The sequence below is a fragment of the Corallococcus sp. AB038B genome (assembly GCF_003668955.1).
Lineage (GTDB): Bacteria > Myxococcota > Myxococcia > Myxococcales > Myxococcaceae > Corallococcus > Corallococcus exiguus.
In genome coordinates, this window is sequence record NZ_RAWO01000003.1 from 1 (window position 1) to 57,053 (window position 57,053).

Genomic DNA, 57,053 nt, shown 5'->3' on the forward strand with positions numbered 1-57,053 from the left:
TCCGTTTCGGCCGGAGCACACGCACTCGCGGCCGTTTGCTCCCCGCCATGGCGATTCATGCTCGCACAGCAGCGCTTATGCATCCTTTGGATGCATCAGAATCGTTAATTTTTTCTCATCCCCTCAGCGCTCACGCCCCCACGCTGACGGTCTCCTCGAAGCCACGCTCACCCGTGACGGTGATGGTCTGGAGCCGGGGGAAGCGCCCTTTCACCCGCTCCACCAGGTCTGGCAGCGCATCCCGGGCCTGCGCATCCCGGTCGAACTGGACGGTGAGGCCCTCCAGCGTGTCCGAGCGCATCCGGTCCAGGTCATACACAGTCATGTCCCCGAACTGCATCCGCAGGGTGCGCACGCGGGGGAACAGCTCCACCAGGCTTGCGTCGAGGGAGTACAGGACGAGGTTCTCGGTGGTGTCGACGCGTGAGCGACGGCGCCGCCAGGTGAAGGCCGGGAGGAGCGTGATGCGGGTCGTCTCGCTGCCATTCCATTCGGGCGCGAAGCCATGCTTTTGGAGCGCGTTGGCGACGGCCTGTCCCACCGCGACGTCCTTCTCCGCGTCCTCCGCTTCGGCGAGCGAGCCGAACGCGATGCAGAGCGCACCGCCCTTCAGCGCGTAGTCGATGTCCTGCCCGTGGAAGAAGGCCGCGCCCCAAGGCTTCAATCCGCGCGCCTCCAGCGCGTGCGCGTCCTCCCGGACGTAGGTCCACCCTCCGCGCAGGGTGTCGGTGGCGCCCATCCTCGTCACGATGCCGTCGCGCTTCAGCTCGTCGAAGGCGGCCTCCAGCCGGTCCGCTTCGATGACCTCCGGCCACTGCTTCTCCTCCTCGATGCGCGCATGGACCATCCGGGCGAACTGCCTCATCACCTCACGGCGGACGCGGTCGTCATCCAGGTCGTCCCAGGCTCCGCCTCCGGTGTAGTCCGGCACGCGGACCAGGGAGTCGACGCCCTGATCGAAGCCGGACCGCAGGTTCGCCAGCGCATCCGGAATCAGCGCGGACTGCTCTGCATCCATCGGCGGAAGCGGGAGTCGCGCGCCCAGCTCGCCCAACCGCCGGGCCAGCTCCTGCGCGCGTGGCAGCAGCCCGAGCTTCTCCGCGAGCAACGGCATGGGCACATCCCCGCGCGTCGTCGCCAGCACCCGGAACACGAAGCGCCAGTCGTCCTTGCCGATGAACGACTCGATTCCCACCTGCCAGTGGCCATCGTCGTCCACATGGAATACGGCGTCCTCGCCCGACCCTGCCATCACGCGCAGGGTGATAGCGGTGAGCTGCGTGTCCCATTCCTCCAGGGCGTAGGGCTCACCACGAACGTCCAGGGCCTTCAGTCGCCGCGTCAGCTCCTCCACCTTCGCGGTGAGCCCTTCCTTCGCCACGAACTCAGGTCGCACCACGTCACCGCGCGTGGTCGCGACGACGCGTGAGAGGCATTCCCCCGTGTCCGGGTTGACGAGGTCGATGGATACGTAGGCGTGTCCCCACCGGTCCACGTCGACGCCCACGTGCGGGAGGTCGTGCAGCACTTCATCCGCGATGGCACGCGCCTGCGCGTACACCGATGCCTCTTCCATCCTGCGACTCCCTGTGAATGCTGGCGGGACCCAGCACGCACGGAGTGTCAGCCAAACACAGGCACAGCGGCTAGTTCGTGCTGATTTCGTTCTGGGAAGCCTGGAGGCCACGGGGGCGCCGCACGCTCAGGTCGACCATCACCTCGCGGGAGCGCTTCGCCATCTCGTGCAGTTCAGCCACTGCTTCCTTCCGCCCGTAGGCATCTCCCTCTCCGAGCCAGCGGCGCAGGTCCGCCGCCAGTTCCCGCGAAGTCTGGTAGCGGTCTCCCGGGCGGGGCTGGAGGAGCTTGCGCAGTGCCAGGCCCAGCCCCTGCGGAAGCGGCTCCGTCAACGCCTCCAGGTCCGCTTGCGTATAGGTCGCCGCGCGCCAGATCGCGTCCTCCACGCCGGCAGGGCTCCCAGCGAGCCGCGCCCTCCTGACGGCACGGCGGGCCCGCATGCGCTGTCTGACCGATAGCGAGTCCTTCACCTCTTCGGTCAAGACGTCCGGGGCGTCGAGGATGTTCTTCCCTGTCGCCAATTCGAGCAGGACATTGCCGAGCGCGAAGAGGTCCGAACGCGCATCCACACGCCCGGTCAGGAGCATCTCCGGGGAGGAGTAGAACGCATCCCCCTGCGGCTGGCGCACCGTGGATGAAACGCGGCCGGGCAGGTCCGAACGGGCGAGTCCGAAGTCGGAGACCTGCACGTCGCCGTTCCAGTCGACGAAGATGTGCTCGACGTCGAGCGCCCGGTGGACGATGTGGAGGGAGCGCCCCTCCGCGTCCTTCGCCTCGTGGGCATGCTCCAGGGCCTCGGCGACGCGCGCCCCGACATGGAGGGTGAAGAGGGGAGAGAACCGGCGACCGCACTCCCCGGAGAGCGTCAACAGGGTGTTGATGGTGTGTCCCGACGGATGCTCGGAGATGACGTACCAGCTCCCCTCCGCCTTGTGCAGCCCTTGGACACGGAGGATGCCCGGATGGTCGAGGTACGTCGCGAGGCGCACCTGCTCTTCCAGCTTCGCCCGCGCCCGCTTGACGCGGGGCATCTCCATCAGCTTCGGAACGCCCACCGCCTTGAGCAGCACCTTGCCTCGGATGCTGCCCTCTGGAGTGCGGCGCCGGGCCAGCAGGAGACTCAACCCGTGGTGGACCACTCCCAGGTCTTCGCGGAACTCATACTGGACGCCGTCCCTCGTGAAGAGAATCGCCCCGCGTGGAAGCCTGAACTCCCTTTCCGACATGTGTCTTCCTCCTCTTCGCGCAGGCATCCCTGCCCCGCGCGTCGCGGGCGACGGTACCCGTGGGATGGGAAGAAACGGAACGACCCTGGGAGTGCATGTCGGGTTCGAGGAGGAGGGGTGCGAAATCAAGCACCTACCCACCACGTCGTCCCGGGGCTGCTCAGGGCCAGCGGTCCACAACGAACCCGCCACCCCGATTTGACGCCTTCACCCTGCCGTCCTTGAACTCTTCGGCCGTGGTCTCAACCACGAAGCAGATGGGGTACTCATCCTGTCCCGGCAGCTTCACCCGGTCATACCGGATGACGAGTGTCTCTCCATCCGCACGCCCCATCTTGTCAGAGAGGTAGTACGCCTTGCCGTAGAAGCGTGTCCCCATTGGGGCGACCGCGTTCTGCCGGTCGATGTTGATGCCTTTCGGGACAATCCCCACCACCTCCGCGCCAGCGGTGAACCACACGAGTCCCCACGGTGCCTGGCGCTCGTCGAGTTGGAGGCTGAACTGGTCTGCGCCCCTCCAGTGAAGCTGCTCCCGCATGGTTTCATACGCCCCATCCGGACAGGTGAACGCCTCGGGCCTGATCTGAGCTCCCGGACAACCCGCCGCCAGCGCCGCGACGAGCGACAACGATGCGCACTCCACGGCGGCAACAGACTTCTTCGGCATGCGGGGCGCACGTCCTGGGGATGAGGCTTCGGGTGCTGGGGTCTTCAAGGCGGATCCTTCCTTCGGGGCAGCGGCGACTGCGGGCCCCGGGATTGTCACGGACGAAGGGCCAACAGGTGTCATAGCAGGAGGTGTTGTCGTGGACGGCGCGGAATGGGTGGTGGAGGGAGGTGGGCTTGAGGCTGCGGCGTCGCGCGACCCGGCAGGACCGTCGGGGACGCTCCTTGACGAACGCCAGAGGACCGAGGCCATGACGAGCGCGACGATACAAACGACGCCTGCGATCCACCTTCCCGTTCGGCGCGGTCGCTCCATCAGGGCCACATGCCGTTTGAAGGATTGCGGCGTGGAGGGCATCGCCAATGCCGCGGGTATCGGTACTCCGTGACGCTGTTCAGCGGGTGGATGGGCCGGCACGTCATACTCAGCGGAGCGCGCGGCGCGGAGATCCGCCAGCTCGCGACGCAGCGCCTCGGTATCAACCGGACGCTTCTTGGGGTCTCGGGCCAGGACGCTCTCCACGAGATCGCTTAACTCCGCTGGAACCCGCGCATTCACCAAGCGGGGTGGCGGCGGTGGGAGAGCAAGGCTGTTCAAGTCGAAGCGCGGACGAAACTCCGTCGGTCGCGGGTCGGTCAGCAGTTCATGAAGCATGACTCCGACCGCGAAGATTTCGTCGGCGACCTGGAAGGCGTAGCGAGCCCGGTGCTCGTCCTTGTGCTCGCGCAGGAACTTGAACTGCTCGGGGGCGCGATAGCGGTCCGTGCCTGGAGGCAAGCCTCCGTCCGTCAGGTCTTCGGCGAGGGTGTAGGTCGCACAGCTGAAGTCGATGATGACGGGCTCGCCGTCGCTCTTGCGGATGAGCACGTTGGACAGCTTCAGGTCCCGATGCAGGATGCCCCGGCCGTGCATGTAAGACAGCGCACCGGAGATCTTCTCGAAGACTCCGAGGATTTCACGAACGGTCGGGTGCTTGCGCTCTGCCCACTCCGCGAGCGTCCAACCGTCCACGTAGTCGAGCGCGAGGTAGAGGTTCCCGCTCTCCGCGAGGCCATGCCCTTGCGGCCGGACGATGTTCGGATGGTCCAGCATGAGCAGCGCCGTCAACTCCCGCAGCGTCCGGGCGTGGGTCTGCTTGAGGTCGCCGCTGGACTCCCGGTGCTGGGCCATCTTGATGGCACGGTGCCTGCCGTTCTTTTCGCCCAGGAAGACGAACGCGAAGCCTCCGTCGCCGAGTGCCTTGGCCACCTGCCACCCATCGATGAGTGAACCGGGTGGAACGTGGAGCAGTGTCGCGCTCATTGGGCGTCCTCCGCTGCGGGCTTCGGGAAACGCACGCCTGGAATCGTGAGATGCCCCCCATCTCCGCGCACCTCCAGGGTGAAGACGACGTCTGCTTGCGTCTCTGCCACGTCCACGACGGCAAGCACACGCTCTGCCTCTCCCGGAAGGATTGCCCCCGGCTTCTCCGCTACGAGCCGCGCGCGCAGGGGTATGCCGGCTCGCCCCACGAATGTCGCCTCTCGGGGTGTCCAGGCGGGGCGGTCAGGGCCGTTCACAATCGTCACGGCCGCCAGAATCCAACCCGTGCCTCGAAAGGCTACGATCGAGTCCCAGTTAAGCCCCTGCACACCATCGAACTTGCCTTTGCGGCTGGACGTCGTGACGCCTTTCGCGTCCACGTAGCCGAGAAGCACGAAGTCTTCCGGCTTCGGCGCCGGGGCTTGGGCCGTGGGCTGGCAGGCCGTGTTCGGCGGCTCCGGGCGTTGCACGTCGATCCGTGAGTCCACATCGGCCGGATCGGTCACGAGCACGAAGGCAGCCCGCGTCGGCTGATGGCCGTCGGCGAAGAAGACCCCGAGTTCCTGTCGCTCACCGTCGCCAAGATTGGCCACGGGCTGAACGATGATTGACCGCTCGCCCGCATCCAGGACGCGGATCCGGGACTCATCGAAGGTCAGGGTCTTTCGCTGGATCGGTGAGGAGAACAGGAACACGGTCGGCGTGTCCCCCGCGACGTGGACGACGGGCAGCGGTCCGGTGGGCGTGCTGGCGACGGCGACGGGTCGTTCCCGCCTGACGCGCGCCCCCGGTGCCGGCTCAGCCCACGCAGCAGCTCCCGTGACAAGCGCGAGCGCCAGGGCCAATCTGAACGGTTGGAGCAATGGTGCATGACCTCCCAGATGGGAAGGCTACCATCGCGGATGCCCGCGCAGCGGGTCTCTTTCCTACAGCAGGAGCCACATCCCAGGCCCCTGGATCGAGATCAAGGCGCTGCGCGTCCGCCTATCTGCGGAAAGCGTTCGTAGGCGCGCCTGAGCGTGTCCAGGTGGGCAGGGTTGTCGTATGCGAGCGGCACGTCCGTGAGCTGCACAATCCACCCACCTGACGCCGTACGCCGCGCCTGCGTGAGCAGCTCGGTGTCGCGCGCAGGATCCGGGAACCCGATGGCCTGCGCTGTGGCGGCAGACCAATAGTTCAGCCACCCCAGGAACCAGGGAATCGCAGGCGTGGGGAGCTTCTCTGGAAGGTTGAGCATGGGAAGCCCGCGGGGTGAACGCTCCGGTCCATGCGGCGAGCGGCGAAACTGCTGCGCGACCTCTGATCCGTACCCGTAAGGCGACGCGTGCCCCCAGTGCGAGTGAGCACCCTCGGCCACAGCCTCAAGCACAGCCGCCGCTGCCGCGATCGCGGGTGCGTCCAGCGGTATCTCCGCATGCACATCAAGTCGGGCTTGTCCGCCCGGGCTGAGGCGCCCCGAGCTGCCCCTCCCTGAAATCATCACGGGGCGAGCCATGCGTCACGATGCGGCAATGCAAGATGGGTCTTGATTTCCCACAGCTTGCGCACGCCGACTTGCAACGCATCGAAGCGCACGCCGCCAACGAGCACATCCATTCCGGGATAACGGTTGGGTGGGAACTTGTCGGCACATTCATCATGCGGGTCGTCCTCGCCCGCATGGGGCACTGGAACAGGTTCGCAACTGGCGCGTCCAGTCCGGTCCAGGAGCACGGAGCACCTACTTCGAAACCGGAGGGCCAAGCTCTTCGGGAAGTGGCGTTCGAAGAAATTTCATTCCATTTGGCAACTGAATGACCTGGAAGCCTTGGTCTTTAATTCTGACAAGATCTCCATCAGATGCAGCGCCGCTGGCCAGCCACCTATCCGCCTCCTCTTGTGTTGAAAATGTCTTTACAATCGGGACACTGAAATTCGGATCTGAAAACTCGTGATAATATTTTAGAAAATCATCCAGATTCCTGGTCCGACGCAAGTAGAGCAATGCAATTGCCGCAAGCTGGATCGTTGATTCCTCCTTCGAGCCAGACGGGTAACTTTTGCTTGCCGCATCGAGAATGCGAAGAGTCGAATCCATGTCAAATTCATTTGAGATTGTCACTGTGCACCTTCCCATTGAGTCAGAGAGCAAGGGGAGCGAGAACGAGCGCGCCCGTGCCGCCAGTTGCGACAATAAAGGCCACGCCCGCGACGACGACGACCGTTCCGATTGCCACTTCGGTACTGTGCGCCCTCAACCAATCAAGCGCCCCGTCAATGCTTGAGAATCGAAGCGCTTCGCTTTCATTTTTTTGTACTTGCTGCTCGTTCCCGTTGATGCAAACCATGTACTGTTTCCGGCACTCCTCCGTGCAATACTCATGGTGTTTGCCAGAGCCCCTTTTGATGCTCGACAATGGAGGAGCGGAATTCCAGCATCTGTCGAAACATTGGATATGCTCGGCATCGCAATCGCGCCCGCCAGAGCCACCCATTCCGCTGGTGTCTTCTGAAATGACATAAGTGCGACGCTCAGGCCGTTGCGCATGGGAGCATCCGCCAAGAGCCACGGCAACGGGGAAGATCAATGCGCCTACCGCCATGCGCAGCCGCCGCTGTCGGCGGACTATTTCGGGTGTGCGCGCGCTCCGCATCGTCAATTTCTCCAGGCGACCCATGCTTTCCTGGCCAATCAGGGCATTGGCGAGCGCTTGCGGATCAAGGCTGCTTCGCCCGTAAGAGCACCTGGCAGTTGGCGAGTGGACGGTTTCCCGCTGTTGGCCAATCTCTCCATGGTTTTTTCAGTGGTCAGGCCGGGATGGGGCGTGGACTGCCCCAGATCTACCGAGAACCCCGAGCGCCACCGTGGCGCCCCGCCGTGACAAGCGCCGCGCGAACTCCGCGCCAATGCCCATGGATGCGCCGGCCCCCCCAGCAACAACGGGCAGCGGCGGGCACCTGCTTTCCAGAAATGGAAAGCGGCGCCTTCCCCTACTCGCGCGACGGAAACGGCGGTCCCGGGCGCGGCGTGTACACGTTGGCGCTCACGGAGCGCGCCGCCGCGGTGATTCCAATCAGGCTCTCCGCGTGCCCCAGGAAGAAGTAGCCCGTCTCCGGCAGCCGCGACAGCAGCCCCTGGATGACGCGCGTCCGGGCCTCCGTGCCGAAGTAGATGAGCACGTTGCGGCAGAAGATGATGTCGAACGGCCCCACCGGCCAGGTGGCGGGCGCGTGCAGGTTCGCGCGGGCGAAGCGCATGAAGTGGCGCAGCTCCGGGCCCGCCGTCATGAGGCCCTCCTGGGTGCGCACGCCCTTCAGCATGTACTTGCGCAGCAGCACCTGCGGAATGGTCCGGGCCCGCTCCATGCTCCAGAGGCCCTCCTCCGCGCGCTTCACCGCCCAGGTGGACAGGTCCGTGGCGACGATCTCCAGGCTCCACCCGGAGCCCTTGGGGAACGCCTCCAGCAGCTCCATCGCCAGCGAGTACGGCTCCTCGCCCGTGGAGCAGCCGGCGCTCCAGACGCGGATGCTCCGGGGCCGCCGGCCCTGCGCCGCCTGGGCCGCCCACTCCGGGAAGACGTGCTCGCGCAGGAGGTCGAAGTGCCGGGGCTCGCGGAAGAAGGACGTCTCGTGGGTGCAGAGGCTGTCGAGCATCCGCACCTTCTCCGCCTCGTTCCCCCGCGTGGTGACATACGCGTGGTAGGCGGCGAAGGACGGCAGCCCCAGCTCGCGCAGCCGCCGCGACAGCCGGTTCGCCACCAGCGCGTTCTTGGCCGAGGACAGGTGGATGCCCGCCTCCGTCTCCACCAGATGCTGGAACAGCGCCAGCTCCGTGCGCGACAGCGCCGGAGGCAGCGCGGACGGCCAGAGCGCGTCCTCGCTCATCCCCTCACCCGTTGCCCGATGCTTCCGGAGCAGGGGCCGGAGCCGCCGGGGCCAGTGCCGCCGGGGCCGCGGCCTCGTCGGTGGCGGCCGTCAGCCGGAGCAGCTCATCCAGCGACAGGACCCGGTCCAGGTCCAGCAGCAGGATGAACGTGTCGTTGTGGCGGCCCATGCCCCGGAGGAACTCCAGCCGTACGCGCGTGCCGAAGGCGGGGGGCGGTTCGATGTCCGAGGGGCCCAGCTCCAGCACCTCGCGCACCGTGTCCGTGAGCAGCCCCAACACCGTCGGCTGGCCGTCGAGCACCACCTCCACGATGACGAAGCAGGACCAGCGGGTGATGGGCCGAGGCGGCAGGCCGAACTTCACCGCCAGGTCCACGACGGGCACCACGCTGCCGCGCAGGTTGATGACGCCCTGCACGGCCGCGGGCATCCCCGGCACGCGCGTGACGGGGCGGTGTTCGATGATCTCCCGCACCCGCAGGAGGCCCACGGCGTACTCCTCGCCCGCGAGCATGAAGCTCAGGTAGCTGGACCTGCCGTTGCCCGGTTCGGTGGACTGACTCATGGTGCGCGCCCCTTCCTAGAACCGCTGGAAGTCATGGGGGGCCGGCGCTTCCGCGCCGTTCTGGAGCCGGGACAGGGCCCCGTTCGTGGACGTGGCCAGCGGCCCCTGCGCCGCCGCCTGGAGGCCCCGGACGGGCGAGGCCGGCAGCCGGGGCGCCATGGGGCGATGCTGCGTGGAGGAGGCGTTGAAGCTCATGCCCTCCACCAGCCGGAAGAAGTTCATCATCTGCAGCAGCGACTCTGCCTGGGTGGCCATCTCCTCCGCGGTGGAGGACAGCTCCTCCGCGGCGGACGCGTTGCGCTGCGTGACTTGATCCACCTGCGTCATGGCGCGGTTCATCTGCGACACGCCAATGGACTGCTCGCGCGAGGCGTTGGCCACCTGCTGCACCAGCTCCGACGTGCGGCGGATGGCGGGCACCAGCTCCGACAGCAGCTGGCCGCTGCGCTCGGCGACCTTCACGCTGGAGGTGGCCAGGCTGCCAATCTCCTTCGCGGCCTTCTGGCTGCGCTCCGCCAGCTTGCGCACCTCCGTGGCGACGACGGAGAAGCCCCGGCCGTGCTCCCCGGCGCGCGCGGCCTCCACGGCGGCGTTCAGCGCGAGCAGGTTCGTCTGGTAGGCGATCTCCTCCACGATGTCGATGCGCTCCGCGATGGCGTTCATCGCCTCCACGGTCTCCTTCACCGCGCGGCCACTCTCCTCCGCGTCGCGGGCGCCCTTGAGGGCCGTCTGCTCCATCTCCCGGCTGTTCTCCGAGTTCTGGCGGATGCTGACGTTGAGCTGCTCCAGGCTGGCGGTGGTCTCCTCCACGGAGGCCGCCTGGGAGCTGGTGCCCTGCGACAGCCCCTGCGCGGCGGACGCCACCTGGAGGGACGCGGACGACAGCGAGCCCGCGGCGCCGCGCACCTCGCTGATGACGCCCGACAGCCTTTGAATCATGTCCCGCATGCTGCCCATCATCCGGCCCGTCTCGTCCGTGCCCCGGGAGACGATGTTCGCCGTGAGGTCGCCCGCCGTCACCTGCGACGTCACCTGCACGGCCTCCGTCAGCGGCTGCACGATGCTGCGGGTGAGGAAGTAGGACAGCAGGGCCGCGAGCACCACGCCCAGGACGCCGCCCATGATGATCATGTTGTACAGGTCCACCACCATGCCCGCGGTGCGGGTGGTGCGCTCGGCCAGCAGGGTCGTCTCGTCGTCCCCCAGCTTGGTGAGCAGCATGCGGATGCGGTCCGCGGTCTGCTTGCCGCGCGCGGACTGCTCCACCGCGACCAACTGGGCCAGCTCCCCGCGGCCCGCGTTGACCTCACGGCGCTGGGCGATGAGCGGCTCCAGGTGCTGGGAAATCCACTGCTGCAACAGGTCGCGGATCTCCTGCTGGCGCTCCTGCTGGCGGTGGTCGCTCTGGGTGAGCTGGCGGATGCTGTCCAGGCTCTGCGACACGCTCATCCGGGCCATGTTGTAGGGGTCCAGGAACTTGTCGTCGCCGGTGATGATGAAGCCGCGCTGCCCCGTCTCCAGGTCGGCCATGTCACCCTCCAGGGTGCGCACGGCGATGAGCACCTTGTGGCTTTCGGTGTCGCCCTCGGCGGTGACGGAGACCTTGAGGATGGTCGTGTACACCACCACGACGAGCGCGATGATGATGGCGACCATCGCGCTGAAGGCGAGCGTCAGCTTCGCCGTGATGCTCAGGTTGTTGAACATGATGACTCCAGAAACAGAAGACTGACCGCTACGGCGCCCGGGTGGCGTTCGCGGGAGAAGGGGTTGCCAGGGGGGAGGGAGGACTGAGCGCGGCCTCGGAGGCGTGGAGGATGGCCCTGCGCACCAGCGCGGGCGTGTCCAACAGGAGCCCCACCCGGCCGTCGCCCAGGATGGTGGAGCCGGAGATACCGGGGATGCCCTGGAAGAGGCGCCCCAGGGGACGGATGACCCGCTGGCCCTCGCCCTGGAGCTCATCCACCGCCAGGCCGATGACGCCGTCCGGGTGCTTGAGGACGACCACGTTCTCCCGGGCTGGCGTGCTCCCGCCCAGGGAGAAGACCTGACGCAACCTCAGGAACGGCAGTGGCTGCCCGCGCAGGGACAGCACACCGGACGCCTCCGCCGTGCGCTCCTGGGCGGGGACCTCCATGCACTCCTGCACGCCCTCGATGGGGACCACGTACACCTGGTCCCCCACGCCCATGGCGAAGCCCTGGATGACGGCGAGCGTGAGCGGCAGCCGCAGCGTCAGCGTGGTGCCCTGCCCCTCCTGGCTCTGGATGGACACGGAGCCGCGCAGCGCTTCGATGTCCCGGCGCACCACGTCCATGCCCACGCCGCGGCCGGACAGCTCCGTCACCTCGGTGGCGGTGGAGAAGCCGGGCTCGAAGATGAGGCGCAGCAGTTCGTCGTCGCGCAGCCGCTCGGGCGCCGCCACCAGGCCCTTCTGCTTCGCGCGCTCGCGCACCCGTTCGCGCTGGATGCCGCGGCCGTCGTCGGACAGCTCCACCACGACGCTGCCGGCGTCATGGTAGGCCTTGAGCCGCAGGCGGCCCCGGGGGTCCTTGCCCGCGGCGCGGCGCTCGTCCGGCGTCTCGATGCCGTGGTCCAGCGAGTTGCGCAGCAGGTGGAGCAGCGGGTCGCGCAGCGCGTCCAGCACCGCGGTGTCCAGCGTGGCGTCCTCGCCCTCCAGCTCCAGTTGGGCCAGCTTCTGCTGGGAGCGGGCCAGGTCGCGCACGGTGCGCAGGTGCTGACGGAACAGAGGCCCCACCGGGACCATCCGCACCTTCATCACCTCTTCCTGGAGCGCCTCGAAGAGCGGATCCATCTCCCGCTGCTGGTTGAGCGCGTCCTCCCAGCTGGCCCCGGACTCCTCCGCGCGCGACAGGAACTGCGCCATCCGCCCGCGCGCCACGGACAGCTCCGCGGTGAGCGTGACGATGCGGTCCAGGCGCTCCATGTCCATGCGCACGCGGGTCCGCGTCGTGCCCCGCGCCTCCGGCATGCGCGGCAGCGCGGCGGGAGTCGGCAGAGCCTCCGTGGGAGCCCCCGCGACGATTCCCTCGCGCAGCAGGGAGAGGTGGGCCTGGTGCACCGCGCCCAGCGAATCCACGCCCGCGAGCGACGCCTGGCACAGCTCGCGGAGGTGATCCACCGCGCCCAGCAGCAGCGACACCCGCGTCTCATCCAGCGTGAGGCGCCCGTCGAGCAGGGCCTGGAGGAGGTCCTCGACGCCGTGCGTGTAGTCCGTCACGGCCTGGAAGCCGAGCGACGCCGCCGCGCCCTTGAGCGTGTGCGCACCGCGCAGGATGCCCGGGAGCAGCCCCTCCGCCGGAGAGACCTCCAGCGCGATGAGGTTCTCTTCCATGGAGGAGACCAACCCCTCCGCTTCGTCCGCGAAGACGGCCAGCACCTTCTGCCACTCCGCGGCGGTCTCCGACGGTATGTCCCCCGGGCCCATCGTCACCTTCCGCCCCAGGGGCGAAGGGAGACCGGCACACGTAGAGGGATGGGTGGAGGGATTCTCAAGAACACGGACGCGCGCCCCCCTTCCTCAGGATGCAAGGCATTGCCATGAAGGTGGGCCGTCCCCCAGGCGAGGAATGAATCGAGAACTGAACACTAGCGAATTGAACACAAAGAAACAACCTCACCAGTGATTTCACGCAGCGTTGGAATCCACGGGAAAACGAGGCCCGAGACAGAGCAGGACGTCACAGGTTGGCTGAGAGAGGCTCCACGACGAGAGTGTGTCTCACCTGTCTTGAGTTACTTGTTTCAATCCCATCCACATCCAACACACTGCGTCTCGTACGTTCGTCCAAGACATCTCACTCGCACTCTGGGGTGATGCGGACTCCCTGGGGCATACGCGACGCTGGCTTGAGCGCACGCCGAGCAGCCGGAGGTGCTTCATGCCCAGCGTCATCGTGGTGGGAGGGGGCGTCGCGGGACTGACGGTCGCGCACGAGCTGGTGGAGCGCGGCTTCGAGGTCCAGGTCTTCGACACGCGAACGGCCTGGGGCGGCAAGGCCCGCTCGCAGCCGGTGGCGGGCACGGGGACGAACGGGCGGCGCGACCTGCCGGGCGAGCACGGCTTCCGCTTCTACCCACGCTTCTACCGCCACGTCATCGACATGATGCAGCGCACGCCCGCCGTCCCCGGCTCGGCCACGCCCTCCGTGGAGCAGCACCTCAAGGCCACCACGGAGAGCGCCATCGCGCTCATCGACGAGGACACGTGGTACCGCTTCTCCCGCCGCAAGCTGGACAAGCCTTATGACGTCCTGGAGGCGCTGGAGCTGTTCTTCCAGAAATTGGACTTCGACAAGGCCGACAGCAGCCTCTACAGCCTCAAGATCCTCCAATTCCTCTCATCCAGCGAGGCTCGCCGGTTCGGCCAGTACGAGCGGATGTCCTGGTGGGACTTCGCGCAGGGGGACCTGTACTCGCCGAAGTTCCAGCGGCAGCTGCGAGCCGTGCCGCGCACGATGGTGGCCATGGATCCGCAGCGCGGGTCCGCGCGGACGATTGGCGCCATCTCCATGCAGCTCATCCTCGACTTCGCCCAGAGCGGGGTGAACAACGACCGGACGATGGGCGGCCCCACGAGCCAGATGTGGCTCGAGCCCTGGATTGCCCACCTGCGCGGACTGGGCGTGCAATTCCACGCGGGCGTCCACTGCACCGGGCTCGACGTCGCGGGCGGGCGCATCGCCGGGGTCCGCTTCGCCAACGGCGAGTCCCGCACGGCCGACCACTACGTGCTCGCGGTGCCGCTGGAGGCGGCGCATGCGCTGATGACCCCGGAGCTGGCCGCGTTGGACCCGGCGCTGGCGCGGCTGCGCGCGGCGGACGTGGAGCAGTTGGTGTCCTGGATGGTGGGCATCCAGTTCTTCCTCTACGAGGACGTGCCGCTGGTCCGCGGCCACACCTTCTATCCGGACTCCCCGTGGGCGCTGACGTCCATCTCGCAGCCGCAGTTCTGGCGCGAGCTGGGGCTGTTCCGGCGCGTGTTCGGGGATGGGCAGGTGGGCGGGCTGCTGTCCATCGATGTCTCGGATTGGAACACACCCGGCACCTTCGTTCCGAAGCGCGCGAAGGACTGCACGCCGGAGGAGATAAAGACAGAGGTCTGGGGACAGCTCAAGGCGGCGCTCAACGGGCTGGACCTGGACGAGCAGGTGCTGACCGACGAGCTCCTGCACTCCTTCCACCTGGACGCGGACCTGGACTACGGCGGCGGGCTGCCGCCGCGCAACTCGTCCGGCCTGCTCGTCCATCCGCCCGGCTCCTGGGACGTGCGTCCGGAGGCCGCGAGCGCCATTCCCAATCTCTGTCTCGCGGGGGACTACGTCCGCACGCACACGGACCTGGCCTCCATGGAAGGGGCGTGCGAGGCGGGCCGCCGCGCGGTCAATGCCATCCTTGACCGCACGCAGTCCCAGTCCAGCCGCGCGCTCATCTGGCCCCTGGAGGAGCCGGAGTGGGTGGAGCCATGGAAGCGCCTGGACGCGGCGCTGTATCAACGCGGACGCCCGCACCTGTTCGAACTGCTGGGCCTGCGCACCGCGGTCCAGGCCTCGGACGTGCTGCGCCGGTTCGCGGCGCTCACGGGCCTCACCGACGTGGATGATTGGTTGGATCAGTTCCGTGTCTCCAGCGTGGTGGACGCGCTGCTGGAGCGGCTGGGCATTGATTGAGCTTTGGCTGACTACTGGAGCGTTGGCTGCTCCTGCTCTTCCTTGCTGGCCTTCGCGTAGTCCTCCGCGCCGGTGAAGTCGACGACGCGGCAGGGCTCATCGCCCACGACCCAGGCGTCATGGCCTGACGGGATGAAGGCGACGTCGCCCGGCTCCAGGTCCAGCTCCTGACCGTCATTCATCACGACGTGCATCCGCCCGGACAGGATGCTGAGGGTGTGGACGACTTCGCAGCTCTCCGTGCCCGCGATGGGTTTCACGTGCTCCGACCAGCGCCAGCCGGGTTCGAAGTAGCCACGGCCAATGCTGAGCGCTCCCATGTTCAGGACGATGGCCTCTCCGTGCGAGACGAAGGGCCGGCGCTCGTCCGCCTCGTTGGCCTTCTTGATGATGGCGCGTCCCATGGTGCAATCCCTCCCGGTGAATGGGTCCCAGGAAATCTGGGGGCTCCGCGCGCCAGTGGAAAGGGTTCGGGCGCGGACGCGGGCGGTGGACCGGAGCACGGGGTGTAGCGCCCGTCCCCACCTCCGTACCTTCGTGCCGCAATCCGGTCCCGAGGGAATCAAGCCATGCGCCTCACGTCGCGCCTTGCCCTGTGGGCATGTCTGGTCATCGCGCAGGGATGCCGCTCGCATCACGAGCCGCCTCCCGCGCCCCCACCCACGCCGCCCACGGCCACCGCCCGGCCGCTCCACCTGGCGAAGCCGGAAGCCATCGAGTTCGAGTTCGGCCGGGCCCAGGCCACCGCCTGCAATTGCTTCAAGTCGGACGCGACCGCGAAGGAGGGGGGCGCGTGCGCCACGCCACGCTTTGGCTCGTACCTGCTCGCGCTGACGTGGGCCCCCACCTTCTGCCGCACGCATCCGGACAAGGAGGAGTGCGAGCACCTGGAAGAGCACTTCGGCGCGACGCACCTCACGCTCCACGGGCTGTGGCCCCAGTTCAACGACGAGGAGGCACAGAAGCTCAACTGCACCTATCCGGCGTTCTGCGGCGGGCTCTGCGAATGTCAGGGCAGCGATGCCCCTTCGAAGTGCTTCCCCGACCCCGCGACGATTCCGCACGCCATGGGTACCTACGGGCCGGGCTTCGTCACGGACAACTACTTCCTCGCGAACCACGAGTGGCCCAAGCACGGCAGCTGCACGGGGATGGATGCCCGGACCTACTTCCAGAGCACCATCGACGCGCTGCTGTCATTGCCGGGCGACCAGGGGACGCCGGCCGCGCTCACGGACAACGTCGGCGGGAGCGTGTCGCTGGAGAACCTGCGCGCCGCGTTCGGACAGGGCGACAGCGTCGCCTTCGCTTGCGACCCGAAATGCAACCTCCAGGAGGTGGGCGTCTGCTTCTCGGTGGACGAGCAGCGGCGCCCCGCGGCGCGCATGACGTGCCCGAAGAGCGTCACCGGCGGCAACACCAACAGCTGCGTGGGCAGTGGTTCGCAACCCCGCTGCCCCATGGTGAAGATCCAGGCCGCGACATCCGATATCGGGCCGAGCCCCAGCTGCGGACAGCCGGGCCAGGGTCCCGCGTGCACGAATGATCAGCTCTGCCAGAACCAGGGCTGGGTCCGCTGCGCGCGCTCCGGGTGCTGCACCACCGTGCCCAAGCGCTGAGGCTCGGTGTCAGGCCACGGCCTGGAGGTCGGCGGCGCGCGGCACCTTCGCGGCGGCAGCGCGCACCAACTCCGGGCTCGCGCCGTCCTTGTGGGCGTTCTCGCTCAGGTGCCGGCGCCAGGCGCGCGCACCGGGCAGGCCCTGGAAGAGGCCCAGCATGTGCCGGGTCATGGCGCCCAGCGGCGCCCCCTGGCTCATCTGCGTTTCGATGTACGGCAGCATCGCCTCCACCACCTCGTGCCGCGTGAGGGGCGCCTGCGTGCTCCCGAAGAAGCGCCGGTCCGCGTCCGCCAGCAGGTACGGGGATTCGTAGGGCGCGCGGCCCATCATCACGCCGTCCACGCGGCCCAGGTGCTCGGCCGCCGCGTCCAGCGTCTTGATGCCGCCGTTGAGGCTGATGTCCAGGTGCGGGTACTCGGCCTTGAGCCGGTGCACCAGGTCGTAGCGCAGGGGCGGCACGTCCCGGTTCTCCTTGGGGGACAGGCCCTGCAGCCACGCCTTGCGCGCGTGCACGATGAAGCGCGTACAGCCCGCGGCGGAGACGCGCTTCACGAAGTCCTCCAGCGTGGACCACTCCTCCAGGTCGTCGATGGCGATGCGCGACTTCACCGTCACGGGGATGCGCACCGCTTCACGCATGGCGGCGACACCGCGCGCGACGAGGTCCGGCTCCGCCATCAGGCAAGCGCCGAAGCGGCCGGACTGCACGCGGTCGCTGGGGCAGCCCACGTTGAGGTTGATCTCGTCGTAGCCCCACTCCTCGCCGATGCGCGCGGAGGCGGCCAGGTCCGCGGGCTCCGAGCCGCCCAACTGGAGGGCCACCGGGTGCTCGGCGGGCGTGAAGCCCAGCAGGCGGTCGCGCTTGCCGTGCAGCACCGCGCCCGTGGTCACCATCTCCGTGTAGAGCAGCGTGTGGCGGGAGATGAGCCGGAAGAAGTACCGGCAGTGCCGGTCCGTCCAGTCCATCATCGGCGCGACACACAGCGGCATGGGGTAGGCCAGGGCAGTCATCGCCCTACCCATATCCGGACTCCCGCCGTCCGCCCAGGGTCTCCCGAGGCTCCCTCTGGAAGCAGGCGGACGACCGAGCTCAGGCGGTAGTGCTGAGCACCACGCCCTGCTCCGCGAGCCACGCGTCCACCAGCCGCTGGCCGGCGTCCGTCAGCGTGAAGCCCAGCCCGGCCCACTGCTGGCCATTGAGCATCACCACCTGTCCCAGCGCGCGGGCAAAGGCCACCTCAGGAGCCGCCTGCTTGAGCAGCGCGCCCGCGTAGTGGTGCAGGAACAGGTCGAAGTTCTTCGCGAAGTCCGGGTGCCCGGGGAGCGAGTCGCTGCGCGTGTCCGCTGTCACGTCATACGTCTGGATGACCGCACCGAAACCCAGCACGTCCACCAGGAACGCCTGCATCCGGTCCTTGCCGCGCACCCGCCCGGGCAGCCACCGCTCCGGCCCCGCCGACGTCTGGAATGTCCACAGGCCGCGTTGACGCGCGGCGGCGAACGGCAGCCCCCCACCCCGCCGCTCCACCTGGGCCGCCCGGCGCTGCACCCGCAGAGGCGAGCTCTCCGAACGCGCGGGGAAGTAGACGATGACCGCCGGTGTGGAGCGGGCGCAGTTCATGGGAGGCACGACTCCAGAGGGGGAACACCTGCACCGGAATTATCCGGCGCGGACGCCCTGGAGTTGCTTCCCGGTCAACGCTTTTCAGGGGCCGCCCGGCATGGGCCCGGCGAGCGCCTCCACGGCCTCGGGGAGCGTGCCCCGTTCGAGCGCGGCGTGGAGGGTCATCATCTGGGCGGTCACCACCGCGCGCGACACCTTGGCGCCCGCGCCGTCGCGCACCAGCAGCTCCAGGGTGGCCTGGGCCAGGAGCAGCGGCAGCGTGGTGAAGGCGAGCATGTCCCGGGGCGCTCCCGCCAGGAACAGCGAGCGCACGTAGCGCGCCGCGGCGATCAGGTCCTGGCCCGCGAGCTGCTCCACGTCCTGGAGCTGCACGCCGTCCGGAAGCCACACGCGGCCCTCCTTCCGGTCCTGGCGCGCGTCCTTGAGGATGTTGACCAGCTGGAGCCCCTCTCCGAACAGCGGAGCCAGCGAGCGCAGGTTCGGCGCGTACAGCGCGAGGCGAGGATCCAGGACGAACAGCTCCGTGAGCAGCTCCCCCACCAGTCCCGCCACGATGTAGCAATAGTCACGCAGGGACTGGAGCGACCCGAGCTTCAACAACCCGTCCTCGGACGCACCGGCCAGCACCTGCCCCATGCCCTGCACCGTCTTCAGCACGAAGTGGCGCAGGATGGCGCCGGCCTCCGGGCGCAGCGCGTCCAGGCTCGCCAGCAGCGTGGGCGTGCGCGCGAGCAGGTCCAGGTAGCCCGCGTTCTCGCTGGGACGGCGCGACAGCCATTCGCGCGACAGCGCCCCGGCGTCCGAGCCCGGCTTCTCCTGGATCAGGGCTTCGAAGGCGGCCAGCGCCTCCCGCCGCTCGTCGCGCGTCCAGGGAGCGGCGTCCTCCAGCGTGTCGGCGACGCGCAACAGCAGGTAGCCCAGGCCCACCTCGCGGCGCAGCGGCTCGTCGAGCAGCGGGATGGCGAGCGCGAACGTGCGGCTGGTCCGCACGAGGAAGTCCGCCAGCTCGTCATCCCGGAACGGAAGGGCCGTCGCGGTGGGGGCGTCACTCAAGGAACCGTCCTCCGGGCACGGGCGCGCCTGCCGCCCGCGCCCTCACTGCCACAAGCCATCCACCGACACACGCGAGAACGTGCGAGCCCGGCGCGCGGGGCCAGGACGGACACCGCGCGCCCGGGATTTTCCGGTGCTTCAGGGCGCCGGAGCGACCGTGGGCTTCGGGGCCGCGGGCTGCGCGGGAGTAGCGGGCTGGGCCGGCGCGGCGGGAGCCACGGCGGGGGCGGCGGGCTTCGGCTCCGGCTTCTCGTGCGACTCCAGGATCTTGCCGTTGTCCGCCGCGATGCGGCGGTACCACGCGTCCGGGTAGCGCGGGTGGCCCACCTTGCCCGTGTTGTCGCGCACGTTGCCGTCGATGTACTTCACCAGCAGCTGCTCACCCAGCTTGCGCCAGCGCGCGTGCACCTTGTCGCCCTGCTGCAGGGAGTACTCGGTGAGGTACTGGCGGGCCTGCTCCGGCGTCCGCTTGTAGAGCACCTGCGCGATGCTCTCGATGTTGGCCTGGTCCGCCAGGAACTGGCCCTCCAGGTCCCCCTGCGCCTTCTGCACGTCGACAATCATGTCGCTCCAGCGCCCGTAGGCCTGGTTCGACACCCAGTTGAAGACCCAGAAGGACGAGTCCCAGGAGAACTCGCCGCGGCTGGCTACCCCCTGGGAGAAGTTCTTCGGCACCTGCCGGATGCCCGCGTACATGGGCGTGTAGACGGTGGTGAAGGTGTCATCCACGCCGAACCAGAGCACTCCGCCAATGGCGTCCGGCAGCGTGGAGCGCATCTGCGCGACGAAGGAGAAGCCCGTCTGCTGCGTGGAGATGGCGCGCTCGTGCACGTAGCTCTTGCCGTCCACGTCCCACGTCATGGGGCGCCAGCGGTAGGGCACCGCGTAGGGACCCGCGCCCACGTCCTTGGACATGTCCAGCGGCGTGCCCTCGAAGTGGTCGCGCATGAGCGCCATGGCGTCCTGCACGGACACCTTTTTGTCCGGCTTCACCCACAGGGGCAGCCGCTTCGTGATGTCCGCGCCGTCCGCGTACTCCACGCCCAGCTTCAGGGACGGGGCCGCGCGGCGGAAGATGCTCCACACGCGCCCCTCGCTGAAGCGCTGCCCGCCGAAGTCCAGCGGGTGGTACGTGTCCGCGAAGCTGAAGTCCTTGTCCGCGCCCGTGTACCAGCCCTTCGCGCGCGCGAAGGAGATGACGTCCGGCGAGTACAGCGTGGTGGCGCTGTCGTTGAGCGGGAACTGGCGGATGCGCGACTGGTTGGCGTGCGCGGAGATGTAGCCGTCCGGCAGCTTGCGGGCCACCCACACCGCGCCCTTCTGCCCCTCGCCCTTGCCAATCATCTCCAGGAGCCACGCCTCCTTGGGGTCGGCGATGGAGAACGTCTCACCGGTGGACGCGTAGCCGTACTCGGCGACCAGGTCCGTCATCACCTGGATGGCTTCACGCGCCGTCTTCGAGCGCTCCAGCGCGATGTAGATGAGCGAGCCGTAGTCGATGATGCCCGAGGGCCCCTCCAGCTCCTTGCGGCCCGTGAAGGTGGACTCGCTGATGGACAGCTGGTGCTCGTTCATGTTGCCCACCACCGAATAGGTGGCTGCCGGCTGTTTGATGCGGCCCAGGAACTTGCCGGTGTCCCACTCCATGACGTCGCGCATGGAGCCGGCCGCGTGGCGGCGGGCGGGCGTGTAGTACAGCTCGCCGTACAGCTCGTGCGCGTCCGCCGCGTAGGTGATGAACGTGGAGCCGTCCGTCGTGGCGCCCTTCGTCACCAGCATGCTGGTGCAGGCGTCCGCGACAACGGGGGCGACGAGCACCGCCGTCAGCGGCAGCGCGGTGAAGAGGGTCGAAGGGAATCGGTTCATGGCGGCGCAATCTAGCAGGACCGCCGCCCGCTGCCCGCCCAGACAGGTTGCCCGGCACCCGAGCGCCCGGGCCCCGGCAACCCTGCCGCATGACGCCATGCGAGAAGCCGATGGCCGTCGAGCCCCGCGCTACTTCCCGGCCCCGACGTTGGATGGCACCCGTCGTGTGGGGACGCTAGGGTTGCCTTTTCCTGCCCGGGGCGTTCCGAACCCCAGGGCTCCCCTTTGGAGGAAGCCGTGACGGAGATCGTGGTGGGCCTGGTGGTGTTCTTCGTCCTCACGGTCGTGCTCGGCCCCGCCCTGTGGAGCTCCCGCATCTGGTGGAGCAAGGCGGACCGCGAGCAGGTGAAGGACAAGCACGGCCGCCCCCAGAAGGGCGCGAAGGACGCCTAGGGGACGGCCGGATCGCGGTACCTGGCGGCTACTCGTCGTTCTGGCGCAGCGCCGCCAGCACGTTGAGGTCCTCCAGCGTGGTGGTGTCCTGCGAGGACTGCTTGCCCGCGGCCACGTCGCGCAGCAGCCGGCGCATGATCTTCCCGGAGCGCGTCTTGGGCAGCCCTTCCGCGAAGCGGATGACATCCGGCCGCGCGATGGCGCCAATCTCCTTGCTCACGTGCACGGCCAGCTCCTTCTTGAGCGCTTCCGAAGGCGCGTTGCCCTGCTTGAGCGTCACGAAGGCGACGAGCGCCGTGCCCTTCAGGTCATCCGGGCGGCCCACCACGGCGGCCTCGGACACCTTCGGGTGCGCCACGAGCGCGCTCTCCACCTCCGCGGTGCCCAGGCGGTGGCCCGCCACGTTCACCACGTCGTCCACGCGCCCCATCAGCCACACGTAGCCGTCCGCGTCCGTGCGCGCGCCGTCGCCGGTGAAGTACATGCCGGGCAGCTCGCTGAAGTACGTGTTCACGTACCGCTCCGGGTCCCCGTACACGGTGCGCAGCATGGACGGCCAGGGCTTCGTCACGAAGAGCAGCCCACCCTGCCCCTTGGGCACGCGCTTGCCGTCGCGGTCGAGAATCTCCGCGTGGATGCCGGGCAGCGGGAACGTGGCGGAGCCGGGCTTCGTGGGCGTGGCGCCGGGCAGCGGTGAGACCATGATGCTGCCCGTCTCCGTCTGCCACCACGTGTCCACGACCGGGCAGCGTCCCCCGCCGATGACGTCGCGGTACCACATCCACGCCTCGGGGTTGATGGGCTCGCCCACGCTGCCCAAGAGGCGCAGCGAGGTCAGGTCGTGCTTCTTCACCGGCTCGTCGCCCAGGCGCATGAAGGCGCGGATGGCGGTGGGCGCGGTGTAGAGGATGGTGGCCTTGTAGCGCTCGATGATGTCCCAGAAGCGGTCCGGGCCCGGCTGCGTGGGCGCACCCTCGTAGATGATGGTGGTGACGCCGTTCATCAGCGGGCCGTAGACGACGTACGTGTGGCCCGTCACCCAGCCCACGTCCGCGGTGCACCAGTAGACGTCGTCATCGCGCAGGTCGAACACCCAGCGCGTGGTGAGCGACGCGTTCATCGCGTAGCCGGCCGTGGTGTGCAGCACGCCCTTGGGCTTCCCGGTGGAGCCGGACGTGTAGAGGATGAACAGCGGGTGTTCACTCTCCACCCACTCCGGCTCGCAGACGTCGGACTGGCCCTTCACCAGCGCGTCCCAGGCCAGGAACTTCGGACCTTCGGGCAGCTTGCCGTCACCGGTGCGGGTGAGGACGATGACCTTCTCGATGCTGGGGGCGTTCGGGAGCGCGGCCTCCACGTTCTTCATCAGCGGCACCACCGCGCCCTTGCGCCAGCCGCCGTCCGCGGTGAGCAGCACCTTGGCGCCCGCGTCCTTCATGCGGTCCTGGAGCGCTTCCGCGGAGAAGCCGCCGAACACCACCGAGTGCACCGCGCCCAGCCGCGCGCACGCCAGCATCGCGACGGCGGCCTCCGGCACCATGGGCAGGTAGATGCCCACGCGGTCGCCCTTCTTCACGCCCAGCGACTTGAGCCCGTTGGCCAGCCGGTTCACCTGCTGGGACAGCTCACCGTAGGTGACGGTGCGGCGGTCGCCCGGCTCACCCTCGAAGAGGATGGCGGGCTTGTCCTTCAGCTTCGGCAGGTGCCGGTCCAGACAGTTGTAGGCGAGGTTGGTCTTCCCCTCGACGAACCAGCGCGCGTGGGGCGGCTTCCAGTCCAGCACCGTCTGGAAGGGTTCCTTCCAGTAGAGCTCCTCGCGGGCGCGGTCGCCCCAGTACTTGTCCGGATCCTTCGCGGCTTCGTCCCACAGCCGCTGATAGTCCTGCATGTCGCGGATGTGGGCCCGCCGGGAGAAGTCCTCGGGCGGGGGGAAGACGCGGGACTCGGTCAGGACCGAGACGATTTCCTGCGGGTCTGCCATGGGCGTTCCTCCAGCTGGAGCGTGGGAACAGCCCCCATGTTGTAGGAAGCCCTCCTCGCTATCTCAAGGGTTCCCTTCGCAGGGGGTGTTCCCCTGAACGCCGTCGAAGCGGATCCACAGCTCGCAGGTGCAGTCGGTGTTGTTGTTGGCGTCGTAGGCCAGCCGCATCTGCCCGCTGAACTTGGTGGCGCACACGGTGGTCGCGTCCAGGTGCACGCGGACCTGGTCGAGCAGGCACTCATTCGTCCCGTCGACGGTGGTGCTGACGTTGGCCACGCTGCCGTCGGCGGTGAACGCCTCGCCGTCCTCCAGGACGTAGCCGAGCAGCTGCATGTTCTGCACGCCGAAGTCCGCGCGCACCACGCGTCCGGCGATTTGAAGATTCAACTGGAGGTTGCCTTGGAACTTCTCCAGGAGGTCGCAGTCGTCGCGCAGCGTCTCCGTGGGGATGAGCTCGTACACGCCCTCGTTCTGGCTGTAGGGCAGGCAGCCCGCCAGGGTGGAGGCCAGGAGGGCGGTGAGGCTGAGGCGTCGCAGGGTAGACACGGCACGCACCATCGCCCACGGGAGGCATCCGGAACGGGCGCTCGCCAGGGGGCTTTGGGTAGAGTGCGACGCCATGCCTGAATACCGCAACCCCAAACCCACCGTGGACTGCATCATCGAATTGTCCGGAGAGCGCATCGTGCTCATCCGCCGCGCGAACCCGCCGGTGGGCTGGGCGCTGCCGGGCGGCTTCGTGGACGAGGGTGAGCCCCTGGACAAGGCGGCCATCCGCGAGGCCAAGGAAGAGACGGGCCTGGACGTGACGCTGGAGGAGCAGTTCTTCAGCTATTCGGATCCGAAGCGCGACCCGCGCCTGCACACGATTTCGACGGTGTTCATCGCGAAGGCGACGGGCGAGCCGGTGGGCGCGGACGACGCGGCGGAGGCGAAGACGTTCACCGTGGACGCGCTGCCCAAGGACCTGTGCTTCGACCACGGCACCATCCTGTCCGACTACCTGACGTACAAGCGCACCGGGAAGCGCCGCAAGCTGTAGGCGGGAACCAGGCCTCCACGGATGCACTACCTGTTCGTCCTCCTCGCGCTCGGAGCGCTGCTCATCGTCCATGAGCTGGGGCACCTGGTGGCCGCGCGCCTGTTGGGCGTGCGGGTGCCGCGCTTCACCGTGGGCTTCGGGCCGCCGCTGCTGTCGTTCCGGCTGGGCGGGACGCAGTTCGTGCTGGGCGCGGTGCCGCTGGGCGCGTCCGCGAACCTGCAGGGGATGAACCCGCACCGCTCCGCGGAGGAGGACACGTCCGGGTTCGGCACGCTGGGGCCGCTCAAGCGGATGGCCATCATCCTGGCGGGGCCGCTGGCGAACTACGCGGTCGCGCTGGGGCTCCTGTTCGCGCTGTATTCGTCCGGGACGCACGTGGTGGTGCCGCTGACGGTGGGCACGGTGCTGCCGGGTTCGGAGGCGGCGCGGGCGCAGCTGTTGCCCGGAGACAAGCTGGTGGCCGTGGCCGGCAAGCCGCTGGCGAGCTGGTCCGACTTCGTCGCGCGGGTGGCGGACGGAGTGGGCGGGCAGCTGGAGCTTTCGGTGGACCGGCACGGCGAGCCACGCACGGTGACGGTGCGGCCCCGGGCGGACGAGCGCGGCGCGGGGCGCATCGGCGTGAGCCAGCAGTACGTGTTCCGCACGCACGCGCCTGGAGAGGCCTTCACCCAGTCGCTGGTGCACACCGGGCGCGTGGCGACCGAGGCGCTGTCCACGCTGATGGCGATGGTGCGCGGGCCGGAGGTCGCGGGCAAGGCCGGGCCGGGCGCGATGATGCGCCAGGAGTCGTCCGACGTCGCGTCGTCCACCGCGTCCGGGGCGGATGCGCTGGTACGCGCGCTGGTGGCGGCGTCCGTGGCGCTGGCGATGCTGACGCTGGTGCCGGTGCCGGGACTGGATGGCGGCCGGGTGTTGCTGCTCGCCATCGAAGCGGTGAGCGGCCGGCGCATCCCGCCACGCGTGGAGACGGTGGCGCAGACGGCCGGGTTCCTCTTCCTGTCCATTGGCATCGTGGCCACGGCTGGCGCGGAGATCCGCCGCGCGCTGCCGTCGTCAGAGGAAGCGCCCCCTGGCGTGAAGGCTCCCGCTGTCGCGCCCGTCGCCACGCCTGCGCCCGTCGTCCTGGATGCGGGCGTCCTCGCGGTGACGAGCCCCGCGCCGGTGGCGCCGAAACCGGTGGCCGTGGCTCCCGCGGTTCTGGATGCCGGGACGTCCGCGGCCGTTGTCGTCCCCAAGGTGCAGGACGCGGGCACGGTCGTGTCCGTCACCGCGCAGCCGGATGCAGGGACATCCGTGTCCGCTGTTACTCCTCCGGATGCAGGGACTTCCGTGTCCGTCATCGCGCAGCCGGATGCGGGGATGTCCGCGCAACCGGCGCGCGTCGTGACGCCGTTGCCTCCCTGAGGCGTCCGTCCGCCTGCTCCACTGCCCTCCTTCCAGGAAGCGGAGCCACTGTTGGATGGCAGGTGCTGCACGGTTGCGATCCACCTCGGTGATTGCACGACCGCGTGTGCGCCCATAGAAGCCCAAGGCTTCTTCCACCTCGCGCCGCCCTTCAGAGATCCGCATGCTCCAGCCCCCGTTCCCAGCCGTCCCCCCTTCCGAGGAGCGCCACTTCGCGGGCGGCGGTGAGATGGGTGAACTGGTGCGCTCGCTGGACTGGTCGCGCACGCCGCTGGGTCCGTCGCGCGACTGGCCCGTCAGCCTGAAGACGATGGTGGGCGTCGTCCTCCACAACCGGTTCCCCATGCTCATGTGGTGGGGACCGGAGATGATCCAGGTCTACAACGACGCGTACCGTCCGGTGCTGGGCCGCAAGCACCCCGGCTCCCTGGGCGCGCCGGGCGAGACAATCTGGTCGGAGATCTGGGACGTCGTCGGCCCCATGGCCCGGGGCGTGCTCAACGGCGGCCCCGCGACCTGGAGCGAGAACCTGGCGCTGTTCCTCAACAGCCGGGGATTCGTCGAGGAGACGTTTCACACGTTCTCGTACAGCCCCATCCCCGACGAGCAGGGCGGCGTGGGCGGCGTGCTCGTCACCGTGCGGGAGACGACGCAGGAGGTGCAGTTCGACCGGCAGCTGCGCATGCTGCGCGACCTGGCGGCCCGCTCCGCCGACGCGAAGTCCCCGGAGCAGGCCTGCATCACCAGCCTGGACGTGCTCGCGGGCAACGACCTGGACCTGCCGTTCTCCCTGCTCTACCTGCTGGACGCGAACGGCGACACCGCGCGCCTCGCGGGCAGCAGCCGGCTACCCGACGCCGTCCTGGCCGCGCTGCCCACGCAGCAGTCCCTCTCCTCCGACTCCTGCACCGACTGGCCCTTCGCCGAGGCCGCCCGCACCGGTGACTCCGTCATCGTGAAGGACCTGGGGCAGCGCCTCCACGCCCTGCCCGGCGGCCGCTGGAACACGCCGCCATCGCTCGCCGTGGTGCGCGCACTGACGCAGCCCGGCCAGTCCCGGCCATCCGGCTTCCTCGTGGGCGGCGTCAGTCCCCGGCGGCTGCTCGACGCGAGCTATCAGGCCTTCTTCCAGGCCACCGCCGAGCAGGTCGCGGCCTCGGTCGCCAACGCGCGCGCCTACCAGGCAGAGCGTCAGCGCGCGGAGGAACTCGCCGCGCTGGACCGCGCGAAGACGGCCTTCTTCAGCAACATCAGCCACGAACTGCGCACGCCGCTCACGCTGCTGCTGGGCCCCACCGAGGACGCGCTCGCCAGCCCCGAGCGAACGCTCCAGGGCGACTCGCTGGAGACGGTGCACCGCAACGCCGTGCGCCTGCGCAAGCTGGTCAACACGCTGCTGGACTTCGCGCGCATCGAGGCCGGGCGCGTGCGCGCCGCCTACGAGCCCACCGACCTGGCCGCCCTCACCGCCGGGCTCGCCAGCGCCTTCCGCTCCGCCATCGAGCGCGCGGGCATGGTGCTCGACGTGGACTGCCCGCCCCTGCCGGAGCCGGCCTGGGTGGACCACGAGATGTGGGAGAAGATCGTCCTCAACCTCGTCTCCAACGCGCTGAAGTTCACCTTCACCGGCACCATCACCGTGGCGCAGGCGCTGAAGGACGGGCACATCGAGCTGCGCGTCACCGACACCGGCACCGGCATCCCCGCGCACGAACTGCCCCGCCTCTTCGAGCGCTTCCACCGCGTGCACGGCGCCCGCGCGCGCTCCCACGAAGGCTCCGGCATCGGACTGGCGCTGGTGCACGAGCTGGTGCGGCTGCACGGCGGCACCCTCACCGTCCAGAGCGAGCTGGAGCGCGGCACGACCTTCACCGTGTGCATCCCCACGGGCTTCGCCCACCTGCCGCCGGAGCACGTGACGTCCGCCAAGAGCCAGCGCTCACTGCCCGCGGGCGCGGACCCCTACGTGCGCGATGCGCTGGGCTGGCTGACGCACCTGCCGTCCTCGCCGGCCAATGACGACGTGACGCCTCCAACCATCGACCCGGCGCCGCTGGGGACGGAGGAGCGCGGGCGCGTGCTGCTCGCGGACGACAACGCGGACATGCGCGAGTACGTGGGCCGGCTGCTCGGCTCGCACTGGACTGTGGAGGCGGTGGCGGACGGCGAGGCCGCGCTCCAGGCCGCGCTCGCCCGGCCTCCGGACCTCATCCTGTCCGACGTGATGATGCCCCGGCTGGACGGCTTCGGGCTGCTCCAGGCCCTGCGCGCGGACGAGCGCACCCGCACGGTGCCCGTCATCCTGCTGTCCGCCCGCGCGGGCGAGGAAGCCCAGGAAGAGGGCCTCAACGCTGGCGCGGATGACTACCTGGTGAAGCCCTTCTCCACCCGCGACCTGCTCGCGCGCGTCACCGCGCAGCTCACGCGCTCCCGGCTGCGCAAGCTGGAGGCCGCGCACGGCGAGCGGCTGGCGCGCATCTTCCAGCACGCGCCCGTGGGCATCGCCATCCTGCGCGGCCCGGAGCACGTCTTCGAGTTCGCCAACCAGAACTACCTCAAGCTCGTCGCCAACCGGGACGTGACGGGCAAGGCCATCCGCGACGCCCTGCCGGACCTGGCGCGCCAGGGCATCTACGAGCTGCTGGACGGCGTCTTCACCACGGGCGAGGCGTACATCGGCCGCTCCCTGCGCGTCGTCTTCAACGACGGCCCGGACCAGTCCGCGCGCGAGGTGTTCTTCGACTTCGTCTACCAGCCCATGAACGACGCGAAGGGCCAGGTGGACTCCATCATCGTGGTCGTCTTCGACGTGACGGAGCTGGCCACCGCGCGCCGCGAAGCAGAGGCCGCCAACCGCGCCAAGGATGAGTTCCTCGCGATGCTCGGCCACGAGCTGCGCAATCCCCTGGCCCCCATCCTCACCGCGCTCCAGCTGATGCGCCTGAGGGGTGAGACGGCGGCGGAGCGCGAGCGCACGCTCATCGAGCGGCAGGTGACGCACCTGGTGCGCATGGTGGACGACCTGCTGGACGTCAGCCGCGTCACCCGGGGCAAGGTCACCCTCAAGCGCGAGCGCGTCACGCTCACCGACGTGGTGGCCAAGGCCATCGAGCAGATCAGCCCGCTCATCGACCAGCGCCAGCACACGCTGGAGGTGGACCTGCCTGACCGCGGCATGGACCTGAACGGCGACCCCACGCGCCTGGCGCAGGTGTTCGCCAACCTGCTCACCAACGCCGCCAAGTACACGGAGCCGGGCGGCTTCCTGGCCGTGACGGGCACGCGCGAGGGCCGCGAGCTCGTCCTCAGCGTGCGCGACACCGGCGTGGGCATCGCGCCGGAGATGCTGCCGCGCGTGTTCGACCTCTTCGTGCAGGAGCATCAGGCCCTGGACCGCTCGCAGGGCGGATTGGGGCTGGGGCTCGCCATCGCACGCAGCCTGGTGACGCTGCACGAAGGTGCCATCAGCGCGCACAGCGCGGGCCGGGGCCGCGGCAGCACCTTCACCGTGCGCCTGCCCGCGCTGGAGGCGGAAGCCCCCGCCGCGCTGCCCACGCCGCAGCCCGGCGCGCTCGTCCCCCAGGAGCCCACCTCCGTGAGCGCGCGCGTGCTCATCGTGGACGACAACCGGGACGCGGCGGACGTGCTCTCCGAGTCCCTGGAGTTCCTCGGCTGCACGACGCGCGTGTCCTACGACGGCCCCAGCGGCCTGGAGGCAGCGAAGGAGTTCCGCCCTGAAATCGCGCTCCTGGACATCGGCCTGCCGGTGATGGACGGCTACGAGCTGGCCCGGCTGCTGCGCCAGCAGGAGGAGCCCCGTCCCCTCAAACTGGTGGCGGTGACGGGGTACGGCCAGGAGTCCGACCGCCAGCGCTCCAAGGCCGCGGGCTTCGACGCGCACCTGGTGAAGCCGCTGCACTTCGAGACGCTGGAGGCGCTGCTCAAGGACCTGACGGGCGCCTGAGCAGCAGGCCGCCCGTCGTCCAGGGGACGTCCAGCATCACGAAGCCGGGCCGGGCGGCGGCCAAGGCCTTATGCTCCGGCCCGACATGCCCACGCCTTCCGCGCCCTCCGCCTCCGTGGCGGACGGCGGACTCTTCTGCGAGCTGTACTGGGGCACCTCCCTGGCGGAGGCCTGGAGCTATGGCCCCGAGCTGGGCCAGGTCCACGCCGCGCCCGACGAAAAGGCCCCCCTGCCCCTCTACGGCTTCACGCTGCCGGAGGAGCCCTTCCTCCTGGCCGAACGCACCCCGAAGGGCTGGCGCATCCACGTGCCGCCATCCGCCCGCGTGGAGAAGAGCCTCAAGGGCCACGACTTCCAACCGGTGGGCCCCGACGAGCTGACGGGCGCCCCGGGCCGCACGGCGGTGGAGCTGCGCGAGGGCATGACACTGCGCCTCGTGGAGGGCGAGCTGAACCTGCTGCTGCAGCCGTCGGTGGTGAAGGAGCGCGCGGGGCGCTTCCGCGTGCGGGACGTGGCCTGGCTCATCACGGTGGCCATCCTCTTCCTGAGCGCGCCCGTCGCCTTCCTCGTCATGGGGCCGGATCCGGCGCGCATGGCCGCGAACAACGCGCGAGCGCTGCAGGTGGCCCACGACAAGGAAGAGGCGCGGCGCAAGGCCATGGGGTTGGACAAGCCGATGAAGCCCATGACGGAAGCCGAGCGCGCCACGCAACAGCAGGACGGCGGCGTGCGCGTCACCGTCCCGGCGAGCTTCGGCGTGCGCTAGGTCGCGGGCTCAGGGCCCCAGGCCCACCCAGACCTCGCCGTCCTCGAAGTACTCCTTCTTCCAGATGGGCACGTCCTGCTTGAGCCGCTCGATGGCGTACTCACAGCCCAGGAAGGCCTCCTTGCGGTGCGCGGAGGCCGCGGCGATGACGACGGCCAGCTCGCCCGGCACCAGGGTGCCCACGCGGTGCATGATGGCCAGCCGCGTCCCCGGCCACGTGCGCGCCACCTCGTCGCCAATCTCCGTGAGCTTCGCCTCCGCCATGGGCGCGTAGGCCTCGTACTCCAGCCGGAGCACGCGCCGGCCCTTCGTCTGGTCGCGCACGGCGCCGGAGAACGTCACCAGCCCGCCCGCCCCTTGCGAGGCCACCGCGTCCACGACCTCCGCGAGCTGGAGCGGCCGGGCCACCACGGAGAAGAGGCTCGGCGCCCCACCGGCCACGGGCGGAATCAACGCCAGCTCCGCGTCCGGCGCCACCGGTGAGTCCAGCCCGACGAACTGCTGCTGCACCGCCACGCGCAGGTGCGGCAGGAGCGCCGCCAGCGGCGGGTGCTTCGAGGCGAGCAGCGCGAGCACGTCCGAGACGCGCGCCCCGGGTGGCACGTCCAACGACTCGCGGGACAGGCCCGCGCGCTCGCGGGCCGCGGCGAAGTACAGCACCGTGACGGACATGGCCTGCCTCCTGCTTGCGTGTCCCTAGCGCTCGCGCAGCACGACGCGGCCCTGGAGCCGCCCGCCGCCGTCCACCGGGGAGAAGTCGAGGAACCCGTACTCGAAGGGGGTGAACTTCTCCAGGAGCGCCGTCACGAAGAGCTGGCTCATCAGGAGCTTCGCCGTCGCGACGCCCGGCACCGAGCGCACCCCGGAGAGGTCCGCTCGCAGCTGCCCCATGTCCACCATCAGCGACAGGTGGCCCGGCCCGAACGCCTCCGCGCCAAAGCGCGTGCGCAGCGTCTTGCCCACGTCCCCCAGCTCGCGGCCGTTGAGCACCTCGCCCGCCTCCAGCGTGGCGCGCTCCGGGGTGAGCGTGAGCGACACCGGCTGCTCCATGAGCCGCGTGCGGAAGCGCGTGGTGCCGCCCTGCGCCTCCTTCTGGAAGACAAGCCCGTTGTCCTGCAGCTGCTTCTGGATGAGCTGGAGCACCGGCGGCACGGACGCGAGGCCCGCCTCCATCACCACCGTCCCCTTGGGCGCGGGGCGCTGGTCCTGGATGAAGCTCCGGAAGAAGGCCGCCGCGTCGAAGTAGACGAGCATCGTCACGTCGCCGCGCAGCGCCTTGAGGAGCGGCTCCGCGTCCAGCCCCTGCTTGCGCCAGCGCTCCAGCGTCCGCTGCCGCCGGGGTGACTCCGGCGAGCCGAACACCAGCCGCGCCAGCTCCTCCGGAGGCACCGACAGCTGCGCCGCCGCCACCGGCCCCACCGCCGCGCGTCCCAGCAGCTGCGACGCCGGCCCCCGCGCGCCGCCCAACAGCGGCCGGGACGAGGCCAGGAAGCCGTCCAGCTCCGCCTGGTCCGCCTGCACCGCGAGCGCGCCGAAGAAGCCGCGCACCGGCATGTCCTCCTTCTCCGCCTCCGGCACCGGCGGCGCGGAGAAGAGGAACACGCTGCCGTCACGCACCTTGCCGCGCAGCTCCGCCAGGAGCGCGTTCTCGGAGATGCCCGGTCCGGACAGCGCCTCCACCTTGCGGCGCACGAGCTCCACGTCCGGAGACTCCGCCACCGCCAGCGCCTTCACCGTCTCCCCGGGCTCCGGCGCGTCCGGTGAATCCGGCACCGCGAGGTACACGTAGCCCCGGTCCGCGAAGAGCAGCATGGCGTTGCCACCGTCCACTGGCTCCACGCGCGCGCTGCCGTCCTCGCGGGGCAGCACCCGGTGGCCGGCGCTCCGCAGCTCCCGCACCACGGCCGCGAGCGCCGCCCGCGAATCCGTCACGCCCAGGAGCGCCACCACGCCGTCGAAGTCCGGAAGGAGGAAGAAGCCGAAACCCTCCTCGGGGTCCACCTCCGAGGGGCCGGGCCCCAGGCTGCGCAGCAGCAGCGGCACGAGCGGCGTGTCCGCCAGCGTCTGGCGCATGTTGCCCTCGCCCACCAGCCGCCCGTAGAAGTTCACCAGCCCCTCTACGTTGCCGCGCAGGCGGGGCACCCACAGCACGGTCTGCGCGTCCTCCGGCACCGCGCGGAGCACCGGGCGCGGCACCACGGTGAGCACCACCCGGGCCAGCTCCTTGTCCCCGTCCAGCGCCCGCACGGTGTAGCGGCCGGCGGTGGCCCACGCGTGGCGGACGCCCGGCACCGTCTGGGGCGGCGTGCCGTCCCCGAAGTCCCAGGTGATGGAGGGCGCCTTCAGGGAGGTGGAGCCGAAGGCCTCCGGCACTCCCGCCTCCAGCGTGCGCTCCGGTCCCAGGTCCGCCCTCAGCCCCCGGCAGCCGGAGACTCCCAGGCCCACTGCGGCCAGGAGGAAGAGGAACGGAAGCGGGGACGGGTGCGCGCGCGGTCGGGAGGCCATGGGCCTTTCGGTTAGTAGTCCAACGCCAGACCGAACATCCAGCGCCGGCTGCCCAGGTTCAGGCCCTTGCCGCCGAAGTTGTTCACATCCGCATGCGTGTACTCGGCGAAGAGGTACGAGTGGTTCACGCCCAGGTCCGAGTCGAAGTCGCGCGCGAAGCGCGGCTCCAGCACGTCCAGGAGGAACGACACGCCAGCGGTGCCGCCCCAGCCCCACTTGCCGCCGCTGCCCTTGCTGCCCTCCACCTCTTCCGTGGCGCTGCCCTTGGTCATCCACCAGGGGGAGTAGATGAGCCCCAGCTTGGCGTACGGCACCAGCGGGATGCCCCAGCGGAAGGCCGCGTAGTCGAACTTGTAGAAGGCGTTGAGCTGGATGGGCAGCACCTTCAGCGCCGCCTTGTCCGCCGCCGCCGAGCCGTCATCCAGCTTGGCGTCCGCGTACTTCTCCCCGTAGCCCAGGCCCAGGCCCAGGCCCGCCGTGCCGATGCCCTGGTAGAAGAAGCGCTGGAGCTCCCCCTCGACGAGCAGCAGCGACGTGTCACCGAAGGTGTCCTTGTACGGCGTGTTGCCGTTCAGGGCCTTCTCGGTGTCGATGCGCGGCTTGTAGCCGCCCGCGCGGAAGATGACCGCGCCCGTGCGCGGAGAGCGCGTGGGGATGGTCACCTCCTGCGCCACTGCCGGTACCGCCAAGAGAAGCGCCGCGACTCCCAGGCCCACAGCCGTGCTGCTCATGACACCTTCCTCCGAGACGACAGCCAGATGCCCAGGGCGGCCAGCACCGCGCCACCCGCGATGCCGCCGCCGGTCGCGGCACACCCGCCGCGCTCCTGACCGCCATCTTCCACATAGGCATCGAACAAACCATTGCTCTTCACGGGCGTCGCATCCACCTGGGTGGACCCCGTGCTCACGTTGCCCGCGGCGTCGATGATGGTCGCCTGGAGCCGGTACGTCACGCCATTCGTGAGGCCGTTGACGACGACGTTGCCCTCGCCGGACGCCTTGGTGACGCGCGTCACCGGCCCCGTGGTGCCCTCCAGCGCCAGCGCGCCCACCAACCCCTGCCCGCCGTCCTCCGTGCCCGCGTCCACGTCCGTCCCGGCATCGGTGTCCGTGCCGGCATCCGCATCCGTCCCGGCGTCATCCGAGCCCGCCGTGGCCACCCTCGCCGCCTCCACCACGACGGTGGAGTTCGCCTCCGCGCCATCCACCTGCACCGACAGCGCCGAGTCCCGGGCGATCACCTTGGCGATGCTGGGCGTGGCGGGCGGCTGCGGGTCGTACTTCACCACGAAGGGGGGGCTGCCCACGTTGGAGAAGGTCTCCTGGCAATCCAGCCCCAGGCTGCCGCCCAGCCGCCGCGCGGACGCGCACAGCTTGAAGGAGATCTCCGTGTCCTGGGTGTCGCACGTCGTCACGGTGCCCGCGTCCGAGTTGCCGCCGCGCGCGGCGAGCGCCTCTCCCACGGTGAAGTCCACGACGCCGGTCGTCGCCGTGTTGGCCGTGTCGAGCGAAGCCAGGACCAGGTCCGTGGACGCGGGCCGCGTGCCGCAGGTCCCCGTGGTCACGTAGAGATAGATCGAGTCCTCACAGGCACTCCCGCTGCGCTGCCAACTGAAGCGGCGCTCCTGGCCACATTCACTCTTGGGCACCGTGACGGTGTTGTTCGTGGCGGTGGACGAACTCGTGAACACCACCGTGGGCCCCGTCTGGGCCACGGCCGTGGACGCGAAGAGCAGGAGGCCAATGAAGGGAAGGCGCATGGATGGGCTGGAAGCTAGCAAGGGCGGGGCCACCCTCAAGCCCCGTCCAGACGACCTGTTTCCCAAGGAAAACCCCGGGTTCGCGCGCCAAACAGGCAAGGCGCCCCCGGGGGCTTTGCCAAAATGTCAGGCGGGGCGTTCCGCCAGCTTGAGGCCCGCGTCCACCAGGTGGGCGGCGGCCCGGCCAGCGTTGTCCACGGACGCGAAGAGCGTCACCCACTCCGGGGCCTGGGGGAAGGCGCGCACCCGGCCCACGTGGACGGCCGGGTCGCTCATCACCAGCATGGGCATGGGGTAGATGCGCTCGCCGGGGGCATCCAGCACCTTGAGGGACGGGGACGTCTTCAGCGCGGCGCGCACCTGCTCCACCGGGCCCGGCTTCTTCAGCTGCACGTTCACGGTGAGGCCGTGGCCGTGGAAGGTGGGCACCTGCACGGCGGTGCCGGCCAGGACGGGCGTCTCGCCCAGGGCGGAGAACAGGCGCGCGGCCTCCAGCGTCCAGCCGCCCTCCTCTTCCGTCCACGGGCTGTTCACCATGAAGCCGCCCACCTGGGGCACCAGGTTGAAGCCCACGCGGTGCGGGAAGACCTGCGGCTCCGGCTCGCGGCCAGACAGCAGGTCCGCGGTCTGCTTCTCCAGTTCGGAGATGCCGCGCACGCCCGCGCTGGAAGCGCCCATCAGCGCCGTCACCTGCGCGCGCACCACGCCAAACGCGCGGCGCAGCGGCTCCACCAGGTGCACGGTGGCGCTGGTGACGATGCCCGGAAGGCTCACCACCCGGCCCTTGAAGCTGAAGCCCGGCCCCAGGGCCTCCGTGTTGAAGCCCGGGAGGATGAGCGGCACGTTGCCGTCGTTCCGGAAGGCGCTGCTTGCGTCCACCACCCACGCGCCCGCGGCCTGCGCGGCCGGGGCCAGCTTGCGGGACGCCTCCGCGGGCGTGGCCAGCAGCACGACGTGGATGCCCCGGAAGGCCTCCGCCGAGGCGAGCTCCACCTCCAGCGTGTCCTCGCCGTACTCCACCTCCAGGCCCTTGGAGCGCTCCGAGCCGAAGGCCCGCACCTGCTCCATCGGCACGTCGCGCGCGTACAGATTGGCCAGCACCTCGCGGCCCACCACGCCCGTGGCGCCCACCACGGCAATCCGAAGGTTCTCTCTCATGACGCGCTCCTTTACGTCAGCGCCTCCGCCCACGCGAGCACGACGAAGCGCCCTTCAGGCGGAGGCTTCAGTCTTCCTTCAGCCGCGCCGTGGGCGCGGGGCCCGGCAGCGGCGGGAACTTCGGGTTGCGCTCCGGCTCGGAGGCGCGGACGTAGTGCGGCTCCAGGGCGAAGAGCGCCTCCTGGGAGTACGCCTCCGGCAGCCTCGCCAGCCGCCCCACCTCCACCGCTGACGGGAAGGCCGGGCCGGACAACAGCCGGTGTGGCGCGACGCCGTGCTTCTCCAGCGCCTGGCGGTAGTCCGCGAGCGCGGGGCCCAGGGCCACGGCCTCCGGTTCGGCGGCCATGCGCTGGGCCACCTCCTCCGGTGACATGGCCGTCTCCGGCGCCAGCGCCTCCACGGCGAAGCCCACGCGGCGGTAGGCGCCCAGGTAGAGGTCGTCCTTGCGCGCCACGGCGAGGCAGAACAGCGGCACGCCCTCCGGCCCCTCCAGCGCCACCGCCGCCAGGGACGACGCGCCGGCCACCTTGAGGCCCGTGGCGTACGCCAGCGCCTTCACCGTGGCCAGGCCGATGCGCAGGCCCGTGAAGGACCCCGGCCCCAGGCCCACCGCCAGCCCCTCCAGGTCCTTCAGCTTCAGGCCATGGCGCTGGAGCAGGTCCCCGACGACGCCGGGCAGCGCCTCGCTCTGCTTCTCTGGCGGAAGCACCACCACGTGCTCCACGGCGCGCACGGCGTCCCCCTGGCGTTCCACCAGGGCAAGCGACAGCGTCAGCGTGGAGGTGTCCAGCGCGAGCAACACAGGCGACATCCCTTCTTTCGTTTCAAGGCACTCAGGCCGGAACGGCCCAGAACTCCACCGGCACCTGCGACACGCGGTCGCTGCCGCACCGGTACAGCCGCACGCGCGCCAGGCCCTTGTCCAGCATGCCCAGCTGCTTCGCCGCGGCCTTCGACACGTCGATGATGCGGCCGTCCACGAAGGGGCCGCGGTCGTTGACGCGCACCTCCACCTGGCGGCCGTTCTCCATGTTCATCACCTTCACGCACGACCCGAAGCGCTCCGTACGGTGCGCGGCGGTGAGGGCGTTCTGGTTGAACTTCTCCCCGCTGGCGGTGGGCCGGCCGTGGAGGCCGGGACCGTAGAAGGACGCGACGCCCTCCCCCAGGTAGTTGCGGGGCATCTTCTCCCGGCGCGTCACCTTCGTTCCCTCTTCACCGGAAGAGGTCTCCGGCGGCTGGGGCTTCGCCGCGCGCGACGCACAGCCAGCGAAGAATCCCATCCCCAGCAGCAGGAGCGCGGTACGTCCTCGCATCATCACCTCGCTAGCGGGTCACGTCGTTGGTCACGGCCAGCAGCATGAGCAGGATGAGCAGCGCCAGGCCCACCATGTTCGCCACCTCGCGCACGCGCACGGGGATGGGGCGGCGGCGGATGCCCTCCCACGCGGCGGACAGCAGGTGGAAGCCGTCCAGCACCGGGATGGGCAAGAGGTTCATCACGCCCAGGTTGATGGAGATGATGGCCATCAGGTTGAGGAAGCTGTCCAGGCCCTGCTCGGCGCTCTTGGCGGCCAGCTGGTACATCATGATGGGGCCGCCAATCGTGCTGGGCGACACCTTGCCCACGAACAGGCCGCCCAGCACCTGCACCATCTGCCCGACAATCTTCGGGACGATGAGCGCGGCCTCCTTGAAGGCGGCGGCCGGGCCCAGGTCGATGGTCACCTTCTCCACCGGCGGCAGGTCCGCGCTGCTGTAGCTCCACGGGCGCACGCCGAACACCAGCGGGGCGCTCGTCTGTCCGTAGTCGTCGCGCGTCTTGAGCGGCGCCTGCGCCAGCTTCTCCGTGCGCTCGCCCTGGGCACCGCGCCAGGTGAGCGTGAAGGGCTGGGCCTGCAGGCCGTTGAGCACCGTCGCCAGCTTGTTGAAGGACTTCAGCGGCGTGCCGTTGATGGCGACAATGCGGTCGCCCGGAACGATGCCCGCGCCTTCCGCCACGCTGCCGGTGGCCACGCTCGCCACGTAGAGGTCCACGGCCTCAGCGCCCAGCGCCGCCGCGCCCTCGCCGGGCTGGCGCGGCAGGGACACCTTCACCACTTCCGGCAGCCGGCCGGTGACGGCGCCCACGCCCACGGGGGCCAGGCGCGCCACGCTCAGCGCCATGGGGGTGCCTTCCGGCACCTTGGCCACCTCCCGGTAGAGGGCGGCCTCGTCCTGCACGTGCACGCCGTTGACGGACAGCACGCGGTCAAAGCTCTTCAGGCCCGCGGTGGCCGAGGGGGACGTCGCCGGCACGCCTACCACCGGCGGCTGCGGGTAGGGGCTCACGCCAATCATCCCGCGCTCGATGGTGTCCACCGGGGACACCTCCGAGCTCTTCTCCGGCGTCACCTCCACCACCTGCTGCTGCCCGTCGCGCTCCAGGGTGATGGGGACGGGGCGGTTGAACTTGCCGACGAACGCGTCGCGCATGTCGTCGAAGGTGCGGACCGGCTCGCCCTCCACGGACAGGATGCGGTCTCCGGGGCGGACGCCCGCGGCGGCGGCGGCCATGTCCGGCGACACCATGCCCACGCGCGTGGACAGCGTCTCCTGGGGCCCCAGGAAGACGAAGAAGTAGACGAGGATGGGGAACAGCAGGTTGAAGGCCGGGCCCGCGAGGACGATGAGCCCGCGCTTCCAGGGCGGCTGCGCCAGGAAGCCGCGCGCGGCCTCTTCCGGCGGGAGCTCTTCGTGCGGAAGGTCTCCGGCCATCTTCACGAAGCCGCCCAGGGGCAGCAGCGCCACCTGGTACTCCGTCTCCCCCTTGGTGAAGCCGATGAGCTTCGGTCCGAACCCGATGGAGAACTTGAGGACCTTCACCCCGCAGGCCTTGGCCACGAGGAAGTGACCCATCTCATGCACCGTGACGAGCACGCCCAGCAGGAGGATGAAGTACAGGAGGTTCAGAAGCATGGCCGGAAGAGTAATCGCGCCCCCCGGGACGGACAACGCACAACGCACGCCGCAAGGCGGGCGGGCAGGCGCGAAATCAGGCACTTACGGCAGCAGGTGCCTCACGAACTGCACATAGACGAACACCATTGGCGCGTTGAAGATGAGCGCGTCGATGCGATCCAGCACACCGCCGTGTCCGGGAATGAGCTTTCCGGAGTCCTTCACGCCGTAGGCGCGCTTGAGCATGGACTCGCACAGGTCACCCACGGGGCCCAGCAGGCCACCCAGGATGCCCAGCACCACACAGTCCCATACGGTGAAGATGGGGAAGAAGCCGAGCTTGGCGACGAACATGCCCAGCACGGAGCCGACCATGCCGCCGAAGAAGCCCTCCCACGTCTTGTTCGGGCTCACCGCGGGGTAGAGCTTGTGCTTCCCCAGGAAGCGGCCGGCGAAGTACGCCAGCGTGTCGTTGGCCCAGGTGATGGTGAGCGCGCAGATGACCCACGCGTGCCCTTCCGGCAGCAGGCGCAGCGCGGACAGCGCGGTGAGGCCAATGGAGCCGTAGAGGAAGCCCGTGACGAGGTGCGCGGCCCGGGTGGGGGCCTCCGCGAGCACGCCCCGGAACAGGTTGTAGATCCACGCGAAGAAGAAGAAGACGGACGTCAGCCAGAAGGCGGCCTCGCCCGTGCGCGCGGCGTCTCGCAGCGGCAAGAGCGGCATCACGAAGGCGAAGGCCATGCCCACCCACGCGGCGGCGCCCAGGCGCTTCTGCGTGATGAGGTAGTACTCGCCGGCGCACACGGCCGCGGCGGCACCCAGGAGGATGGCGCTGGAGTACCCGCCCAGGAACAGCAGCAGGAGCACCAGCGGCAGGAGGGTGACGCCTGTGACAACGCGGATGAGGAGGTTCTTGTTCTTCTCGTTCACGCCTTGGCCCGCTGGGGGGTGTCGTCCCGGTTGACCTGGGCGGACGTCAGACCGAAGCGCCTTTCACGGCCCTGGAACTGCGACAGGCAGCGCAGGAACTCTTCGGTGCGGAAGTCGGGCCACAGGGCGTCGGTGAAGCACAGCTCGGCGTACGCCAGTTGCCAGAGCAGGAAGTTGGAGATGCGCTGCTCGCCGCTGGTGCGGACGATGAGGTCCACCGGCGGAAGTCCCGCGGTCCACAGCCGGGACTCCAGGTCTTCCGCATCCAGGTGCGCGGGGTCCAGCTCGCCGCGGGCAGCGGCCTGAGCCAGGTCGCGCGCGGCGCGCAGGAGTTCCTCGCGGCCGCCGTAGGAGAGCGCCAGGGTGAGCACCATGCCCGTGTTGTGGGCGGAGTCCGCCCGGAGGCGCTCCAGAGGCTCGCGGACGTAGCGGGGCAGCTTGTCCACCTCGCCGATGGCGTTGAGGCGGATGCCGTTGTCGAGGATTTCCGCGCGCTCGGACTCCAGGTACTCGCGCAGGAGCTCCATGAGGCCGGCGACCTCTTCCGGCGGGCGGGCCCAGTTCTGGGAGGAGAAGGCGTAGAGGGTGAGGGCCTGGACGCCAACACGGCGGGCGGCGCGGGTGACTTCCCGGACGCTCACGCTGCCCTCTCGGTGGCCCTCCAGCCGGGGCTGGCCGCGAAGCTCGGCCCAGCGGCCGTTGCCGTCCATGATGATGCCCACGTGGCGCGGGAGTGGCCGGGCCTTGACCTGGATCTCAAGGGCGGTGGGCAACACTGTGGGAGGGCGATCCATGAAGCCGCGCACCCTAGCGGCGGCGCCGCGTCGCGTCCACGGGCGCGTGGCCGCCCGGTCCCCCTCCCTGGGTGGGCGGTCGTCTGGCGGGGTTGAACGGTTCATGAGGGGACAGGAGCCCGGCTAGAGTCGTCTTCCATGAAAACTCCTCATGGGTGTCCCTCCTTCCGGGTGCTCGGCGGGCTGCTCGGGTTCTGGGTGTTGGGGGTGGGACCGGCCTTCGGGCAGGCGACGGGGACGGGGGCGGCGGCGTCCCGGCCCGCGGGCACGTACTTCGACGCGGCGATGGCGGAGGCCGCCCGGCTCTTCGAGGACCTGGAGTCCGAGCAGGCCCTGGCGGCGGTGACCCGGGCTCGGCGGCTGGCGCGGACGGAGCAGGAACGGAGCGCGGCGGCCATCTATGAGGGCGTCATCCTGGCGGACCTGGGGCGGCGGGACGACGCGCTGGCTTCGTTCCGGGCGGGTTTGCTGCTGGCACCGGAGGCGAAGCTGCCTGCGAAGGTGTCTCCCAAGGTGGAGGGGGACTTCGAGTCGGTGCGGAGCGCGGTGCGGCAGGAGCGCGCTGCGGTGGAGAAGCCGGCGGACGCTCCGGTGGCGGAGACTCCGAAGGTGTTGAGCCCGCCCCAGGTCGCGGTGGCGCCTGTGCCGGCTCCGGGCGTGGACTTGAAGGTGGATGCCCGTGAGCGCGGGATGCGCCGGGTGCCGACGGTGTCGTGGGTGCTGCTGGGCACGGGGGTGGTGGCGGGCGGTGTGGGGTCCATCTTCGGGCTCCAGTCGCGCGGCAACGTGAGTTCCGCGCGGGACGCGGAGCTGGCTTCGAACGTGAGCGGGCATCTGGACGATGCGCGGGGCCAGGCGGTCGTGGCGAACGTGCTGTTCGGCACGGCGCTGGCGGCGGCCGCTGGCGCCGTCACGACATACTTCCTCAGTGGTGAGACCACTGCGTCGGCGGGTGGCCAATGAAGGGCTGGCTCGCGATGGCCATCGCCGTGGGGGGCCTGGAAATCGGATGCACCGTCCCTGAAACAGACCAGGTCCTCCTGGAGCGGTTCTGTGAAGGGCGTGGGCCGCAGACCTTGGACGGTGTCCTGCGGGCGGATCCGAGCGCCTGCGACCGGGGATTGGAGTTGACCCTCCATCCGGTCGGATTCAATCCCGGCTGCCTCCGCGTGGCGCTCGGGACGAAGGCGGGGACCCGGACCGTGTCCACCCTGGTGCTGGGACGCCAGGACGCGCGGCCCGGCGACGCGTTCCGGGTGGCTGTCTTGTTATCCGACACCTGGACGAGTGACGTCATGTTCCAGGTGGACGCATTCGAGCAGACCTGCGACGCGGTGCCTGTCGCGAGACAGGTGCTCCCAGCGGTCCCGACGGACAAGGGACAGGTGACCCAGGCGCGGCTCGACCTGACCGCCGTGGACCTGGACCAGGATGGGTTTGTCTCGGCGGCCCATGGCGGCACGGACTGTGATGACGCGAACGCGGACATCCATCCCGGCGCCGTGGAGCGATGCAATGGGGTGGATGACAACTGCGTCGGCGGAGAAGGCGACGCCGTGGATGCCCCGACCTGGTACGCCGACACGGACCTGGACGGCCATGGTGGGACGCCGGTCCGCGCATGCGTCGCCCCCGCTGGAACGTATGCGGTGCGCGACGACTGCGACGACCGCAATCGCCTCGTCCATCCAGGTCAGGCCGAGTCCCTTTGCGATGGCAAGGACGACAACTGCAACGGCGACGTCGATGAAGGCTTCGATGTTGGCGCCACTTGCACCACGGCGCAGTACCTCCCCGGAAGGGTGACCTGTGACGCGGCTGTTCCCACGCGCGTCGTCTGCACGGCCATTCCTTCCGCCACGGCAACCGACTCCTCCGAGGTCCTGGAATGACGCGCCCGTCTTCCTACCGGCATCCGCGCCACGTGCTCGCGTCACGAGCGTGGATGGTGCTGGCCTTCTTGCTGCCCCTGCTCACCGTCTGTTCCGACCCTCCGGACCGGACCTGCCCTTCGGGATTGCTGTGTCCGGAGGGACGCCAGTGCGCCGCGAAGCAGGACATCTGCATTCCCTCGGATTGCGGCGACGGCATCGTCCATGCCGGTGAGGCCTGTGACGACGGCAACGTCATCGACGGTGACGGCTGCGACCGCACGTGCACCTCCCTGGAGGTGTGCGGAAACGGCGTCGTGGACATCGCCGCAGGCGAGAAGTGCGACGATGGCAACACGCTCGGCGGGGATGCCTGCAGCGCGGACTGCCGGTCCAGCGAGGTCTGTGGAAACGGCGTGCGTGACACCTCCGCGGGCGAGGCGTGCGACGACGGCAACAACGTGAGTGGTGACGGGTGCAGCGCGGACTGCTTGTCCCTGGAGACCTGCGGCAATGGCTATACCGACGTCGCCAAGGAGGAGCGGTGCGACGACGGCAACACCGAGGACGGCGACGGGTGCAGCGCGGACTGCCGTGTGGCCGAGGTGTGCGGCGATGGCGCCCGTCAGGGCCGCGAGCAGTGTGACACCCAGGGTGAGTCGGGCACCTGCAATGCCAATTGCACCCTACCGGCTTGTGGGGACGGAATCGTGAATGCCGCCGCCGGCGAGCAGTGCGAGCACAACAACACGTCTTCGAGGAGCTGTCCCTATGGCCAGCAGACCTGCACCGTCTGCCGGGAGGACTGCACGGCGTTCGTCACCATCCTGGGCAACGTCTGTGGTGACGACGCGCGGGACACGGCCCACGAAGCCTGCGACGACGGCAACACCGCCACCGAGACGGCCTGCCCCTATGGGACAGCGTCCTGCCAGGGGTGCAGCAGTGATTGTCAGGCCTCTCTCGTCCTCCAAGGCAATGTCTGCGGCGATGCAGTCCGGGACCCCGCCAATGAAGTCTGTGACGACGGCAACACCGCGACCGAGACGGCCTGCCCGTATGGGGTGGCGAGCTGCATGGTTTGCAGATCCGACTGCAAGGCGATCTTGAGTGTCACGGGCAACATCTGTGGCGATGGGGTGACGGACCCCGTCAACGAAGCCTGCGACGATGGCAATACGACCACGGAGGCCGCGTGCCCCTACGGCACCGCGAGTTGCCAGCGCTGCAGTGGCGACTGCAGGACCGTCCTGAATCTCCAGGGCAATGTCTGTGGCGACGGTGTGCAGGACCCGGCCAACGAAGCCTGCGACGACAGAAACACGCTTACCTGTGGCTCGTGCAGCGCCAATTGCCAGGTAAAGACGCTTCAGGCGGCGACGGGCTCCATCACGACTACCTCCAGCGCGAACTTGCTTGACGAGGAGACGTTCACCATCAGCGACGGCATCAACATGCCCGTCACCTTCGAGATAGACCGCAACAACATTCTCAAGAACCCCACCAACCAGCGGGTCGCCGTGGCGAACAACACGCCCGCGACGCAGATCGCACTCATCATCCGGGACGCCATCAACGCAGTGACGGAGCCGCTCGAAGTCCAGGCAACCGTCCTCACGGGCAGCATCACCGTGAACCTCACCCACAAGTTGCAGGGCTTCATCGGAAATCAGGCGCTCACGGAGAAGGTCTCCAACAACAACTTCAAGGTGAACGGGATGAACGGAGGCAGCGGCTACGACTGCCCCCAGGGCACGAAGTGCGTGGGCAGCGAGGACTGTGCATACGAACTCATCTGCGATGGTTCACAGGTCTGCGCCGCTCCCTGATCACGGTGTCGGGAAGCCGGCCCGTCACTCCGCCGCAAGGTTGAGCTTGAAGACGTTGTCCTGCCCGGCCTTCACCTCGAAGGCGCGCGTCACGTCCTTGCCCAGCTCCTTGTTCACGACACGCACCTGATGGACTCCCTCCGTCGCCTCCACGGCGGCGAAGGGCGTCTGCCCCAGGGGTTTGCCGTCCAGGGACACCATGCCGAACGGACGGACCCGGAACTCCACCCTGCCCTTCGGCAGCTCGCGACGGACCGGCGTGGCCACGCGGCGGACCGGCGGCTGATTCGTGCTCGTCGCCACGGGCTTCACGTTGACCACGGGTTGTGGAGCCGGCGTCACGGGCGGCGCCACCACCGCCACCTGGCCCGCATCACGAGCCTCCGTGGACTCCCCTGTCGTGGGCTTCACCTCGGTCACGACGTGCGGCGTGCCGCTGTCCACCGTCACGGAGGCCACCGGTTCCACACGCGCCTCCGGCACGACCGGCGTCACCTTCGGCTCCGGCGGCTTCACGGGCGCGTCGTCCTTCCGAGCCACCTGCGTGGGCGCACTCGCAGGAGCAGCGGCCTTCTCCCCCCGGCCCGCCACCACCAGCCCCCCAGCGAGCCCCAGCACGCTCATGGCCACCAGCACCCCCACCAGCTTCCGCCGGGAAGAGGGCACGGCGCCCGCGAGCAGGGGCTGCTCGGAGGCAACCACCTTCGAGACTTCCGGAGGCTGTACCCTTGAAGACTCCCGCAGCAGGCTCCCCGCCGACGGTGTCGCCGGATCCGTCGCCGCATCGAACCGGCTCGACGGAATGTCGTGCTGCGATGCCGTCACCGCGGGCGCCGCCATCGACCCTCGCGAGGACAAGGGCTCCCACGCCGTGCCCACACGGGCGGGCATGGGCGTCGTCGCCGCTTCCGGCGCACGGGCCGCTGGCGCCGCCTCCCGCCCCTTCGAGGGCGTGGTCGCCGGAGGCATCGTGTCCACGCCCTCCATCACCTGCGCCACCAGCCGTGCAATCTGGTACGCGCCCACCGGCTCGCCCAGCGACAGCACGAAGCGCTCCAGGTCCGACTGGAACGCGCGGCAGTCCGGGTAGCGCTGCTCGCGGTCCTTCGCGAGCGCCCGCTCCAAGATGCGCTGCATCGCCTCCGGCAGGTCCGGCCGGCGCTGCACCGCGGGCACGAAGGGCTCGAAGAGGATGGCCTGCATCATGCTCACGTCCGTCGTCGCGTCGAAGGGACGCCGGCCGGTGAGCAACTCGTAGAGCACGATGCCCAGCGCGTACACGTCCACGCGCCCATCCATCGCCTTGGCCTGGAGCTGCTCCGGCGGCATGTACGCAATCTTGCCCTTCACCACGCCCGTCGCCGTGCGGTGACTCTGCCCCGCCACCTTCGCGATGCCGAAGTCCACCACCTTCACCGCGCCCTGCCGCGACACCAGGACGTTCTCCGGACTGATGTCCCGGTGCACCAGCCCCAGCGGGGCTCCCGTCTCCGGGTCCGACAGCTCGTGCGCGAACGCCAGCCCCTCCGCCGCGGCGGCCACCATCTTCGCGCACAAGCCTGCGGGCAACGGCTGCTTCAGCTCCGTGGAGCGCTTGACGAGCCTGCGCAGCGTGGGCCCGTCGATGTACTCCATCGCCAGGAAGTAGCTGCCGTCCACCTCGCCGAAGTCGAAGATCTGCACCACGTTCGGGTGGTCCAGCCGGGCGGCCAGCTGCGCCTCGCCCAGGAACATCTCCACGAACGCTTCATCCTCCGCCAGGTGCGGAAGGATGCGCTTGAGCACCAGCGTCTTCTCGAACCCCCGGGGCCCCGCCGCCTTCGCGAGGAACACCTCGGCCATCCCGCCCGAGGCGAGCTTCCGCACCAGCTGGTACTTCCCCAATTGCATGGACCCAGAGCTTTCCCATGGTTCGCGGGAAAGGGAAATCCCCGCCCGGCCCGGGACGTCCACCGTCCCACGGGACAGCCCCTCCCCTCCTCACGTCACCCGAGCCACCCACCGGGCAAGAGCGTCCGCGCTCACCGGTTCGTCCAGGGCGGACATGAAGCGCTCCAGGTCCGCCTGGAGCGCGCCGCAGTCCGGGTAGCGCTCCACCGGGTCCGTCGCGAGCGCTCGCTCCAGGATGCGCTGCATCGACTCCGGCAGGTCCGGCCGGCGCTCCACCGCGGGCACGTAGGAAGCGGAGCGGATGGCCTTGAGCGCGCCCACGAGGTCCTGCCCGACGAAGGGACGCAGGCCTGTGAGCAACTCGTAGAGCACCATCCCCAACCCGTACACGTCACCGCGCAGGTCCGGAGACTGGCCCTGGAACTGCTCTGGCGGCTTGTAGGCCAGGGCATCCACTGGCGTCAGCCGTGTGCGGAGGTCCCGCGCCGCCGCCTTCGCGATGCCGAAGTCGCTCACCTTCACGACGCCCTCGCGCGACACCCGCACGGTTCCAGGCCGCACGTCGTTGTGCACCCACTCCTGCGAGGCGCCAGTCAGCGCGTGCACGTACGCCAGCCCCGTGGCGGCGAAGCTCACGATCCTCGCGCACACGCCCGGCGGCAGTGCCGCCCCCTGCGCCGTGGTCGCATCCAGGAGCTGGCGCAGCGAAGGTCCGCCCATGCGCTCCATCACCCGGAACACGTTCCCATCCGCCCTCCCGAAGTCGAGGACCCGCTCCACGTTCGGGTGGTCCAGGCGAGAAGCACGCTCCGACCCGGCCAGGAACGCCTCCACCAGCCCCTCTTGCCCCACGACCGAGGGAAGGACGCGCTGGAGCTCACACGGACCTCTGGCGTCTTCCGCCAGGAAGGACTCCACCACCTCGCCCTCGGCCAGCTTCTGGATGAGCCGATACTTCCCGATTTGCATGGTCCGTGAGGCTTCCCATGTCTCACTGGAAAAATGAAACAGCCCAGGGGCCAGGCGTTCGCAACCTCTCAAGCGCCGTCTGCATGTTTGACCCTGACGTGACGTGGTCCGTAGGATCCGCGCTCCCATGCCTCCCAAGGCCATTGGTCCCTACCGCGTGTTGGAAACGCTCGGCAGTGGCGGGGCCGGGACCGTCTATCGGGCCCTGGACCGCCGCAGCAACGACGAGGTCGCGCTGAAGCTCCTGTCGACGGGTGGACCGTCGCTGGACGACCGCGCGGCCCGGAGACTCGCGCGCGAATTCGAGACGCTCGCGGACCTGGCCCACCCCAACGTGGTGAAGGTCTTCGAGGCCGGCGTCCACGCGGGCCAGCCGTACCTGGCCATGGAGCTCATCGAAGGGCTCACGCTGCGCCACTACCTGGACGTGAGCTTCAACGACCTGCACACGCCCACGCCCTCCTCGCGCGGCCCGCTCACCATCCGCCGCACCGCGGACGACGACTTCGGCAGCGTCGACAGCCCGGACGAGGAAGAGGACGACGACGTGGAGGACGACGGCACCTTCGACCTCAACGCCTTCGCGGAAGAGGCGCCCAGCGAGGACCTGGCCAGCTTCCACGGCGCCGGGGATGACGACTCGGATTCGGACGGGATGCGCGTGGTGGATCCGCGCCGGGCCGCACCGCGCGCGCCGCAGCCCCCTTCCCGCCCCGCCACGCCGAAGGAGGCGGACCTCAACCGTCCGGAGCGCATGGGCAAGCTGAAGGACGCCATGCTCCAGGTGTGCGAGGCGCTGGCGTACATCCACGGCCACGGGCTGGTGCACCGCGACCTGAAGCCGTCCAACATCATGGTGGACGACGACCGCCAGGTCCGGCTGATGGACTTCGGCCTGGCCAAGTTCCTCGCGGACGACGCGGGCATCACCGCGGACGGCAAGCTGGTGGGCACCTACCGGTACATGGCCCCGGAGCAGATTCTGGGCGAGCCGCTGGACGGGCGCGCGGACCTGTACAGCCTGGGCGTCATCCTGTACGAGCTGATGAGCGGGCGTCCGCCGTTCGACGCGAAAACGCCGCACGAGCTGTGGCGTCAGGTGCTGGAGACGGAACCTCCGCCGCTGCTCGCGCTCAACCTGCATGGCGACCCGCAGCTGGCGCGGGTGGCCCATCGCCTCATCCGCAAGGAGCCGGACGACCGGTTCCAGACGGCCGAGGAAGTGTACGAGGCCCTCTCCGAGTGACCACGACGACGACGCACACCCTCACCGTGGACGCCGACAAGGCGGGCCAGCGGGTGGACCTGTTCGCGGGCGAGGCCCTGGGCCTGTCCCGCGCGCGCATGAAGCGCCTCTTCGAGGAAGGCCAGGTGCGCGTGGACGGCCGCCCCGCCAAGAAGGGCCTCCTCGTCACCGCCGGCCAGAAGGTCGCCGTGACGGTGGAGGAGGCCTCGCGCGAGGCCGTGCCCGACACGGAGTTCCCGCTCGTCGTCCTGCACGAGGACGCGGCCCTGCTCTTCGTGGACAAGCCCGCCGGCCGCCCGTCACACCCCCTGCAGCCCGGAGAGACGGGCACGGTGGCCAACGCCCTGGTAGCGCGCTACCCGGAGGTCGCGCAGGCGTCCCAGGACCCGCGCGAGGGGGGCCTGTGCCACCGGCTGGACGTGGAGACGTCCGGGGTGCTCGCGGCGGCCCGCACGCGCGAGGCCTGGACCACCGTGCGCGAGGCCTTCAGCAACCGCGCGGTGGACAAGCGCTACGTCGCCCTGGTGACGGGCCCGCTGGCGGACGAGGGCGAGGTGGAGGTGCCGCTGCGCCACCACCCGCGCCACCCGGACCGCGTGGAGCCCGCCCCCTACGGCGCCGAGGACGCCCGCGAGGCGCTGTCCCACTTCAAGGTGCTGGCCCGGTCCGGGGACTACAGCCTGGTGGAGGTGAAAATCCTCACCGGCGTGCTGCACCAGGTGCGCGCGCATCTGGCCGGAGTGGGCGCGCCGCTCGTGGGGGACGCGCTCTACGGGGGCCGCGAGGCGCCGGAGCTGGGGCGGTTCTTCCTGCACGCCCGCTCGCTCACCGTGCAGCACCCGGTGACGAAGGAGCCCGTGAAGGTGGAGAGCCCGCTGCCGCCGGATCTGGTGGCGGAGCTGGGACGCCACGGGCTGGCGTGGCCCGTGGCCGGTTAGTCGCCCATCACCTTGACGATGACGCGCTTGCGGCGCTGGCCGTCGAACTCCGCGTAGAAGACCTGTTGCCAGGGGCCCAGGTCGAGCTTGCCGGCGGTGACGGGAATCAGCACCTGATGGTGGACGAGCATGGATTTCAGATGCGCGTCGCCGTTGTCCTCGCCGGTGCGGTGGTGGCGGTAGTCGGGGCCGTGGGGCGCCAGGTGCTGGAGCCAGTCCCAGATGTCCTCGTGGAGGCCGGGCTCGTCGTCGTTGACGAAGACGCCCGCGGTGATGTGCATGGCGGACACCAGCACCATGCCCTCCTGGATGCCGCTCTTCTTCAGCAGGGCGGCCACGGTGTCCGTCAGGCGAACCAGCTCGCGCCGGGCCTTCGTCTCGAACCAGAGGTATTCGGTGAGGGTCTTCATGGCTCGCACTGTCAGAGGGGACCACTAGAGTGACTCACGTCATGCGAGCCATCCTCCACGTGGACATGGACGCCTTCTATGCGTCCGTCGAGCAGCGCGACAACCCGTCCCTCCGGGGCAAGCCGGTCATCGTTGGCGGGCATGCACAACGCGGCGTGGTGGTGGCCGCGTCCTACGAGGTGCGCCCCTTTGGCGTGCGCAGCGCCATGCCCATGGCGCGGGCGATGAAGCAGGCGCCACACGCCATCGTGGTGAAGCCGCGCTTCTCCGCCTACGCGGAGGCCAGCGAGCACGTGTTCGCCATCTTCGAGCGGTACACGCCGCTGATTGAGCCCCTGTCGCTGGACGAGGCCTTCCTGGACGTCACGGCGTCGGTGGGGCTGTTCGGCGCGGCGGCGGACATCGCGAAGCGGATCCGCAAGGAGATCGCCCACGAGCTGAACCTGCCGGCGTCCGCGGGCATCGCCACGGCGAAGTTCGTGGCGAAGATTGCCTCCGACCTGGCGAAGCCCAACGGTCAGCGCGAGGTGCGCCCGGAGGAGACGGTGGCCTTCCTCGCCGGGCTGCCGGTGTCGCGGCTGTGGGGCGTGGGGCCGAAGACGGAAGAGGCGATGAAGCGCGCGGGGCTCGTCACCATTGGCGACGTGGCGGCGCGGGACGTGGATTGGCTGGAGGAGCGGTTCGGCGCGGCGAGCGCGAAGCACCTGTGGGAGCTGTCGCACGGCATCGACGCGCGGGACGTGGTGCCGGACCGGGCGGCCAAGAGCGTGGGCGCGGAGGACACCTTCGACGAGGACCTGACGGGCCTGGAGGCGCTCAAGCCGCACGTGCACGCGCAGGCCCTGAGGGTGGCCCGGCGGCTGCGGCGCGCGACGCTGAAGGGCCGAGTGGTGCAGCTCAAGCTGAAGTTCGCGGACTTCACGCTCATCACCCGCCGCGTCACGCTGCGCGAGGCCACGGACGACGGGCAGGTCATCTACCGCGCGGCGCTGGAGCTGCTGGAGCGCGCGCACGAAGGCAAGGCGCTGCGGCTCACCGGAGTGAGTGTGCAGTTGGACGAGGACGAGCCCCAGCTGGGCCTGTTCCCAGCGGCCGCGCCGAAGTCGTCGAAGTTGAACGAAGCGATGGACCGCATCGCGGCGCGCTTCGGCAGCAAGGCCATCACCATGGCGGACATCGCGGGGGCGGAGGCGTCGGACGACGACCAGCACCGCTCCGAGAAGCCCGTGGACAAGCCGAAGCGGTAGCGCGTCACCAGGCTCGCGGACACGACAAGGGCCGAGGCTGCGATCACTCCAACCCGTTCGCTGCATCACCGCGGCGAGGGAAGTGGCAGCGCACACTCGACACGAAACGAAAAAGGCCGGAGCACCTGAGCGCTCCAGCCCTTTCGCTGCACCCGGCTGCTACAGGGGAACTACCCCTCGCCCGCGTCGGAACCGGAGGAGGCGCCCGAACCGCCGCCCTCTCCGCTCCCGTTGCCGGAACGACGGCGACGGCGGCGACGGCGCTTGCGGCGCGGGCCTTCCGCGTCCGCACCGCCAGCGGCTCCGGCGCGCGGCGGCGGCACCTCTCCGGCCTGCCAGGCCTCCAGCGCCTCGCGGCCCTCGTCCGTGGCCTCCACCGTCATCGCGTAGACGGCCAGCGCCTCGTTGAAGAGCGGGTGGCGGCGGAAGGCGCCCGTCTTGCGGCGGCGCTCCCCGGACAGCGTGCGCTGCATCAGGAGCAGCATGCGGCAGCGCTCGGCGATGCGGCGCGGCAGCCGCGCGGACTCCACGAAGCCCGCCAGCAGGTCCTCGATGACGCGCGACACCGACGCGCGGCCCTCGTCCTGGGTCTCCTCCACCGGCGGCTGCGCACGGCTGATGGGCACCAGCAACGTGGCCAGCAGGATGGCGTCGTCCAGCACCTCGCCCGCCGACACGCGCTTATCCAGCGCCTGCGCGAAGGCGTAGAAGGTCTTCTCCCCTTCCTTGCCGTTCTCACGCAGGTACTCGTCCACGGGCGGCAGCAGGATCTTCAGCGAGTCCAGCGCCGCCAGCAGCTTCAGCGCCGGGGCGGACACACCGCCGCGGATGAGCCGGAACGTCTCCTCCAGCAGGCGCGCGGGCGCGCAGCGCGGCAGGTCCTCCACCGCGCCTTCCATCGCCGCGTACGTGCGCGACTCGATGTCCAGGTCCAGCTTCGCCGCGAAGCGCACCGCGCGCAGGATGCGCACCGGGTCCTCGCGCATGCGGATTTCCGGGTCGCCAATCGTCCGGATGAAGCGCTCATCCAGGTCGCGCCGGCCGCGCACGTAGTCGATGACCCGGCCTTCAGCCGCGTCGTAGAACAGGCCGTTGATGGTGAAGTCGCGCCGGCGCGCGTCCTGCTGCGCGGTGCCGAAGACGTTGTCGTGGGTGATGAGGAGGTCCTCGCCACTCTGCCCCTCCTCCGCCCCCGCCGCGCCGGCCGCCGGCTCCAGCTCCGTCGGGTTCGCGCGGAAGGTGGACACCTCCACGATCTTCCCGCCCTTGAAGTAGACGTGCGCCAGCCGGAAGCGCCTGCCGATGAGCCGGCAGTTGCGGAAGATGGCGCGCACCTCGCCCGGGTGGGCGCTGGTGGCCACGTCGAAGTCCTTGGGCTTCTTGCCCAACAGCAGGTCGCGCACGCAGCCACCCACCAGGTACGCCTGGTGGCCGTGCTGGTGCAGCCGCAGCACCACCTTGAGCGCGTCCGGATCCATCTCGTCCGGGTCGATTTCCGCGGGCTCACCCGTGCGGGTGGTGGTGGGCGCCTGCAGCTCCGGCTCGTTCGCGGCGGGCTCCGGCTCCAGGATGACGGCCTCGGGCTCCTCGGCTTCGTCACCCGCCTCGGCGGCGGCCTGCGCGTCCTCCGCCTCCGCGGCCTTCAGGGCCTCGGTGGCGGCCAGGATTTCGTCGGTGACCTCCGGGCCGGCGTCCTCGGCGTCGTCGTCATCGTCGTCGAACCCGTCGTCCTCCGCCGCGTCCGCGGCGAAGGGGGGCTCGGAGGGGGCCGTGGCGGCCCGGGAAGGGGTTTCGAAATCGCTGGGGTGCTCGGCGGAGTCCGCGGGCACCTGGGCCTCGGTGCGCTCGCCGCGCTCCTCGGGGCCCGACAGGTCCAGGGGGGAAGACATGGAAGAAACCTCGTGCGCGGACCCGGATGCCGTGTCCGCTGCCGCCTCGAAGGAGGCCTCTCCGCGCGCGTCGTCTCCGGGCGCGGCTGGCAGCGTTCCGCCAGGGGGCGGGGGATGGGTCGGGTCTCGCGTCATTCGCCTCGGCAGGGCAGCCGTCTAACACGCATCCTCCCACCCATGGGGGTCGCGCTTAAGGACATTCTTCAGGGACGTCGGGGGTCCGTCCGGGGCCCCCTGCCCGCCCGCCGTGCGCCCGCTGCCCGTGGGAGGCGCTTCCACTGGATAACACCCCGCTCCGGGCCAGACTCCGGCCGCCACGGGCCCTCAACGCTGGAGGGGCCGGGAAGCAGGCAGGCAGACGACCGAGCCCGAAGGCCAGGCGCTTCAGGTGGGCGGCTTCAGGGTGCGCCCCTTGTGGGTCCGGGGCAGCGCGTGGGAGATGAGCGACACGTAGTCCACCGCCTGCACGCGCGGTGGGGGTGGCTGCGTGCCCAGCGCGGCCAGGCGCTTGCTGAACGCGGCCAGGATGTCCGGCATGGGGCGCATGGCCTTGAGCAGCGCGTTGGGGCCCTCCATCGCCTGGGACAGCGCGATGGCCGCCTGCTGCAGCGGCAGTCCGCGCCTGAGCAGGTCCTGAAACGAGTTCGACAGCGTGATGATGTTGTGCCCCGCCGTCTGCACCATCTCCACGGCGATTTTCAGCACCTGCGGCGCCGTGAGGTGGCCGTCCGCCAGCAGCACCAGCGCCGCCTGGAAGTAGTTGAAGATGGGCACCACGCGCGGGCCGTAGGGCGTGAAGTGCGCGGGCGGCGTCAGCTTGTCCAGGTGGATGAAGATGCGCCGCACCGGATCCGCGATGGGAATCTTCTTCCACGCCTCCTGCACCCGCGCGACGTCGTCCGGGTACACCCCGCCCGCCTCCAGCACCTGGGACAGCACGCGCTCGTCCACCCGGCCCGCGATGAGGTCCGCGTAGAGCGAATAGATGAACGCGTCGGCTTCCGCGTCGTCACCGAAGAGCACTTCCTCCGCTTCCACCGGCGCGTGGACGCGGCTCTCCAGGATGGCGGGCAGCTTGTAGCCCACCTGTCCCCGGAGCGCCCGGAAGCGCCCGCGCAGCAGGTTGCCCACGTTGTCCTTGAGGACGAACTCATCCCACTGGATGCCATCCAGCTTGAGCTTCTCCTCCAGCACCGCGCGCATCTGCTTGGGGCTGCCGGACACGATGCACAGCCGCGAGTCCCCCTGCTCCGCCAGCTCGCGGATGAGGGCGGACGCGCCCGGGATGGCGACCTTCTCATGGGCCTTCTGGAACGCCGTGCGGAACAGGTCGCGCAGCGATTCGAAGTCCGTCTGGAGGTACGTCTTGTCCAGGTCCCACCGGTAGATGCGGCGCGGAGGGGGCGGGTCGATGCGGTCCGGCAGGCTCACTTCGCCAGGCCCTCCTGGATGGCGGTGCCCAGCTCGTTCGCCACCGCCTTCGCGGCCACCTTGCCCGCGTTCGCGATGGCGCGCGCCTTGGAGCGGCCGTGCGCCTTGATGAAGATGCGGTCGAATCCCAGGATGGGCGCGCCGCCGTACTGCTCCCAGTCCGTGATGTCCTTCAGCCGCTCGATGCCGGAGGACAGCATGGCCAGGCCCGCGCGCCAGCGCAGGCTCTCCTTGTAGGCGTACTGGGCCAGCTCCATCACCGTGTCGTGCACGCCCTCCAGCATCTTCAGGCACACGTTGCCCACGAAGCCGTCCGTGACGATGACGTCCACCGTGCCGCGCGGAATGTCGATGCCCTCCACGTTCCCCGTGAAGTTGAGCCCCGCCATCTGCGACAGCCGCTGGTGCGCCTCCACCACGCGCGGCGGGCCCTTCTGCGGCTCGACGCCGTTGGACAGGAGCGCCACCTTGGGCCGCTCGTTGCGGGAGATGATGCGCGCGTAGGCGGAGCCCATGACGGCGAACGCCACCAGGTCCTCCGCGGTGGCCTCCACCGTGGCGCCCACGTCGAGGATGAGGCTGAACGGGTCCTGCTTCGCGCCTCGCACGCCCCGCGTGGGGTACACCGTGGCCAGGGCCGCGCGGCGCACGCCGGGAATCAGCTGGAAGTGGCGCTTGCACGCGAGCACGCCCGCGCCCGTGTTGCCCGCGGAGACGAGCGCGTGCGCTTCCCCCTCCGCCACCAGCCGGGCGGCCACCGCCACGGAGGACTCGGGTTTGCGCGCCAGCGCCTCGCCGGGCTTCTCGTCCATGCCCACGTAGTCGCCCGCGTGGTGCACGGAGATGCGCTCCCCGTTGTGCTTGATGCTCGCCAGGGCCTCGTCGATGACCGGCCGGTCCCCCACGAGCAGCGCGTGGATGTGCGGAGACTCCAGCGAAAGCTGGGCGGCGCCTCGCACCACTTCCAACGGGCCGTGATCGCTCCCCATCACGTCGAACGCGATGGTGATGTGTTGCGGCTTGCCCACCATGGTCCCCATCCTATGAGCTTTGCTCCGCGCCTGCTCCCGACAATCGCACCTGTGTCACCAACGACAGTGCCAAAAGTCCACCCAGCGCCACCAGCACCGCGCCCGTCCCGTACGGGGCCGTCGGGCCCAGTCGGGTGAAGAGCAGGCCGCCCAGCGCGGGCCCGATGATGCGGCCCAGCGACCCGGACGCCTGATAGGCCCCCAGCACCGCCCCCTGCCGCTCCATGGGCGCGTGCAGGGACACCAGCGCGGACAGGCACGGCGTCACCAGCGCGGAGCCCACCGCCAACAGGCCCATCACCGGGAAAAGCCACCCGTACGACGGCGCCACGGGCAGCAGGGCCAACCCCACCGCCGTCAGCCCGAAGCCCACCACGGCCACCGGGGCCTCCCGCCCTCCCCTGCCCCCCGGGGCACCTGCCGCCCCATGGCCTGATGCGCCATGACCGGCCGCCACCAGCCGGCGCATCAGCCCGCCCTGCACCAGCGCGGACAGCACGCCCACCACCGCGAAGAGCGCCCCGGAGCGCAGGCTCGCCTCCTTCAGGATGGACGCGTCCGGATGCACCGCGTGAACCAGCCACCCGCCCTCCAGCGGCACCGGCCCGGAGGACAGGAAGCGCGTCAGCAGGTACACGGAGAAGGTGCCCTCCATCTGCGCGAAGGCCACCGTGTAGAGCAGCACCAGCACCACGCACCGGCCCACGACGGGCAGCGTCAACGCGGCGGCCGCGCCCCGCATGTTGCGCGCCGTGGCGGACGGCGAGTCCGCCCTGCGCGTCTCCGGCAGGAAGAACCAGGTGTTGATGAGGTTCAGCGCGGACAGCCCCGCCGCGAACAGGCCAATGGCCAGGTTGCCGCCCCACGCCCCCAGGACGCCGCCCAGCGCGGGCCCCAGCACGAAGCCCAGGCCGAACGCCGCCCCGATGATGCCCATGCCCCGCGCGCGCTCATGGGGCTTGGTGATGTCCGCCACCACCGCCTGCGCCGTGGACACGTTGCCGCCGGACACCCCGTCGATGACGCGGGACAGGAACAGGAGGGGCAGCGTGTGCGCGAAGGCGAACAGCACGTAGCCCAGCAGCGAACCCACCTGGGAGATGAGCAGCACCGGCCGCCGGCCGAACCGGTCCGACAGCCGCCCCATGATGGGCGCCGCCACCAGCTGCATCAGCGAGTACACCGCGACGAGCAGCCCCACCGCGAAGGGGGAAGCGCCAAAGCGCACGCCGTACACGCCCAGCTGCGGAATCAGGATGCCGAACCCGATGAGGTCCAGGACGGCGATGCCGAACACCACCCGCAGCGACGCCTCCCGAGCCAACTTCGCACTCCCTCGTCCCTTCGAGGGACCGTTGGAAAAGACAAGACCGCCGGAGCGCGCGTACGGGGCGCTCCGGCGGCCGGGAAGAATCCCACTCTCAGCGTTGGGCGTCTACATCGCCTCGGCGGACTGGATTTGACGGTTGGCCGTGTCGCGCTCGATGCAGCCCTTGGTCATCGTGTACTGGTACGTGCCCAGCTCGTCACGCCAGTACTCGCCCTCGTAGGGCCAGTAGAGCTGATCGTCCGCCACCGCCACGGAGTACTTGTACTTCTTGACGATGGCCGT

At 69.7% G+C, this 57,053-nt stretch carries 49 protein-coding genes and 1 pseudogene (1 of these 50 running past the window's edge); 13 read left to right on the plus strand and 37 right to left on the minus strand.

What is annotated here, in order from left to right:
- Positions 1–130 precede the first annotated feature (130 nt).
- The 12 genes and pseudogenes from D7Y04_RS16320 to D7Y04_RS16370 form a co-directional block, all read right to left on the minus strand.
- Positions 131–1,576 carry a hypothetical protein gene (locus D7Y04_RS16320; RefSeq protein ID WP_121759928.1) on the minus strand — a complete coding sequence of 482 codons (1,446 nt, stop codon included), beginning with the start codon at positions 1,574–1,576 and terminating at the stop codon, positions 131–133.
- Between the two features lie 70 nt (positions 1,577–1,646).
- Positions 1,647–2,801 (minus strand): protein kinase, encoded by a 1,155-nt coding sequence (locus D7Y04_RS16325; RefSeq protein ID WP_121759929.1) that lies wholly within the window; start codon positions 2,799–2,801, stop codon positions 1,647–1,649.
- Between the two features lie 160 nt (positions 2,802–2,961).
- The gene (locus tag D7Y04_RS16330) at positions 2,962–4,770 is read right to left on the minus strand and encodes a serine/threonine-protein kinase (protein ID WP_121759930.1); all 1,809 of its coding nucleotides are present in this window, start codon (positions 4,768–4,770) and stop codon (positions 2,962–2,964) included.
- On the minus strand, positions 4,767–5,633 hold the full coding sequence (locus D7Y04_RS16335; protein ID WP_121759931.1) for a DUF2381 family protein: 867 nt from the start codon (positions 5,631–5,633) through the stop codon (positions 4,767–4,769). The genes D7Y04_RS16330 and D7Y04_RS16335 overlap by 4 nt, the downstream gene beginning before the upstream one ends.
- Positions 5,634–5,734: 101 nt before the next feature.
- Positions 5,735–6,265: a DUF5953 family protein gene (locus tag D7Y04_RS45660; RefSeq protein WP_370457116.1), complete on the minus strand. Its 531-nt coding sequence runs from the start codon at positions 6,263–6,265 to the stop codon at positions 5,735–5,737.
- Positions 6,250–6,462: pseudogene (locus D7Y04_RS16345) on the minus strand (DUF6310 domain-containing protein); the annotation flags it as partial. The gene D7Y04_RS45660 and the pseudogene D7Y04_RS16345, both read right to left, overlap by 16 nt.
- Before the next feature lie 28 nt (positions 6,463–6,490).
- Complete coding sequence (locus D7Y04_RS44050; RefSeq protein ID WP_147477122.1) at positions 6,491–6,847, minus strand: hypothetical protein; 357 nt, start codon at positions 6,845–6,847, stop codon at positions 6,491–6,493.
- Between the two features lie 156 nt (positions 6,848–7,003).
- Positions 7,004–7,297, minus strand: coding sequence for a hypothetical protein (locus tag D7Y04_RS44465; RefSeq protein ID WP_158627527.1), 294 nt, complete (start codon positions 7,295–7,297; stop codon positions 7,004–7,006).
- Positions 7,298–7,740: 443 nt separating this feature from the next.
- Positions 7,741–8,634, minus strand: coding sequence for a protein-glutamate O-methyltransferase CheR (locus D7Y04_RS16355; protein WP_120594733.1), 894 nt, complete (start codon positions 8,632–8,634; stop codon positions 7,741–7,743).
- 4 nt (positions 8,635–8,638) lie between these two features.
- On the minus strand, positions 8,639–9,199 hold the full coding sequence (locus tag D7Y04_RS16360) for a chemotaxis protein CheW (RefSeq protein WP_120594732.1): 561 nt from the start codon (positions 9,197–9,199) through the stop codon (positions 8,639–8,641).
- Between the two features lie 15 nt (positions 9,200–9,214).
- Positions 9,215–10,906 carry a methyl-accepting chemotaxis protein gene (locus D7Y04_RS16365; protein WP_121759933.1) on the minus strand — a complete coding sequence of 564 codons (1,692 nt, stop codon included), beginning with the start codon at positions 10,904–10,906 and terminating at the stop codon, positions 9,215–9,217.
- 28 nt (positions 10,907–10,934) lie between these two features.
- Positions 10,935–12,647: a chemotaxis protein CheA gene (locus D7Y04_RS16370; RefSeq protein ID WP_199749678.1), complete on the minus strand. Its 1,713-nt coding sequence runs from the start codon at positions 12,645–12,647 to the stop codon at positions 10,935–10,937.
- Between the two features lie 454 nt (positions 12,648–13,101).
- Here D7Y04_RS16370 and D7Y04_RS16375 point away from each other — a divergent pair, with 454 nt between their 5' ends.
- Entirely contained in the window at positions 13,102–14,889 is a 1,788-nt protein-coding gene (locus tag D7Y04_RS16375; protein WP_121759934.1) for an FAD-dependent oxidoreductase, read from the plus strand.
- An 11-nt stretch (positions 14,890–14,900) separates the two neighbouring features.
- Here the strand turns inward: D7Y04_RS16375 and D7Y04_RS16380 are convergent, their stop codons facing one another.
- Positions 14,901–15,293 (minus strand): cupin domain-containing protein, encoded by a 393-nt coding sequence (locus tag D7Y04_RS16380; protein ID WP_120594728.1) that lies wholly within the window; start codon positions 15,291–15,293, stop codon positions 14,901–14,903.
- A 165-nt stretch (positions 15,294–15,458) separates the two neighbouring features.
- On the opposite strand from D7Y04_RS16380, the gene D7Y04_RS16385 reads away from it, so the two are divergent.
- Entirely contained in the window at positions 15,459–16,508 is a 1,050-nt protein-coding gene (locus tag D7Y04_RS16385; protein WP_121759935.1) for a hypothetical protein, read from the plus strand.
- 9 nt (positions 16,509–16,517) lie between these two features.
- On the opposite strand, the gene dusA is transcribed toward D7Y04_RS16385, so the two are convergent.
- The 4 genes from dusA to D7Y04_RS16405 form a co-directional block, all read right to left on the minus strand.
- A complete protein-coding gene (gene dusA, locus D7Y04_RS16390; RefSeq protein WP_121759936.1) occupies positions 16,518–17,519 on the minus strand; it encodes a tRNA dihydrouridine(20/20a) synthase DusA in 1,002 nt (333 codons plus the stop codon).
- A gap of 79 nt (positions 17,520–17,598) precedes the next feature.
- Positions 17,599–18,129, minus strand: coding sequence for a hypothetical protein (locus D7Y04_RS16395; RefSeq protein WP_121759937.1), 531 nt, complete (start codon positions 18,127–18,129; stop codon positions 17,599–17,601).
- An 84-nt stretch (positions 18,130–18,213) separates the two neighbouring features.
- Entirely contained in the window at positions 18,214–19,185 is a 972-nt protein-coding gene (locus D7Y04_RS16400) for a squalene/phytoene synthase family protein (RefSeq protein ID WP_121759938.1), read from the minus strand.
- 138 nt (positions 19,186–19,323) lie between these two features.
- Positions 19,324–21,051 (minus strand): dipeptidase, encoded by a 1,728-nt coding sequence (locus tag D7Y04_RS16405; RefSeq protein ID WP_121759939.1) that lies wholly within the window; start codon positions 21,049–21,051, stop codon positions 19,324–19,326.
- Between the two features lie 237 nt (positions 21,052–21,288).
- Between D7Y04_RS16405 and D7Y04_RS44470 the strand changes: the two genes are divergently transcribed.
- Positions 21,289–21,444 carry a hypothetical protein gene (locus D7Y04_RS44470; protein WP_158627528.1) on the plus strand — a complete coding sequence of 52 codons (156 nt, stop codon included), beginning with the start codon at positions 21,289–21,291 and terminating at the stop codon, positions 21,442–21,444.
- Positions 21,445–21,472: 28 nt separating this feature from the next.
- Here D7Y04_RS44470 and acs read toward each other — a convergent pair whose 3' ends face one another.
- Both acs and D7Y04_RS16415 read right to left on the minus strand, forming a co-directional pair.
- Positions 21,473–23,425 carry an acetate--CoA ligase gene (acs, locus tag D7Y04_RS16410; protein WP_120597699.1) on the minus strand — a complete coding sequence of 651 codons (1,953 nt, stop codon included), beginning with the start codon at positions 23,423–23,425 and terminating at the stop codon, positions 21,473–21,475.
- Positions 23,426–23,488: 63 nt separating this feature from the next.
- Positions 23,489–23,971, minus strand: coding sequence for a hypothetical protein (locus D7Y04_RS16415; protein WP_233601463.1), 483 nt, complete (start codon positions 23,969–23,971; stop codon positions 23,489–23,491).
- A 73-nt stretch (positions 23,972–24,044) separates the two neighbouring features.
- Here D7Y04_RS16415 and D7Y04_RS16420 point away from each other — a divergent pair, with 73 nt between their 5' ends.
- The 4 genes from D7Y04_RS16420 to D7Y04_RS16435 all read left to right on the plus strand — a co-directional run bounded on the left by D7Y04_RS16420 (position 24,045) and on the right by D7Y04_RS16435 (position 30,601).
- Positions 24,045–24,467: an NUDIX hydrolase gene (locus D7Y04_RS16420; RefSeq protein ID WP_120529920.1), complete on the plus strand. Its 423-nt coding sequence runs from the start codon at positions 24,045–24,047 to the stop codon at positions 24,465–24,467.
- A gap of 21 nt (positions 24,468–24,488) precedes the next feature.
- On the plus strand, positions 24,489–25,871 hold the full coding sequence (locus D7Y04_RS16425; RefSeq protein ID WP_121759940.1) for a M50 family metallopeptidase: 1,383 nt from the start codon (positions 24,489–24,491) through the stop codon (positions 25,869–25,871).
- 163 nt (positions 25,872–26,034) lie between these two features.
- Positions 26,035–29,835, plus strand: coding sequence for an ATP-binding protein (locus tag D7Y04_RS16430; RefSeq protein ID WP_121759941.1), 3,801 nt, complete (start codon positions 26,035–26,037; stop codon positions 29,833–29,835).
- 85 nt (positions 29,836–29,920) lie between these two features.
- Complete coding sequence (locus D7Y04_RS16435; protein WP_121754856.1) at positions 29,921–30,601, plus strand: hypothetical protein; 681 nt, start codon at positions 29,921–29,923, stop codon at positions 30,599–30,601.
- Between the two features lie 9 nt (positions 30,602–30,610).
- Here the strand turns inward: D7Y04_RS16435 and D7Y04_RS16440 are convergent, their stop codons facing one another.
- The 10 genes from D7Y04_RS16440 to uppS form a co-directional block, all read right to left on the minus strand.
- Positions 30,611–31,273 carry a molybdenum cofactor biosynthesis protein MoaE gene (locus D7Y04_RS16440; RefSeq protein ID WP_120597703.1) on the minus strand — a complete coding sequence of 221 codons (663 nt, stop codon included), beginning with the start codon at positions 31,271–31,273 and terminating at the stop codon, positions 30,611–30,613.
- 24 nt (positions 31,274–31,297) lie between these two features.
- Positions 31,298–33,106: a PKD domain-containing protein gene (locus D7Y04_RS16445; protein WP_120597704.1), complete on the minus strand. Its 1,809-nt coding sequence runs from the start codon at positions 33,104–33,106 to the stop codon at positions 31,298–31,300.
- 11 nt (positions 33,107–33,117) lie between these two features.
- Positions 33,118–33,837: an MXAN_2562 family outer membrane beta-barrel protein gene (locus tag D7Y04_RS16450; RefSeq protein WP_120597705.1), complete on the minus strand. Its 720-nt coding sequence runs from the start codon at positions 33,835–33,837 to the stop codon at positions 33,118–33,120.
- Positions 33,834–34,868, minus strand: a complete 1,035-nt coding sequence (locus D7Y04_RS16455) for an MXAN_2561 family MXYO-CTERM-anchored protein (protein WP_120597706.1) — start codon at positions 34,866–34,868, stop codon at positions 33,834–33,836. Before D7Y04_RS16455 ends, D7Y04_RS16450 begins: the two co-directional genes overlap by 4 nt.
- A gap of 126 nt (positions 34,869–34,994) precedes the next feature.
- Positions 34,995–36,026: an aspartate-semialdehyde dehydrogenase gene (locus tag D7Y04_RS16460; RefSeq protein ID WP_120597707.1), complete on the minus strand. Its 1,032-nt coding sequence runs from the start codon at positions 36,024–36,026 to the stop codon at positions 34,995–34,997.
- A gap of 67 nt (positions 36,027–36,093) precedes the next feature.
- A complete protein-coding gene (tsaB, locus tag D7Y04_RS16465) occupies positions 36,094–36,837 on the minus strand; it encodes a tRNA (adenosine(37)-N6)-threonylcarbamoyltransferase complex dimerization subunit type 1 TsaB (RefSeq protein ID WP_120578789.1) in 744 nt (247 codons plus the stop codon).
- A gap of 22 nt (positions 36,838–36,859) precedes the next feature.
- Entirely contained in the window at positions 36,860–37,342 is a 483-nt protein-coding gene (locus D7Y04_RS16470; RefSeq protein ID WP_120600015.1) for a septal ring lytic transglycosylase RlpA family protein, read from the minus strand.
- A gap of 10 nt (positions 37,343–37,352) precedes the next feature.
- Entirely contained in the window at positions 37,353–38,984 is a 1,632-nt protein-coding gene (gene rseP / locus D7Y04_RS16475) for an RIP metalloprotease RseP (protein WP_120600013.1), read from the minus strand.
- Positions 38,985–39,068: 84 nt separating this feature from the next.
- On the minus strand, positions 39,069–39,896 hold the full coding sequence (locus D7Y04_RS16480; RefSeq protein WP_120600014.1) for a phosphatidate cytidylyltransferase: 828 nt from the start codon (positions 39,894–39,896) through the stop codon (positions 39,069–39,071).
- Positions 39,893–40,690: a polyprenyl diphosphate synthase gene (gene uppS, locus D7Y04_RS16485; RefSeq protein ID WP_120600016.1), complete on the minus strand. Its 798-nt coding sequence runs from the start codon at positions 40,688–40,690 to the stop codon at positions 39,893–39,895. Before uppS ends, D7Y04_RS16480 begins: the two co-directional genes overlap by 4 nt.
- A 138-nt stretch (positions 40,691–40,828) precedes the next feature.
- Between uppS and D7Y04_RS16490 the strand changes: the two genes are divergently transcribed.
- Genes D7Y04_RS16490 through D7Y04_RS16500 form a run of 3 tightly spaced genes read left to right on the plus strand, consistent with a single transcriptional unit; the run spans position 40,829 to position 44,390 of the window.
- On the plus strand, positions 40,829–41,653 hold the full coding sequence (locus tag D7Y04_RS16490) for a tetratricopeptide repeat protein (protein ID WP_121759942.1): 825 nt from the start codon (positions 40,829–40,831) through the stop codon (positions 41,651–41,653).
- Positions 41,650–42,582, plus strand: a complete 933-nt coding sequence (locus tag D7Y04_RS16495) for a putative metal-binding motif-containing protein (RefSeq protein ID WP_121759943.1) — start codon at positions 41,650–41,652, stop codon at positions 42,580–42,582. Before D7Y04_RS16490 ends, D7Y04_RS16495 begins: the two co-directional genes overlap by 4 nt.
- Positions 42,579–44,390, plus strand: a complete 1,812-nt coding sequence (locus D7Y04_RS16500) for a DUF4215 domain-containing protein (RefSeq protein ID WP_121759944.1) — start codon at positions 42,579–42,581, stop codon at positions 44,388–44,390. The genes D7Y04_RS16495 and D7Y04_RS16500 overlap by 4 nt, the downstream gene beginning before the upstream one ends.
- Positions 44,391–44,414: 24 nt before the next feature.
- On the opposite strand, the gene D7Y04_RS16505 is transcribed toward D7Y04_RS16500, so the two are convergent.
- Positions 44,415–46,280, minus strand: coding sequence for a serine/threonine protein kinase (locus tag D7Y04_RS16505; protein WP_121759945.1), 1,866 nt, complete (start codon positions 46,278–46,280; stop codon positions 44,415–44,417).
- A 90-nt stretch (positions 46,281–46,370) separates the two neighbouring features.
- A complete protein-coding gene (locus D7Y04_RS16510; protein WP_158627529.1) occupies positions 46,371–47,249 on the minus strand; it encodes a serine/threonine-protein kinase in 879 nt (292 codons plus the stop codon).
- A 127-nt stretch (positions 47,250–47,376) separates the two neighbouring features.
- On the opposite strand from D7Y04_RS16510, the gene D7Y04_RS16515 reads away from it, so the two are divergent.
- Together D7Y04_RS16515 and D7Y04_RS16520 are read left to right on the plus strand one after the other, a co-directional pair.
- Positions 47,377–48,495, plus strand: coding sequence for a serine/threonine-protein kinase (locus tag D7Y04_RS16515; protein WP_120599705.1), 1,119 nt, complete (start codon positions 47,377–47,379; stop codon positions 48,493–48,495).
- The gene (locus tag D7Y04_RS16520; RefSeq protein WP_121759947.1) at positions 48,492–49,433 is read left to right on the plus strand and encodes an RluA family pseudouridine synthase; all 942 of its coding nucleotides are present in this window, start codon (positions 48,492–48,494) and stop codon (positions 49,431–49,433) included. The genes D7Y04_RS16515 and D7Y04_RS16520 overlap by 4 nt, the downstream gene beginning before the upstream one ends.
- On the opposite strand, the gene D7Y04_RS16525 is transcribed toward D7Y04_RS16520, so the two are convergent.
- Entirely contained in the window at positions 49,430–49,843 is a 414-nt protein-coding gene (locus D7Y04_RS16525) for a secondary thiamine-phosphate synthase enzyme YjbQ (RefSeq protein ID WP_014398332.1), read from the minus strand. The genes D7Y04_RS16520 and D7Y04_RS16525 overlap by 4 nt on opposite strands.
- 41 nt (positions 49,844–49,884) lie before the next feature.
- Between D7Y04_RS16525 and dinB the strand changes: the two genes are divergently transcribed.
- Entirely contained in the window at positions 49,885–51,090 is a 1,206-nt protein-coding gene (gene dinB, locus D7Y04_RS16530; RefSeq protein WP_121759948.1) for a DNA polymerase IV, read from the plus strand.
- Between the two features lie 170 nt (positions 51,091–51,260).
- Here the strand turns inward: dinB and pcnB are convergent, their stop codons facing one another.
- From pcnB to gltC, 5 genes are all read right to left on the minus strand, one after another.
- Entirely contained in the window at positions 51,261–52,979 is a 1,719-nt protein-coding gene (pcnB, locus tag D7Y04_RS16535; RefSeq protein WP_121759949.1) for a polynucleotide adenylyltransferase PcnB, read from the minus strand.
- Between the two features lie 384 nt (positions 52,980–53,363).
- The gene (locus tag D7Y04_RS16540) at positions 53,364–54,410 is read right to left on the minus strand and encodes a phosphatase domain-containing protein (protein WP_120581641.1); all 1,047 of its coding nucleotides are present in this window, start codon (positions 54,408–54,410) and stop codon (positions 53,364–53,366) included.
- Positions 54,407–55,441, minus strand: coding sequence for a phosphate acyltransferase PlsX (gene plsX / locus D7Y04_RS16545; RefSeq protein WP_120581642.1), 1,035 nt, complete (start codon positions 55,439–55,441; stop codon positions 54,407–54,409). The genes D7Y04_RS16540 and plsX overlap by 4 nt, the downstream gene beginning before the upstream one ends.
- 10 nt (positions 55,442–55,451) lie before the next feature.
- Positions 55,452–56,765: an MFS transporter gene (locus D7Y04_RS16550; RefSeq protein ID WP_121759950.1), complete on the minus strand. Its 1,314-nt coding sequence runs from the start codon at positions 56,763–56,765 to the stop codon at positions 55,452–55,454.
- Between the two features lie 111 nt (positions 56,766–56,876).
- Positions 56,877–57,053, minus strand: the 3' portion of a protein-coding gene (gene gltC, locus D7Y04_RS16555; protein ID WP_121759951.1) for an adventurous gliding motility protein GltC. It continues 1,866 nt past the right edge of the window; 177 of the gene's 2,043 nt are visible here — the last part of the coding sequence; the start codon falls outside the window, past its right edge; its stop codon occupies positions 56,877–56,879.

Coding starts and splice junctions, on each gene's coding strand:
- D7Y04_RS16320 (WP_121759928.1), bottom strand. CDS start 1,576: ATGGAAGAGGCATCGGTGTACGCGCAGGCGCGTGCCATCGCGGATGAA.
- D7Y04_RS16325 (WP_121759929.1), bottom strand. CDS start 2,801: ATGTCGGAAAGGGAGTTCAGGCTTCCACGCGGGGCGATTCTCTTCACG.
- D7Y04_RS16330 (WP_121759930.1), bottom strand. CDS start 4,770: ATGAGCGCGACACTGCTCCACGTTCCACCCGGTTCACTCATCGATGGG.
- D7Y04_RS45660 (WP_370457116.1), bottom strand. CDS start 6,265: ATGGCTCGCCCCGTGATGATTTCAGGGAGGGGCAGCTCGGGGCGCCTC.
- D7Y04_RS44050 (WP_147477122.1), bottom strand. CDS start 6,847: ATGGATTCGACTCTTCGCATTCTCGATGCGGCAAGCAAAAGTTACCCG.
- D7Y04_RS44465 (WP_158627527.1), bottom strand. CDS start 7,297: ATGCGCAACGGCCTGAGCGTCGCACTTATGTCATTTCAGAAGACACCA.
- D7Y04_RS16355 (WP_120594733.1), bottom strand. CDS start 8,634: ATGAGCGAGGACGCGCTCTGGCCGTCCGCGCTGCCTCCGGCGCTGTCG.
- D7Y04_RS16360 (WP_120594732.1), bottom strand. CDS start 9,199: ATGAGTCAGTCCACCGAACCGGGCAACGGCAGGTCCAGCTACCTGAGC.
- D7Y04_RS16365 (WP_121759933.1), bottom strand. CDS start 10,906: ATGTTCAACAACCTGAGCATCACGGCGAAGCTGACGCTCGCCTTCAGC.
- D7Y04_RS16370 (WP_199749678.1), bottom strand. CDS start 12,647: ATGGGCCCGGGGGACATACCGTCGGAGACCGCCGCGGAGTGGCAGAAG.
- D7Y04_RS16375 (WP_121759934.1), top strand. CDS start 13,102: ATGCCCAGCGTCATCGTGGTGGGAGGGGGCGTCGCGGGACTGACGGTC.
- D7Y04_RS16380 (WP_120594728.1), bottom strand. CDS start 15,293: ATGGGACGCGCCATCATCAAGAAGGCCAACGAGGCGGACGAGCGCCGG.
- D7Y04_RS16385 (WP_121759935.1), top strand. CDS start 15,459: ATGCGCCTCACGTCGCGCCTTGCCCTGTGGGCATGTCTGGTCATCGCG.
- dusA (WP_121759936.1), bottom strand. CDS start 17,519: ATGACTGCCCTGGCCTACCCCATGCCGCTGTGTGTCGCGCCGATGATG.
- D7Y04_RS16395 (WP_121759937.1), bottom strand. CDS start 18,129: ATGAACTGCGCCCGCTCCACACCGGCGGTCATCGTCTACTTCCCCGCG.
- D7Y04_RS16405 (WP_121759939.1), bottom strand. CDS start 21,051: ATGAACCGATTCCCTTCGACCCTCTTCACCGCGCTGCCGCTGACGGCG.
- acs (WP_120597699.1), bottom strand. CDS start 23,425: ATGGCAGACCCGCAGGAAATCGTCTCGGTCCTGACCGAGTCCCGCGTC.
- D7Y04_RS16420 (WP_120529920.1), top strand. CDS start 24,045: ATGCCTGAATACCGCAACCCCAAACCCACCGTGGACTGCATCATCGAA.
- D7Y04_RS16425 (WP_121759940.1), top strand. CDS start 24,489: ATGCACTACCTGTTCGTCCTCCTCGCGCTCGGAGCGCTGCTCATCGTC.
- D7Y04_RS16430 (WP_121759941.1), top strand. CDS start 26,035: ATGCTCCAGCCCCCGTTCCCAGCCGTCCCCCCTTCCGAGGAGCGCCAC.
- D7Y04_RS16435 (WP_121754856.1), top strand. CDS start 29,921: ATGCCCACGCCTTCCGCGCCCTCCGCCTCCGTGGCGGACGGCGGACTC.
- D7Y04_RS16440 (WP_120597703.1), bottom strand. CDS start 31,273: ATGTCCGTCACGGTGCTGTACTTCGCCGCGGCCCGCGAGCGCGCGGGC.
- D7Y04_RS16445 (WP_120597704.1), bottom strand. CDS start 33,106: ATGGCCTCCCGACCGCGCGCGCACCCGTCCCCGCTTCCGTTCCTCTTC.
- D7Y04_RS16450 (WP_120597705.1), bottom strand. CDS start 33,837: ATGAGCAGCACGGCTGTGGGCCTGGGAGTCGCGGCGCTTCTCTTGGCG.
- D7Y04_RS16455 (WP_120597706.1), bottom strand. CDS start 34,868: ATGCGCCTTCCCTTCATTGGCCTCCTGCTCTTCGCGTCCACGGCCGTG.
- D7Y04_RS16460 (WP_120597707.1), bottom strand. CDS start 36,026: ATGAGAGAGAACCTTCGGATTGCCGTGGTGGGCGCCACGGGCGTGGTG.
- tsaB (WP_120578789.1), bottom strand. CDS start 36,837: ATGTCGCCTGTGTTGCTCGCGCTGGACACCTCCACGCTGACGCTGTCG.
- D7Y04_RS16470 (WP_120600015.1), bottom strand. CDS start 37,342: ATGCGAGGACGTACCGCGCTCCTGCTGCTGGGGATGGGATTCTTCGCT.
- rseP (WP_120600013.1), bottom strand. CDS start 38,984: ATGCTTCTGAACCTCCTGTACTTCATCCTCCTGCTGGGCGTGCTCGTC.
- uppS (WP_120600016.1), bottom strand. CDS start 40,690: ATGGATCGCCCTCCCACAGTGTTGCCCACCGCCCTTGAGATCCAGGTC.
- D7Y04_RS16490 (WP_121759942.1), top strand. CDS start 40,829: ATGAAAACTCCTCATGGGTGTCCCTCCTTCCGGGTGCTCGGCGGGCTG.
- D7Y04_RS16495 (WP_121759943.1), top strand. CDS start 41,650: ATGAAGGGCTGGCTCGCGATGGCCATCGCCGTGGGGGGCCTGGAAATC.
- D7Y04_RS16500 (WP_121759944.1), top strand. CDS start 42,579: ATGACGCGCCCGTCTTCCTACCGGCATCCGCGCCACGTGCTCGCGTCA.
- D7Y04_RS16505 (WP_121759945.1), bottom strand. CDS start 46,280: ATGCAATTGGGGAAGTACCAGCTGGTGCGGAAGCTCGCCTCGGGCGGG.
- D7Y04_RS16510 (WP_158627529.1), bottom strand. CDS start 47,249: ATGCAAATCGGGAAGTATCGGCTCATCCAGAAGCTGGCCGAGGGCGAG.
- D7Y04_RS16515 (WP_120599705.1), top strand. CDS start 47,377: ATGCCTCCCAAGGCCATTGGTCCCTACCGCGTGTTGGAAACGCTCGGC.
- D7Y04_RS16525 (WP_014398332.1), bottom strand. CDS start 49,843: ATGAAGACCCTCACCGAATACCTCTGGTTCGAGACGAAGGCCCGGCGC.
- dinB (WP_121759948.1), top strand. CDS start 49,885: ATGCGAGCCATCCTCCACGTGGACATGGACGCCTTCTATGCGTCCGTC.
- pcnB (WP_121759949.1), bottom strand. CDS start 52,979: ATGTCTTCCCCCCTGGACCTGTCGGGCCCCGAGGAGCGCGGCGAGCGC.
- plsX (WP_120581642.1), bottom strand. CDS start 55,441: ATGGTGGGCAAGCCGCAACACATCACCATCGCGTTCGACGTGATGGGG.